The organism is Mucilaginibacter gracilis, from assembly GCF_003633615.1.
Taxonomy (GTDB): domain Bacteria; phylum Bacteroidota; class Bacteroidia; order Sphingobacteriales; family Sphingobacteriaceae; genus Mucilaginibacter; species Mucilaginibacter gracilis.
In genome coordinates this window covers 2537014-2594684 of record NZ_RBKU01000001.1, presented here as the reverse complement: position 1 = coordinate 2594684, position 57671 = coordinate 2537014, and the positions used below count along the sequence as shown (strand labels likewise).

Here is a 57671-nt window from a genome sequence, read left to right as displayed (position 1 = left end):
TACGTCAACACCAAAAAAGAAAAGACCGTGTTTATCGCCGATGATGAATTCACCAACGGCAATACCGTCAACAACCGCCTGAGTTTCAGTAATGACAACGACGATCCTGCCCGCAACATCAAAAGCGGCGACCATCTGACCGTGGAAATGCTTTGCCTGGACCCCATAGTCTACCAGTACTGGTACAGCCTGAAAAACAGCGCGGGCGGCGACGGCAATAATGCCGCCCCTTCCAACCCGGATACCAACCTTTCCGATGGCGCGCTGGGCTATTTCAGCTCGCATACTATCCAGCGTAAAACCATCCTGGCCCCTTAATCACCAGGATCATTGTAACAATTCAACGCCAACAAACGTCTTCCTTATAAATCTGATCGCTATGCTTCATCCGCTCAAAAAAACAAGCCTCTTACTTTTAACCTTTCTCACGTTGCTTGCCGCGAAATTACCTGCCCAGGTCATCAGCCTGTCTGGTCGTTCCCTGGATACCGCTGCACTAAGCAACTATATCCAAAAGCAGATGGATTCGCTGAAGATACCGGGTGCTGCTGTTTGCATCCTGAACCACAAACAGGTGGTTTACCGGCATGATTTCGGCTATGCGAACCTGGAGCAGAAACGGCCCGTCACTGAAGCGACTTTGTTCGAGGCAGCATCCATGACCAAACCTTTATTCGCTTACTACGTGAACTGGCTCGCCCAGAAAGGGATGATCAGTCTGGATAAGCCTTTATATCAGTATTTACCGCTTCCTGACCTGGATTATGACCCGCGGTACCAAAAGATCACCGCCCGGATGGTGCTGAGCCATACCAGCGGCCTGCCCAACTGGCGTGCCGATAACCGCGGCCAGGAACTCGACATCAAGTTTGAGCCGGGCAGCCAGTTCTCTTATTCCGGCGAAGGTTATGATTACCTGGCGAAAGTCGTGGCCAAAATCACCCATACCAATGCCATCACTTTAGGAGCGAGGATCAGACAAGACCTGCTTTTGCCATTGGGGATGCGGTCCAGCTACCTGGTTTGGCAGGATGGCCTGGACAACCGCCTGGCAACCGGTTACGAGGACGGCAAAACACCCCGGGAGATCTGGAAACCCAAAGTCGTCAACGCCGCTTCCAGTTTACTGGCCACCTGCAGCGATTATGCCCGTTTCCTCTCGGCTGTGCTCAGCAATCAACCCTTAACCGGGGCCAATACGGACCGGATGCTCAGCCGAAGGATCAAACTACCGGCCGGTCACATCATCACCCAGTACTTCGGCTGGACAGACTGGGCCATGGGATTCGCCATCAAACCCACCGCCTTCGGGAATGTATACGCTCATGGTGGTACCAACGAAGATTTCCAGTCCAATTTCATGATCGACCGCAAGACCGGGACCGGCTTCGTCGCCATGACCAACAGCAACCACGGGCATGAACTGAACAAAAAGATCGAAGCCCTTGTAATCAACGGACAATAATAAAAACGACATTCAAATACTTTACCTCGCACGCCCATGAAAATCTTAAAAAGCCTTTTGGTCCTCCTGTTCCTTTGTTCGCTTTTGCCGGAAAAATCCGCCGCGCAAGCACCGGATGCCAAATTAGCCGCGCGCATCGATGAATATTTTACCGCCTTAACCCGGCTGAAAAAGTTCAATGGCGGCATCTATGTCCAGGCCAATGGCCATGACGTTCTGAAAAAGGCCTATAATTTGTCTGCCGATCCTAAAAGCAGCCTCCGGGTAAGCAACAGCAGCCAGTTCGATATCCATTCGATCAGTAAGCTCATGGCGTACAGTATACTGGTTAAACTCCAGCAGCAACACCAGGTAAAACTGACGGACACCTTAAGCAGGTACCTGCCGCAATTCCCCAACAGCAGGCTGATCACCATCGATCAGTTACTGCACCACCGGTCCGGCCTGCCCCGTGAACTGACCAGCAAGCCCGAAAATATCCTGGCACTGAGTCCTGATCAGATCATCGCCGCGATCAGTAAGGAAAAATTGGAGTTTGCCCCCGGCACCGATACCCGATACTCCAACCTGGGTTACGAGGTCATCTACTACCTGATCCAAAAAATCACCGGCAAGCCTTTCGCGCAGTGCGTGAAAACCTACATTTTCGATCCCCTGCAAATGAAAGCTTCGGGCGCCCACTTTGTGATCAGCCACGCGAACCTGAAGCAGCCTGCCCTGAACCACCAGTTGCGGGACGGCGTGCTCACCCGGGTGCCCAATATTACGCAGGATGAATTCTCTACCGCCCGTATCTATTCTACCCTTGGCGATATGATGGTCTACCTGAAGTCCCTGCACCGGGAACCTTACCTGTCCGCTCTGCGCGACACGCTGGGCGTCATCCAGAAGAATGGCGGCTCCGACGGGATCAGGGCACAGATCTATACGCAGACCACAAAGCATTACAGTTTTGTCTTATTCGCCAATGACGACGACATACCCTTTCAGCAAACCATCACCGACCTGGTGAATATACTCGAAGGCAAACCCTACCAGGTTCCTGCGGAGATCAACCGGAAAGCCGTGCCGGTGGCCGACAATATCCTACAACGCTATACCGGCTCTTATGATTTCGCGGAAGCGAACCATACCCGGCTGGAATTCCGGGTAGAGAACGGACTATTGCAGCTGTACCAGGACAACAAAAAGGAAGCTTCCCTGTCCGCTGAAAATGAACGCGTATTTTTTGATGACCCGAAATCAGCCGACGGCTTTGAATTTATCCAGCAGGGTGATGGCTGGCAGATCAGCTGGACCTATCAGGGATCGAAGTTCAAAGGACTGAAAGTTACAACCCCTTAGGTCTGACACTTCCCCGTAACCATTTCAAATAAAAAGTGTCTTTATGCGTATGAGCAACAAATTCATCTATACCATCTGCCTGTCCCTGTTATCCCTCAATCTTGCGGCCCAGGTACCGCTAAAGCGCCTCGACTCCGTTATGCAGCTTGCCCATGCCCGTGGTGTTTTTAACGGGAATGTACTTATCGCGCAGAGAGGCAAGATCATTTATGAACAGTCACTGGGTTATGCAGATGGCAGCAAAACCAAGCCGTTAACATCGGCTTATAAATTTGATATTGGCTCGGTGAGTAAGGAATTCAATGGTGCCGCGATCCTGTTGTTAAAGCAACGCGGGAAACTTAGCCTGGATGACCCGATCAGCAAATTCCTGCCGGAACTGCCTGACTGGGCAGCGCAGGTGAAGGTCCGGCACCTGCTCACCTATACCAGTGGTATTCCGACATTTGCCGCGACACCATTTGAAGGCGACAGCCTGATCCTTGCTAATCTCCGGCTAGTGAAGAAACTGAGTTTTGAACCCGGAACCGCGTATATTTATAATCATTAAAATGTTTTTCTGCAAATGAGGATCGTTGAAAAAGTGAGTGGGTTAGCTTACGCTGACTTTCTGATGAAAAATATATTTAAACCTTGCGGGATGAAAGACGCAGTGGTTGACCTGCCGGTAAGCAGCCCGGATATGGCCAAAGCATTTGACCAGGATTTTCATAACGCTCCCTATTTTCAGGGAATGAGCGGCTGGGTCAGGCTAAGCGCAAGAGACCTGTATCGATGGTCGGAATGCCTGAACCAGTACAAGATCCTGAATAAGGATTCCTTTGCCGGATTGGCGGCCAATTTCCCGAACGGCGAGAGCAGTATCGGGACGGTTGGCTTTTCGGGTGACACGCTCGCCTGGCACCGCCACCAGGGTTCGAACAGTAATTATGAGGCCCTGCTCTTCAGTGACCTCAAGCGGGGGCTTACCGTCGTGATGATGACCAATAACCAGCAAATGAAGGTTGACGGTGTCAAAAACGCGCTGTTTGCAGCACTTTCCGGGGAGTCTGTGAACATCCCTAAAAAATCCTTTTACCTGGAGATACGGGAGAAAACGCTGGCTGATGTCGGCCAGGGACTGGATTATTACCGCGACTTAAAAGCACACCACCAGGACAGCTATGATTTCAGTTTTGAGATCGGCGACCTGATCAGTACCGGTAAATACCTGCTGCGCCGCAACAAATTCGATGATGCGATCAAAGTGTTTCAAACCGCGGTCGCCCTACAAGCTAAACCCTCGGATACGGCCTATGGCTATGAATTGATCGGTGAGGCCTATTTAAAAAAAGGCGATAAGGCCAGTGCCCGCCTCAACTACCAGCAAGCCGTCAATACCGACCTGAACAATAAAAACGCGAAAGCGATGCTAAACACTTTAGATTGATCCCCCAAATGAGCTATCGGTTATTAGTGATCCTGGCCTTTCTGCATTTTGGCATCAACGCCAGCGCTCAGCGTACATACGACCCGATAACCGCTGCGATCCAAAACGATTACAGCGGGATGCACAGTCTGCTCATTGCCAAAGGCGGGAAGCTGGTCTACGAACACTACTTTAACGGCTTTGCTGCCGATTCTCTGCACGATACCCGTTCCGCTTTTAAGTCGGTGACCAGCCTGCTGCTGGGTATCGCCATAGACAAGGGCCTGATCAAAAGCGTGGACGAAAAAGTAGCCACTTTCTTTCCGGAAAACAAAGCCTTTGCGGCAGATCCTCTGAAAACCAACATGACGATCAAAGACCTGCTGGAAATGCGATCAGGGTTTGACTGCGACGAATGGAACGATGAAAAGGATTGCGAGACCGCAATGACCGCCACCCGCGACTGGGTGAAATTCTGTTTGCAGCTTCCAATGAAAAACCCGCCGGGTAAGGTCTGGGCCTATACTTCCTGTGACCCGATGCTCATCAGCGGTATCATCAATAAAGCAAGTGGAACAAGTATCATGGATTTCGCCGAAAAAAACCTCTTCGCGCCATTAGGCATTACCAACTACCGCTGGACAGTCGACCCGGCAGGTCAGGGTATGACCGCAGGTTCTTTCTTCATCCGTCCGCTGGATATGGTCAAACTTGGCGAACTCGTATTGCACGCAGGCAGGTACCACGGCAAACAGCTCATCTCCGAAAAATGGCTGAAGGCCTCCACGACAGCCACTATCCCCATCCCGGATTTTTCTTTTATGAAACTGAGCCGCAGCACAGCAGCCGAACCGCAACCCGCTTTTTATGGTTATTACTGGTATAACGAGACCGTAAAAATGGGTAATAAAACCTTCCCCGTCGTTTTTGCCTCCGGCAATGGCGGACAATATATCATGATCGTTAAAAAGCTTGATCTGGTCATCGTGGTCACCCAGGGCAATTTCGGTACCTGGAAAGCCAAACGCGCATTCGACCTGCTGGCTAAATATATCCTGCGTTTTACCGTAAAATAAATCATAGAACCATGACCAAAAAAGTGATCATCGTGGGTGCGTCCTCCGGAATCGGTAAAGCACTCGCCCTTCAGCTGGCAGAAAGGGACTACCTGATCGCCATCACCGGCAGAAGAACAGAACTGTTAGCACAGCTAAGCGATCAATATCCGGACAAAATACTTTACAGTGAGATCGATAATACGCAAACCGATACCCTGGAAATGAAGCTTGAAAAACTAAAGGAACAACTCGGCGGCCTTGATCTGCTGATTTTAAGCTCCGGTGTTGGCAACATCAATGAATCGCTGTCCTTTGCTATTGAAAAAGCGACGATAGATCTGAATGTAACCGCTTTTACAATGATTGCCGGCTGGGCATTCAAGACCTTTCAAAAGCAAGGCTACGGTCATTTGGCAGCCATCACTTCCATAGCAGGCTTAGCGGGCAGCCATCTGGCACCCGCCTATAATGCAAGCAAAGCCTTCGAGATCAATTACCTGAAAGGCCTCCGTAAAAATGCCGGACAACTCAAGTTACCCATTATCATCACAGATATACGGCCAGGGTTCGTCGATACGGCGATGGCAAAAGGAGAGGGTTTGTTTTGGGTAGCACCAGCCGATAAAGCAGCTGCTCAAATCGTTGCAGCAATAAACAATCATAAGCGAGTGACCTATATCACTAAACGGTGGACACTAGTAGCGCTGTTACTCAAACTCGTAAACCTGTAAGTACGATAAGTTAATATGCACGCAACATCCGCTGCATTTCAATCCTGCTACCTGTAAATGTGGAAGAGATCGATGAACACATTACTTTACAGGTCGCGAGTTCCAAAATTCAGACACCAATTAATGCTAATGTCCGATTCCAATAAAACAAGGCTTCTCCCTTGGCAACGAACTTAAGTTGCTTATTTAGAAAATTGTAGTCTGGATGAACGATCATATATTCTGCTATGGGCTTTTTATCATCGAATTTTTCAAAATCAGCAGCATCCGTTAAAACAATAGACGCTAAATAAGCCGCCTTTGCAATGGCGACTTGTGCCTGCTCGATCCGGAAATTAGCTGTATAAACATAGTGGCCGAACTGTTGTATTCCTTTTGTAAAATAACCATAAACCACCCTGTCCTCTGCACTGACCTGGGCCGTATTTCGGGCAACGATCAGTGCAGTTTGAATGGTATCGTTGAGTACATCGTCTACAGATTTGATCCCGCGTTCCGGGCGATATTTGATTTCTCCTTCGGCGGTGGCACGGTACGATTTTTTAAATGTTTCCAGGATTGCAATCAGGTCGAACAGGCAGCCTACGTCAAATGCCTGTTTGATGATTTCCATAAACATCTCTGATTTGATCGCTTCGCCTTTGTTATTTATGCCTTCTCGGTGAAACGGCACTCCCGTAGTATTTGGCGCAAATGCGGTGAGCTTATCGCCCGCGATCGAACAGATATCTGGCGTCTTGACCATAACATTATCGCCATAGACCACCAACCACTCTGTCTGTACCGGTCGTTCCACGATAACCGGGTAGTGATTTTCAGCAAAAAGGACATCTAGCAGGATTTCCTTTTGCGGTTGAGCGAGTACTTCACCTTTCTGGGTTTTGGCAGGTACATTTGATTGAAAGGAAAAAGCATAATGCGCTTTTGGAATACCTTGCTTATAACTTCTTCGTTCATCTATCCGCATGCCTGTAAAATTACTTGCTCCAACGATCTTTTCCAGATGAAACTCCAATTCTTCTTTGATCATATCATGCCTGACGATAATATCAATATCTACCGAAAATCGCTGTGGCTCGTTCAACATTAACACAAGGCTGGTGCCGCCTTTAAAAATAAAATCCAGGCCGGAAAGCTTCAATTGCTCTAACAGATACAGCGCGTAAATCATGTTTTCCATAAGCCCCGGATCTCTGTTGTATTTTTTTCTTTTTTCTGCGAGCCATTCCGGTGAAAAGGATTTTAGGTCAATCATGTAAAATGGTTTGAGGCAGGTTAGTATAATGGGCCAGATAATTTCTCAGATCGACGTCTTTCCTCCGTCTTTTTGCATAGCTGAACAGTTTAGTAAAATCACATTGATATTTATCATAAGCAGACTCGATGATATTGGCTAATTCGCTCCCTTGATAAACATTAAATAATCGTTGATCTGAAAAAATGTCGACAATCATTTTTTCAATCGTGACGGTCGGGGTTTGATCAACCCTTTGTACCGGGGATTTGGAAATTAATGATTCGACAATGATTGCTGACTGACTTTCATAAACATACCATTCCAATTCCTTTTCCTGCGGTAATAAATACACATCTTTTGTGTTGATATCTTTCAAAAAATGAAATACTGGTTCAACAGCAGCCTTTTCCACTTCCAGTATGGTGATAAATTTACCAGGCTGGTGCAGCATGAATTCATTTAATATTTTGGTAGACCAAATACATAGTCTCAGGGAATAGAACTGCTTCATTATCCTATTGGCCAATCTGCGCTCCGTGTCACTGATTACCGGTTTAAAAACCGGCTTATTGGTAAACGTTAATAAATCCCTTGATACAGGCCCGAGGATGCCTTTCTCTTTCAAGTCGAAAATGCGCCATCTGAATGTTGTCTCTTTCAGCTCCGGCTCATACTTTAAGTAAAAGTCAAATAATTCTTTCTTTGAAAAACTTTCACGGTTTTCAAATTCTTTTTTGATTTGCGTTATGATGAAATCTTTAACCAAAATGAACCTCCTTATGCAAATATAATTATTTCCAACAAAAGACAGCAAATATTATTTAGTGTCTTTTGTTGGAAATCAAACAACGGACACTATTTGCCAATTGTGGCCGTTGTTTGCCAAATTTACAGTAAAAGGTTTAAGATATCAGGGCTAACACCGGTTTTTTCCCGGTCGGTCTTGGTAATAGCGTCAATTGGCCGGCCATAAGGAACAAATATCGTAAAGCGCCACCTTAATGTTAACACCAGCTTAATCTACTTTGGCTATTTTTACAGCAGTGGAGCGTTTATCAGATACCGAATTATGGCTATTGCTGCAGCAGGACAATGAACAGGCCTTCGCTGTTATCGCGCGCCGCTACCAGGACCAGCTATACCGGCAGATCTATAAAAGAACCGGTGATGAAGAAGACACCAAGGATATGCTCCAGAACATCTACATTAGCCTGTGGACCCGGCGTCAGCATCTGGTGATCGAAAGTTCCTTTGCACCCTACCTCACACGGGCGGCACATTACGCCATCGTGAACGAGTACCTTTTTCGTAAGAAAAGAACCGGGTTGGAATCCGCCATGGCTTTATGGGATGAACCCGTTCACCGGCCTGTCGAGGATACGCTGATAGCGGCCGAGCTCCAACAGGAATTTGAAAAAGAACTGCTGAAAATGCCCGGAGCCGTACAGGAAGTGTTTCGCCTGAGCAGGCAGGAAGGGCTTTCTGTCCGGGAGATCGCCCTGCAACTCGGGCTGAACGAACAGACGGTCAGGAACTATTTATCCACCGCGCTGCAATCGCTGCGGGCCTACCTCAAAAAAGATAATCTTGCCTTCGTGCTCGCCCTGGCATCCGCCTGCTGGTTCAGTGACCTTTAACTTAACAAACTGTTATTGATTATTTAATAGTATAAAAGGACACTTTCCCTGATTATACTGTTGAATGGAAACACAGGACAAACAGCTGAAAAAACTGGCCGAAAAATATGAAGCCGGACTTTGCACTCCGGAAGAGGTCAAACTGGTCAGGGACTGGTACGATAGTTTTGAAACGGAAGGCTATCCGCTGCCGCCGGATCAGGAGATCAAACGTGCCGCCGAAGAAGCTACGACGCGCGCTGTTCATTGGGTCGCTGCGCAACAAAGGCCCGCCCGCATCAGGAACCTATGGCTACCCGTTTTAAAAGTAGCCGCTGTATTATTACTGCTTAGCTCAGCAGGTATGCTGATTTTCAAAGCTACCCATCCTGACCAGCAGCGCATGGTATGGCGTCAGGAAAGCACCGCCCCCGGCGTTAAAAAACAGGTCACCCTGCCGGATGGCTCATTGATCTCCCTCAATAGCGGATCAACCATCACTTACCCCGAAACGTTCAGTAAAACCACCCGCGACCTGAAACTCAGCGGCGAAGCCTTTTTTACCGTTGTACATGATTCCCGGCATCCTTTCATTGTGCATACCGGCCAGCTCCGGGTACAGGTACTGGGCACCTCTTATAATATTCAAGCCTATCCCGGCGAAACCCCTACAACAGTCGCCGTCGCGACCGGTAAAGTCGGTTTATGGGGCACCGGCGACAAAATTAAAAAAGTGTATATGCTGACACCAGGCGAGCAGATGACTTATAACAGTAGCCTTAAAAGCTTTGTCAAAAGCTCTTTGCCACTTGCAGATATCGGCAGCTGGCAGCAAAACGTGCTTGATTTCCGGATGGAAACGCTGGAAAACATCAGTAAAAGCCTCAGCCGGGAGTATGGGGTCACCTTTGTCTTTAAAGACAGGTCATTACTAAACAAACGGTTCCGGCTCAAAGTCAAAAAAGAAAGCCTGGCCAATATCCTGAAGCTTTTAAGTATTTCGGGCGGAAACTTTCCTTACCACATCAGCGGTAAAACAGTGACCATCGGCTAAATCATTCAACCATTTACCATTAAAGCAGGAGGTATGCGTTAAGAAAGTATTCCTATGTACCCATAAAGAAAAAGGATTGATGAAGAAGAGCGAAAGTGTACCACCACTTCCGCTCGGTAAGCTTCATGATCCATCAGATTGCAACCCAATAATCATTTTAAAAAGCTATGTACAATTCTACAAAAAGTAGTGTAATTAAACGACTATATTTTATGACGCGCCTAACCATGATGGTGACCGTTATTTCCTTCACCCTGAGCGGTGTGCTTTTGGCCTCGGAGGTGAGGTCCCAGCGACTGGACGAAGCTATTGTTTCTGTTCATACACAGAAAAGCAGCCTAAATGGCCTGCTGTCCGATCTTTCTGCCCAATCAGGATTTAACTTTGTTTATGCCGAAGAGCTCGGTAAGATCAACCCTGTTTCGCTCAACGTCAGCAAGACCAGCCTGGACAAAGTACTGGCGCTTCTGGCCAAACAACACCGGCTGCATTTCGAGCAGATCAACAGCGCCATAGCCGTCAGCAAACTCCCTCCGCCGGCCGTCCCGGGAAAGATCAGCGGCAAAGTGCTGGACGAAAAAGGAGAAACACTCCCCGGCGCTACCATTAAACTGGTAGAAACCGGGCAGGCCGTGCAAAGCAATGCCGACGGCTCGTATGTGCTGAGCGTTGCACCGGGTACGTATACCATCGAAGTGAACTTTATCGGTTACCAGTCGCAGCGCATTACCGGTGTGGTCGCGTCGGAAGGTAAGCTTACACCGCTCGACCTGGCCATGAAGCCGGCCAATACCGCTTTAAAGGAGGTAATGGTGACGGCGGCTTACCGCAAAGCGTCGCTGGAGGGGCTCTATGCCAAACAAAAGAACAATGCCGGTATAACCGATGGCGTAACCGCCGAACAACTGGCGCGTACCCCAGACAAGAACCTGGGCGAATCACTGAAACGCATCAGCGGCCTGGCCACTATCGATAATAAATACGTGGTGGTGCGCGGCCTGAGCGAGCGTTACAACAATGCGGAACTTAACGGTCAGTCGGTACCCAGCACGGAGCTGAACCGGAAAGCCTTCAGTTTTGACATCATTCCCTCCAATATGGTCGATGCGGTGACCGTAACCAAAACCCTGACCCCGGACAAAAGCGCTGAGTTCGGCGGCGGCCTGGTACAAGTGCAGACTAAAGATATCCCCGATGAGAATTTTACGACGCTCAATATCGGCGGAAGCGTAAACAGCAACACCACCGGAAAAGATTTCCTGACCCTGCCGATGGAAACCCGCAATTATTTTGCCCTCCCCGCCGGTAACCGTAACCTTTTCGGCAAACTGGACTGGAAAAGCTCGAATGACGTACTGGCCAATACGACGCTGAACGCGGCCTCCGGTAATTATGACGTCAATGATCCAAAGGCATTCGCCAACAACTGGGGCCTTTCCAAACTGAACCCGGCACCCGCGCCTAACCTCCAGTTTTCTTTAGGACGCGTGTATTCGCTGAAGAATAACCAGCGCATCGGCCTCATCGCTTCTGCCGGCTACCGGAACACTTTTCTGACACAGGATATTGAAAGCACCCGCTTCGGTTTTGAAGAAACCCAAAACCCTCTGATCGGTAAGCGCTATGGCTTTACCGCGAACCTTTCCGGCCTTGCCGGGCTGAGCTACGGTACAGAACGCCTGAAACTGGGGCTGCAAAGCATCTACCTGCGCACGCTGGACCAGCAATTGCTGATCGGCACCGGCAACAAAGACGGATTTAAGCAACTGGGCTATTTTGACCAGACCACAGCTTCCAGCCTGTCACAGAATCAGTTGAAAGGGGAATATGCCATTGGTAACCGGGGTATCAAACTGAACTGGCTCGGCAGTTATATCCGGCTGGACCGCCTGAAACCCGATAACCATATCATGACCGCAGCCTATCAGGCCGATCCGGCTTATGGCCCGGATGAATACTACATCAGCCAGCCGCAAAGCGACCTGAGCCGCGGTGCCCTGCGTTCCTGGAGCCGGGCACTGGAAAATAATTTTTCATGGAACACCGACCTGCAAGTCCCATTTCAGTTTAATACGGGGCAATTAGGCTGGGCCAACAGTTTAAAGGCCGGGTATGCCGGCTGGCAAAAAGACCGCCTGTTCTATGTACTCAATTCCGGCAGTTCGGCCAATACCTCGTATTTTCCGGCCTTAGCCGATGCCTTTGACCCTAACCGGGCGGGAACATCCATCGAATTCAGCCGGTTCGGCGATGATTTCCATAAAAAGGCCAGTTTGCATGCCGCTTACCTGATGCTCGATAATAAGGTCGCCGGTAAGCTCCGCCTGGTATGGGGCCTGCGTGCGGAATATTATAACCTGAACGGCCTGAACCAGAACCTGGATCAGATCAAAGCCAGCGTTAAACAATACGATTTCAGCGCCCTGGATAAACTGGAACCCAACTGGAACTTTTTCCCTTCCGCGAATCTGACTTACAGCCTGACACCGAAAATGAACCTGCGCCTGGCCTTTGCCAAAAGCATTATCCGGCCCGACCTGCGCGAGCTTACCTTCTTCCAGGAATATGATTATGAACTGGGCGGGGTTTATAATTCCCAGACCCCGATCCGGTCCACCAAGATCAGCCATTACGATTTCCGGTATGAATGGTTTCCTTCACCCGGAGAGCTGATCTCCTTTTCGCTGTTCCGCAAACAGTTCGACTACCCGATGGAAATCTACAAAGACCAGAACAACCGCTTGTTCACCCTGCAGAATAACAAAGCGGCGACCAATAATGGTATTGAAGCCGAATTCCGCAAATCCTTCGCCTTTACCGGCATCCCCGTATTAAAACAACTGACGCTTTATGGAAACTTTACGGCCTTAACCAGTACGGTAACACCTATGACACTGGCCATCGGCGCTAACGATCCGGCGCAGCCAGGGAAAGTGCTGGTGACAGAAAATACCGGTGCACCGGAAAAGCGCGTGCAGACCGGTGCCAGTAACCTGATGTATAACGCGGGCTTTTACTACGATACCCAACCCGTACGCGTCAGCATGAGCTATAATTATGTCTCCAACCGCCTCATCCGCCCGACCGTTGATTATTCGCAATCCTTATTTGAACGGCCCGAAAAGGCGCTGGACGCGCAGGTCGCCGTCTTCCTGCTCAAAAAGAAACTCGAGATCAAAGGGACAGTCAGCAACCTGCTGAACAGTTATTCGGTGGTTTACCAGAATGTATACGACCAGGGCAGCCTGACCGCGAAAGAACCGACCACGCAACAACTACGGTACCAGGCCGGTGTCGACCAGATCAACTACAAGTCCGCCTCCGGCCGCACCTACAGTTTAAACTTTACCTATAATTTCTAAGAACATGAAAACATCGCAATATCGTTTCCTGCTGCTACTGGCAGCTACCGCTATATTTTCCTGCAAAAAAGGGGAACCCATAAAAGCGGATCATCACTTTGGTTCCTTAACGGCTGAACTGGCCGACCTGCCGGGGACACCGGTCATGGACATTTATTTCAACGGCAAAAAACTCCCGGACAGCCTGACCATAGGCCCCATTTACGGTTTAAGCACGAGGCTCTTACTGGATGCAGGGGTAAAATCCAAACTCGCCTTTAAAAAGCATGGCACCGACAGCCTCCTGATCGATACCCTGATCACCATCCCTGCTGCAAACGTGCTCAATTTCAGGCTGGCCTACAGCGAGGAACTGGGATTGAAAACCTTCCTGGATGCCGGTTCGAGTGTTGGTGTGGATTCGGCCAAAGTACAGCTCTTCAACAACCTGAGCACCCTGCTGCCGGATGGCATCTCCGTAGATGGTTATTTGACCAGGACGCATAACGATGGCAGCGGCACCATAGATGACCTCGGTGTACTGCCCAACCTGAACCGGAAAACCATTTCCAAAGCGATGACCCTGGCGCTGAATGATGCCTCCGGGACGCCCTACAGCTACATTGTCCGGCTGAAAGACAAAGCCAGCGGGCAGTTCCTGACCGATGATTTCTTCGGGGAAGGCCCGGCTTTTTCCTTCGATAGTGCTGCCGGAGGGAAAACCGCCATCATCAGCCTGGTGCAGACGATACAGCGGGGGAAAAAGAAATTCGCGACGAATACAGCCATTTTATAACGCGCTTTTCTTTACACAGCAGATCGGGAAACTCCGATAATTGGGCGACTCACCGTTTTGTTGCCCGGAGAAAGCTGCGAGTATCACCCAGCTCTCTCAGGCCGCTGACGACGCAGTGATTACCGGAAAGTTCAGTACACCAGGAGGCAGTGCCACAAGGTCTGCCTCCTACTTTAAAAAGTCTTATGCAAACGACTACCATCGCTATCGCCATTCTCCTGCTTTTAAACCTGGCCATTGTATTGCTGGCGCGCTGGTTGGACCGGCAGTACTATATGCCGTTCCTCAAAAGCCTGAAAAAGGGGCCAATGGACCCGGCGTACAGCCCGGACCATCCTGTTCAAATGGCTGGCGAATTAAAAAATGGACAAAAAAACACCTATGTCCACTTTTTTATAAAATATGAACATAGGTAATAAAAAACGATTGAATTGAACGAAAGCGGTACCTATGTCCACCAATGCGTATAAAGTGACCATAGGTATATAAATTACGCACCCGATAGGAATTTCCCTCTTATTAAAAACACCAGCATCGCTCCCGAAAAATAAACTTACCGGCCCGTCATTTTCAGCGGTAACCGCGGATCTTTTCGATCATCTTTTCCAGGAACGCGATGGTCACTTCCTTATCCCGGCTCTCGGGCCGCGTGCCATGGCTGCGCAGGGTATCGGGCCGGATATCCGTTTTCCAGGGTGTTGACAAATAAGGGGCGACCGCTTTGCAGACCTTTCGAAAAGAACGGCCGACCAAAACGCCGGCATCTGTCGCAGCGCGCAGCAGGATACCCAGCTGATCGGCACTCAGCGCGCAAAGGATCTTGCTCAGTAAACCCGCCGGTATTTCTTCCGGCTCCGCAGGTAAAGCAGGCGGCAAATAGGCCGGGTAGCGGGTATACAGGCATAACGCAAGATCATTCAGTCGCTCCAGGATCATCTCACCCGTTTGACGAAGCAGGCCGGTTCTTGGATACTGACTCAGGTTATCAGCAGCCTGCTTTTGCAGCAGCCGGACAGCCTGGTCATAATGCCCGGCTACGACTTTGATATGCTCGCCGGTGTAGAGGCAAAAAGCCTGTGCTTTCAGCCGGGAAGTGACCTCGGCGAACTCATCGGGCAGCCGATCGCTGATGGCCCGCATGGTTTCCGCCGGTAAATGCTTCACACTTGTTTTCGCAGGATTCAGGGTGACTTCCACCACTTGATCCAGCCAGTGAAAAGGATAGGTTTGTTTTTCATCAGATCTTTCGCTCATTTCCTTCACATTTAGGTAAACGGAACAAACCTTCCACAAAAAACCGACAGCGTCCCGCCTCACAGCTTTCAGGCCGTACAGCAATTGACATTCAGGAAATTTGTTTGGGGAAGGTTTGGGGTTTGAACAAAAACGCGGGCTATGACATTGTTCAGGCCAACTAGGAAACGGCTAAGTAACCCGACAACCAATGAACAAGCACGCCCGCGTTTAAGCGGGCATTGCACTTGCTCTTGGTTGTCTATTTAAAAATTAGCCGTTTTTAGTTTAGCCAAGAAATATGAATGCTGAATATTATGATATGTTATCGTTAGCTATCTCTGTCTCGTAAAGTCATTTTTAAATCCTCCGTAAATATAGGTAAATAATTATTTGTTGTGTTGTTGCTCGCTTGCCTGCCATGCCCAGTCCAGTATCTGCCCGATCGTGCGATGCAGTTCGGCGCGGTCGCTTTTCTTGTTGGCATCCATTCCGCTGACCGTACTTTTATTCGTTTTCGCATGCAGCACGATATAATAGATGCCACCCAGCAACAGCGATACCACCGCCCGGAAATTGACACCGCTTCCCCCGAAAAAAGGATCTGTCTTTTCCAGCAGCCTGGCACCTTCCCGCTCGCGTTCCTCGGATATCCCGGTCAAAAGCGGGTTCGCCTCGCTGATCTGCCACAGGATGATCTGCTGCATCTCCGGGTTTTCCAGAAAGCCGGAAAAATTCGCCTGCATCAGTTCGCGAAAAAGCTGCTGCACCTGTGTCCGGCCCGGGTTATCACCCAGCTTAAATTTTTCAAAAAAGGGCAGCCAGTGGTCTTTCTCCCGGATATACGCCTTTTGCAGCCCTTCCATGTTTTCAAAATGATAGCGCACCACGTTTTTGTCCTTGCCGATGCGTTTGGCGATCCTGTTCGTTTTCAAACCCTGAAAACCCTCCTCGCGCAGCGTGTCGCCCACCGCCGCAATCAGCTCGCGCTGCGTTTCCTCGCCGTCTTTCAGCTTAAGCGTTTTCTTTCTGGTGACCATGTTTCTTGCTGATATGTAATTGCTGATCCACCCATTCAAAAGCATTGAGCACCCGGTCCATATGTTCGCGGGTATGTGTCGCCATGATGCTCATGCGCACGCGGGCATTCTTGCGCGGCACCGCCGGGTAACCGATCTGGTTAGCATACACACCTGCATGGAGCAACAGGCGAACTGCTTCCGCATTCAGCGCCGGGTCGCCCGTCATGACCGGCACAATGGCCGACTGCGTGTTGCCGGTATCCAGGCCCAGGGCCTTTAAGCCGCTTTTCAAATAATTGATGTTCTCCCAGAGCTTGTCTTTCCACCAGGGCTCTTCATCAATCAGGTCGATACTTTTCAGGATACAGGCTGACGCCGGCGTCGCCGTAACCGAAAAGATATGCTGCCTCGCCTGGAACTTTAAATAATTCACCAGGCCCGGTTTAGCGACCACATACCCGCCCAGATGCCCGAAAGTCTTCGAGAAGGTGCCGGTGATGATATCAACTTCCTGATAAAGATCATACAGCTCGATCACACCCCGGCCCGTTTCGCCGATCACGCCGATACCGTGCGCGTCATCCATGGCCACATAAGCCCCATGGGCGTGCGCCAGCCTCACCACATCATCCAGCTTACAGATATCCGCCGGCTGGGAATAAACCCCATCGACAATCACCATGCGGGTGCGGTACTGACCGGTCGTCTCCTTAAGGATACGTTCCAGCTTTTCCATATTGTTATGCGGGAACACCTTCTGGTTGGTCAGCTGGCAGCCCTCATACATACTGGCGTGAACCCCCATATCCAGGATAGCCAGATCCTCTTTTTTGAGCAGCGCCTGCATGGTCGCGCTGTTGGCCGTATAACCCGTCGTGTAGAGTATCGCCGCCTCGCGTTTAAAAAAGGCCGCGATCTTGTCCTCGATCTGCCGGTGGTAACTGATATGCCCGCCGATCGCCGGTGAAGCCGCAGCGCCCGCGCCGTATCTGCGGATACCTTCGATAGCCGCTTCGATCACTTTGGGGTGCTGGCTAAAACCCAGGTAGTCATTAAAGACCAGCGCCACGAAATTCCGGTGCGGATTGCCCGGAAGCTCCATTTCAATTTCCGGACGGCAGCCATTGAGGCTTTCCTGGCGGTAGTTCCAGTGTCCGCGGCTTGCCCAGTCTTCGATGTAATGCCCGAATTCCTCGGCCCAGCCGAAAGGATCAAGGCCGGCCATGTTCTCAAAATCCTTGAAACTGGCCTGTGCATAATTGATGTTGTTCATAGGTAGTATTGTTTTTTAGTTCCCGCCCCGGCCGGGGCGAACCGGGGTATATTAATTATCAATTAATATCATTTCAAATTTCGTCAGCATACCGGCGCGAAACTATCATCCATTTGTACATTTAGTTAAAATTTGTCCTGGTGCAATTTGCGGAAGGCTTTAGGACTGATGCGTTTCCTTCTCCGGAAAAAATAAGCGAAATGCGACTGCGAAATGAAGTTGAGCTGAAAGGCGATCTCTTTGATGGTAAAGGCCGTCACGCCAAGCAGAGATTCCGCTTCGGCAATGATGCGGGCCTCCACCAGTTCATCCACATTACTACCGGTCAGTTTGCTGGCCAGTTGGTTGAGTTTCCGGGCAGACAGGCCAAGCTTTTCAGCGTAGAATGGTGCGCCGCGGTGGATGAGATAGTGCCGTTCGATAAGCATTTTAAGCTGGCGCACCTGTTCGGCCTGACCGGGGTGCAGCAATGCCGGGTGAACAGGCTGGTGAAGGCGGTTGGCGGCGTAAAGGAGTATGCCGATCAAATCAGCAGCGAGTGTATGCTGCGGATAAGCGGCGCTTTCGGCTGCGAGCAGTGGCAAGATTTGCGCAAAGGTCACAGCTGTTGCCGGGTCAAGATCGATGTAGGGCAATGGCGTCAAAAAATCAAACAGGCCATGCTGCTCATCGGCGGGGTGATGGCGGAGAAAACGGTGAAAGATATCAGGATGAAAAAGAATAAGCCATCCTGTTTCCGGTTGCTGCAATACCCGGTGTGCAAGACCTTCCTGTACAAACAGCACGCGTCCGGGAAGTAACGGATGGTTCCTGAAGGCAACCTGATGCTCGCCAAAACCGCCGGTTACCCACAGCAACATAAAAAATTGGTGCCTGTGGTGCCGGTAGGACAGGGAATCCTTCCCGTAAGGAAGTTGCCATACATTAACAAGCGTGTTTCCGGGCATTTGCTGGACAGGCAATTTTTTTTTCAAGTAAGTATAAGTGTTTTTTTAGATGTTTAGACTTCCGGTCAATTGGCCGCCGCCAGGGGTAAGGTACCGGGACTGACCAGCCGGGTCGGGGAATGAGAGGCCTCCGTTACGTTAGTCGGCGTTTCCATACCCTTAAAAACTCGCAATATTTTCCGGTGACAGGAGCAGATAAAACCCTTTCCCGTGTAAAATAGCCCGCCGCGCTTACGGCGGGCATCTTCTCATGTGATTAACTATTTACTGATTCATTTTACGAAAATGAAAAAACGATAAAGAACGAAGCGAAGACTTTTCAGTAATGGCGCCCCGCCAAGCAGGAGGCGGGGCCACCAAAACACGGACTAACCAACTAGTCTCTTTTGGACCCGGATAAATGCTGCAATAGCTTTGTCCAGATGTTCCTGTTCATGCGCGAAGGACAATTGCACGCGGATGCGGGCTTTGCCATGCGGGACGACGGGGTGGGAAAAACCAACGACATAAATTCCTTCTTCAAGCATCTGCGCGGCGAATTCCTGGGCCAAATTTGCTTTATAGAGCATGACCGGCACAATTGGATGGGTACCCTGCCGGATGTCAAAACCGGCAGCGGTCATTTGCTCCCGGAAATATTTTGTGTTACTTTCCAGTTTGTCACGCCGCACCGTGTTTTTCAACAGGTCCAATACCGCCAGCGATGCACCGGTGATTGCCGGTGCCAGGGTATTGGAAAATAAATACGGACGTGACCTTTGGCGGAGTAGCTCAATAATCTCCTTTCTGCCCGAGGTAAAACCGCCGGACGCTCCGCCCAGGGCTTTACCCAGTGTGCCGGTGATAATATCTATTTTACCCATAACGCCATGATGCTCGTGGGTTCCGCGCCCGGTTTTACCGATGAAACCGGTGCTGTGGCTTTCGTCCACCATAACCAGTGCATTATATTTTTCTGCTAAAGCACAAATTTTGTCGAGCTGCGCAATGGTGCCATCCATGGAGAATGCGCCGTCGGTCACAATGATCCGGTGCCGGGAAGGCAGCGCGGCTTGCAGCCTTTTTTCGAGATCTGCCATGTCGTTGTGCCGGTAGCGATAGCGTTGCGCCTTGCATAGCCGCACGCCATCGATAATGGAGGCATGGTTCAGCTCATCCGAAATGATGGCATCCTGATCGTTGAACAAGGGCTCAAAAACACCGCCGTTGGCATCAAAAGCCGCTGCGTAAAGGATCGTATCCTCTGTGCCTAGGAATTCCGACAACTTCCTTTCTAATGCTTTATGGATATCCTGCGTGCCGCAAATAAACCGGACTGAGGAGAGTCCGTACCCATGGGTGTCCAGGGCGGCTTTTGCCGCGGCGATGACGGCCGGATGGTTGGACAACCCTAAATAATTGTTCGCGCAAAAATTTATTACGGTTTTACCATTTACGGTGATCGCCGCGCTTTGCGGAGATGTGATGATCCGTTCCCGTTTATATAAACCCGCTGATTCAATAGCGGCAAGCTCCTGCTGTAATAATGGTTGTAGCGTATGATACATCTATTTCAAATTATCGTGTATAGTATAGCCATCCAGCGTGATCTCCGGACTCAGGTAGTGCGGCTTTATTGGTTCCGGCCGGAACAGGGCGGTACTGAGGTATTTCTGGTTGCTGTCGGGGAAAACGGTAACGACAACGGCATTTCTTCCCAGTTCCTGCTGCACCTTGATAGCCCCTAACAGGTTGGCACCGGACGATATGCCTACCCCCAGGCCCAGCTCTTTACCCAGCCGCTGCGCTAACAATATGGCATCTCCGTCATAAACCTGGACAACCGGGTCGAGTTCTTTGAGGTTGACGATAGCGGGGATAAATTCATCACTGATGCCCTGTATGCGGTGACTACCCACCTTATATCCGGTGGTCAGTGTCGGGCTTTCGGCAGGCTCCAGCGGATGGATCGCGATTTCAGGATAAATGCTTTTCAGAAAACCGCCTACGCCCATAATGGTACCGCCGGTACCGACACCGGCCGCAAAAGCCTGCGGCTTTAATTTTAATAAGAGTAATTGACGATCAATTTCCTTACCGGTCGTGCGCTCATGTGCCTCCACGTTATATCTGTTCTGGAACTGCCGCGGTAAAAATACGCGGTCATGGAAACTCATGGCCTCTGCAAGCTGAATGCTTCCTAAAAAGCCGCCTTGTTCTTTACTCACCAGTTGCACTTCAGCTCCGTAACCTTTCAGAATATCGACGCGCTCCTTGCTCATCCAGTCCGGCATAATAATGCGAACACGGTGCCCCAGTTTGGTGCCGATCGCCGCGAAGGCAATACCTGTATTACCGGAGGTGGCTTCCACGATCTGGTCACCGGGCTGGATATGGCCGAGTTCATATGCTTTTTCCAGGATGTATAATGCCATCCTGTCTTTGATACTGCCTGTCAGATGACCCTGTTCACATTTGACCAGAATGCGCTGTAAAGGTCCACACTTGAAATGATAGCGCACCTCGATCAGCTTGCTGTTACCGACCATTTGCCAGAGATTGGCCAGTTTTTGTTTGTTTTCCTTTAGCATAGCGACTTCTCTCTCAAATTTGTCAGCATATCCGTTGTCATCCTGGCTATATCGTATTCCTCCTGCCAGCCCCAATCGCGGCGGGCCTTTACATCACTGATACAGGCCGGCCAATTATCCGCGATGGCTTGTCTAAAATCGGGGAAGTAACTCATTCCGAAATCCGGCAAATGCTGTTTGATCTGCGCACCCAGTTCCTTGGGAGAAAAACTCATCGCCGCTAAATTGTAGGAAGTCCGCACCGAAATATTTTCCAGGGGTGCAGCCATCAGTTCCAGCGTGGCGCGGACTGCATCCGGAATATACATCATCGGTAAGGTGGCATGTTCACTTAAAAAACATTCGTAGTATCCTTTATTAACGGCATCATTAAATATCTCAACTGCGTAATCCGTCGTTCCGCCGCCTGGCCTGGTCCGGTGACTGATTAATCCGGGGTAACGGAGGCTGCGGACATCCAGACCGTATTTATTAAAGTAATACTGGCACCACTGTTCGCCCGCCGCTTTGCTGATTCCGTAAACTGTTGATGGATTGACCTCGGCGCGGTGATCAAAGACAGCGATACTGCTCGGCCAGAATATCTTTTCGACACCGCTTTCTTTAGCAACGTCCAGGACGTTGAGCAAACCCTGCATATTGATATCCCAGGCCTTCGCGGGGTTTTGCTCTCCCGAAGCAGACAATACGGCCGCCAGATGATAGATCTGCTTAATGCCGCGATGCCTGATCAGGTAGCCGAGCTTCTTTTTATTAAGCACATCCAGCTGAACATATAAACCCTCGCGCTGGGAAGTATCCAGCGCCGGGTGAATATCGGCCGCTATCACATTTTTCCATCCATATTTGCGCCGCAATGCGCGGGTTAGTTCCGTACCCAGTTGCCCGCAGGCCCCGATCACCAAAGTTTTCATAAACCAGCCGCCATTTGTAAGGCATTGTAAGCGTTCACAATACCGCCGGTGGCACAATAATTAGTTAAGGCCTCCGATTTGATCACACTTTTCAGGATAATGTTTTTGACCTGAATGGCCGATAATTTCGGGTAGTATTCCCTGATCAATGCAGCAAGGCCGGCAACGACCGGTGCAGCCATGCTGGTGCCATTGAAATAGTCATATTTGGAACCCGGAATGCTGCTGTAAATCTGAACCCCCGGGGCGAAGACATCGACTTCGTTCTTACCGTAATTGGAAAAACCAGCCTTTTCACCTTTTAACCCGGACGCACCAACTACAATGTAAGCAGCGGCTTTGCCCCCGCTTAAATAACTGGGGTTGGGGAAATGTGCAGAGCTATCAATATTTTTATCATCATTGCCGGCGGCCTGGATGAGCAGGACATCCTTTTTGATGGCGTATTTAACGGCATCATCTACGGCGGTTTTGTCTTGGTTATAATCTTTTCCAAAGCTCATATTGATGACCTTCGCCCCGTGATCGGCTGCATAGCGGATGGCGTTGGCGATATCTTTATCCCGTTCGTCACCATCCGGCACGGCACGGACAGCAAGGACACGAACGTTATCAGCAATCCCGTCGGCACCCAGGCCATTGCCCCGTAAACCGGCAATGATCCCTGCGACGTGTGTACCATGATGCGCATCCGGGCCCATACAATCCGGGCTGCCGTAGATCACTTGTTTACTGTTAAAATAATCATCGCCTACATAGAGGGGCCTGGGGTCATAAGCAGTATTCAGCTGGTAATCAATTTCTGCTTCGAATCTGGTAATGCCTTCGGACAGTTGCTTTTTGAAGGCTGCCAGGTCATCATTATCAGCCAGCACGTTCAGCAAGGTCCTGGCGACCTTTTGCTCTGCTAAATTCTTGGGCGGATACGCTTTGATGTCGGCAAGGTTAAAATTCGTTTTGATAGCGGATTCCAGTTCCCCGATCACGCGCAGATAGTCAGAATAATTTCGCAGGTTGTTTTTCGCCGTAGCCAGTTGCCTGGTCAGTAATGCCTTCTGGGTATGGTACGCCGTCAGGTCATTAATGCTTAAGCGACTGGTGTCCCCGGCTTCGAACTGTCGCACCTGGCGGGTCAGTTCAAGGTTGTCATATTGGACATTCCCTTTGGCGGAGCCGATAAAGCTCCAGCCGTACGTACCATTATCGTTTTTCTTCTTTTTGGGGTTGATCCATAGAATGCTTTTAAGGTCCTCATGCAGGGTATCAACGCCCGCGTCAATCACCGCAACGATGACGGGCCTTGCTTTTTTGCCCTGTAATAGAGTATAAGCTTTTTCGGTACTTATGCCGAACAGACTGTCTTTTTGTAAATCTTTGTTCTGCCAGTTGGGGACATGTTGGCCATAACTTCCTTTAGTAAGAAGGAGTCCTATGGCAAACAATACGGTCTTAAATAATTGCTTCATTTCGGGTTTAAAACCGAAAATTAAGCGGTGAATCTCTTATTTGCAGGTGAAGACCTAATTTCCGAACTAAGTAATAAAATTGCCAAGCAATTCCATTATAAATAAAGTTTTTTTAAGAAAAAATGCAGGGCTTTAAATTATAAACGCCGGCTAAGACTCCCGATTCAAATCCTCGCCGAAGAACAAGTCGGGTCCGCCGGCTTTGACGTCAAAAGATAAGGTTTGGCCCGGCATGATCGCATCGTCCCATTCCTCTTTCCTGATATTAATGGCGGCTTGTTCCCCTATGCCAACCTTAAATAACTGAGGGTAACCCGGTACTGACGCAACGCGGGTCACTCTAAGTTTCAGGACACGGTGGTCGCCGGCAACAGTCGGCGGTTCGAAATACTCAACCACCCCGGTTACCCTGGACTTGTTCTCAATGATGCGCATCATAATTTATAAAGATAACTTTTATCAGATCACACTGATATCGCAGACGATATCGGCGCCGTTCTGTCGGATATTTGTTACCCTGACACTACTGTCCAAACCTCCGTAAGAAAGCGCATTCGGGTTGGAGCTCTGGTCAAAATGCGTGTTGCCTTTAGCGCCAGGAAAGGGATCACCAGCATCACCGGGATTTTTATTTCTTTCCAGTTCCTGATTACCGTCCGCCTGTAACAGGCCGACTTTGTAGTGCCGGGCATTCGCATTGTCCGGCATAGCGTCGTCAATATGCCAGATCAGTAAACCCCCAGCCGGGAGGTAACTATCGTATTTATCTTGCTGACGGTTTTCCAACAAAAAATACTCGTTGCCGGGCAGGCCGTTTTTCCATAGCCTTTTTATGGTGTAACCCGTCTTTACATCACTGATACGGACCGCGGTCTGGTTAGTTTTTGGTATGTCTATCGTCACCCAGCCTTGGTTGGCCTTGCACCAAGCAGAGGGATGCGCGGGAGTGTCGCCGCCGTTGTTCCAGCTGCCGCCGCTCATCAGACACCAGGCACCAATCCCCTCACTTCTGTAGGAAGTATCGTACAGATCGGGGAAACCAAAAAGCAAATGTCCAAGTTCGTGGGCACAAACGCCAAGCTTGTAGTCTTCCGGTACCGTTAAGTAACTGTAAACATTGACTACGTTTCCGGGAGGTGTATAAGCACCTCCGTCTAACACCCATTTATGTGACCATATTTGGGCCGGATTGTTGGTTACTTCGGCTCCTGTACCCGCATGCACAACAATAAAGGCATCGATATAGCCATCTTTATCGTTGTCGTAATCGCTTAGATTAAGGCCCGGCGGCAAAGCCATAATTGCATCACGGGCCATGGTTTGCGCGTTGGGTTTAGCACTTCCCATACCACTTTTCAGGTGGGCGTAGGCGGCCAGTGTCTGTGGCATCATGAAGGGTCCGATGACGTCGCCCTGAATAGTGATCTGGCCATTGGTAACTTCCTGATAATATTCTTTTACACTGCCGGTCGGTATAACATTACTCGAAAAAAACAAGTCTTCAAAATGACTTGCAGGTGTTGCCAAAGGCTGATCACTAAATTCGGCTAATACCACCAATACATTAAGCGTCCCGCGAAGCGGTGTCTGTTGCGCCCTCGCGGAGCGCGCCGGTGCCATCGATGTACCTAGCGGGAACATGTTACCGGGGTAGATCAGACCATCATCCAAGCCGGCGCGGTTTTCGTCGACGAAGGTTAGTTTCTCGAAGAGAAGGTTACGTCCTTGTTTTTCCTTGAGTTCCGTAAGGAGGTCATCCATTTCTTTTTTTAATTTGGGATGAGGGGGAACGGCCTGGCAGTCGGCCCGCCGGTCGGTATAAGCGCCAAGTGCGGGGTTGATGTTGCTATAATTCATGATTTTGGGTTTATTTTTCAAATATTTCGGCATTGAAAATAATTCCGATATTCGGATGGAAGCCGCGGTATCCCGGAACGGGCAGTTCGGCTTCGGTGCCTTTAACAGTGCGCAGGTCAGCGAAGATTTGGAAATAGTTATACTGGAAGGTGCATTTGACACCCCAGGAGTTAATAGTGGTTTTCAGGGGCGAGCTTTCATTGCTGGTAAAAAGGTATTTGTAATCCTTGGTTCCCGGATCAGGAATGTTGACTGACGCTAAATAAGGTGAGATGGTAAAGCTGACCTTATCATCAGCATCGACGTAGAGATATTGGAAATTAACACCGTAGGTGCTGTTGATTGTATAAAATGTGCGGGCGGAATCGGTTTTGCGCCCGCTAACGGTCTTGGTGGCGAATTCAAAGAAGGGCGATATCAGGTAATAGTCGGGATTTTTGCCCAGCGCTATATTAAATACGATACTGCCGGAAAATGAATTCTTGCCCGCGTCGGGGAACAGTACGGTATTCACAAGCAGACTGTCGGTGTTGGCTGCGTTCACGTTAAAGCCAAAGTTCACGTCAATGAAGGCAGGTACCTTCCAGGCGCCAAGGGTACCCTTGAACGGCCGGATATAACCGGAAAGCTTGCCGGAGGAATTGATATTGTTAAAAGTTTCAGTATTGGTGTTCCCGATACCGTAAAGGCCAAAGGTTGGCAATTTGGTGGCATCGAAATCGTTGGTGCCGGCATAGGCCGGGGCAGCGGCGCCGCCGCTGCTGCCTTTGCTGAAAGGCACGAAGCTGCGTGCGCTCATTTGTGCTTTTGCTGTTAAGGAGAACAAGCAAAAACCGATCAGAATGAATTTCATGTGCAAGTAAGATTAATTTTTTGCGTTAATGGCCAGAACGAATGCGAGGTAAGCGGTGATCACTCCGATTAAGGTTTTGCCGTACTGCGGGATAAGCGTGACAATGGGGTCGGGTTTTTCTTTAAAGGTAGCAGCTGCCCAGGCAATGGCGCAGGCTACGAGGCTGATGATATAGATTAATACTGCGGCCGCCTGAATAAGCTCCCGACGGGTCATGGGCTCGGGTATTTCAGGTATTTGCTGCGGAGCAAGGGCGACACGGGCCAGCGCGGCCGCAGGTCTAGTGATGGAAATGCCCAACACGGCACCCAGGTTTGTCAACAAGATGGCACCGATACCTGTGGTCAGTGTTTCAAGAGCCTCCGGCATCCTGACCGCAGTGGGCTTGCCGGCTTCAATAACTTCGATCGGAAAAAAAATGGCGAAAGCGATACCATACAAGTAAAGCGCCAGGCCGGTGAATAACAGCAGCCAGCCAATAAGTGCAGTTAGATTCTTCATGATAATAAGTTCAGGATGCCTACTCTTTGAAACCCTTTTCGGCATACGGGCGAAATATCCGCTATAACTGCAAATCGATTTTGTCAATTCGCTAACCTGCTGATGTTTGTGTTAAAATTAACATTCATCTTCCTTAAAACCAAGGCTTTAATAATTTTTTTTTACGACTTTGATCTGGGGTATATTTAAGGTGGGTTAGATGGGCTTAGAGTTCAAATGCGCCATAGGTTTTGATTTCCTTCAAAACAAAGCTGCTTTCAATATTTTGTACATTCGGCCAGTTGGTGAGTTCATTCATGAGCCAGTCGTTATACGCCTGGGGGTCTTTAACGGCGATGAAGATGACAAAATCCCATTTGCCGGCCAGATGGCAGCAGAACTGAACATGGGACACGGCAAGAATCTTTTGTTCAAAAGCTTCGATGGCCGCCTTGCTTTGGCGTTCGAGCTTGACGTGGGTTTCGGCCATGACCGGGATACCGATCTTTTCGCGGTCCAGGAGGGTGATGTATTTTTTAATGTACCCTTTGTTTTCCAGGCGGGTCAGGCGTTCATGCACCGTTGGGGCGGACTTAAACACCCGTGCGGCCAGCTGGCGATCTGTGATTCGCGCGTCCTGCTGGATAAAGTTCAGAATTTTGATATCGGTCGGGTCGAGTGTGGCCATATAACTACATTTTCAATTGTCCTTTTTCATTGGGCTGCACGTCATGCAGCCCTGCTAATGACCGATGACTGTTCCTCCAAAGGTTTCAAGGCAATGGCCGCACTCTTACTGAACCGCTTAAGGCAGGGGCCTTCCAGTTCGTTGTACAAGCGTTGCAGATCTTCATCCCTGCCGATTCTCTGGACGACCACCTCATCATTAAAGCAGGTAGCTACCGTAGCGCCGTGCCGCTGCAGTTGGTTGAATAAACCCGCTTGATTGGCCTGCTGATCCAGCGTATACAGGCCAACTTTCTGGTACCAGGCATCCGCTTTGGGGCAGGTTTCCACCCGGCATACCTCGATGATATTACGAAGCCTGGCTGCCATGTTTTTAATTTCTTCTGCCGTTGACCACAATTCGATGGTAATCAGCACTTCATTGTGACTGTCCGTCTTTGCTGCATGGATGCTATCCATGGCTATGCCTTTCCGGTTCAGCATCGTAGTGATGATGCTGACCAGCCCTTTCCTGTCTTCGGAGAGGATCGTTAATAAATAATTTACTTTCATGGTCTTATAAAATGTCTCCTTCTTTAATATTGTCGTTTCTTGCTTTGTACCGTAATGGTTTTGTTCTTCCCCTGCCATTCATTACCCTCCATTGGCCGGCAGCTCCCTTTTAATCAGCAGATCAAAGCATTATTTGCATCCGTGCGAACCGCCTGGGAAAGCAGGCTGTAATTACCGTAGCAGGTATTGATACTGTCTTTCGTCAGAACCTTTTCCAGTGCTGCGGCATCATCAGTTCGGATGATCAATAAAAATTATAAACAAGAGAAAAAAGCGCACCTGAAAAAATCCAGGCGCGCCCAACTAACTATTATTGAACTGATATTAATCTTTTACGCCCGGTCTTCTAAATCTTGTCGTAATTACCAGTGATATTGTATTTCACACCGTTGTCCTGTTCAACAGCACTATTTATTGTCAGTTCTTTTCCATCCATTCGCCAGGTCTCGACATTTCGCAATAGAAACTTGCCATCCAAACCCACAGTTTCATACATAATCACAAAGGAACCATCGTTATTGAATTTTAAACTGGAAACCGTGGTATTCCCATTAGCCCCCTTAGTTTTTAAGCTTGGCGAGACAAATTTGTAACAATAGCTTACAACAGGTAGATCTTCCGATTTTTCATTTACCTTGTATTTCGAAATGGTTAAACTGTCTTTCTCTTGAACAATCTTAACCGATTTCGGTAAAACATAGTAAGGTAAATTCCCCCACTTAGTTTTTGCAGTGTCGATCCTGTAACTGCCAGAATAATCAACACTTTGAGCATTTGTTAAGGATATAAAAGCAAACGATATAAATAATATGAATAATGTTTTCATGCTGACTTCGTTAATTTGCTGACAAAGCTTTTTTAATAATATCAATCCAAGCCAACACCCCTGAATCATTTGGGTTTACCTCGCCCGTTAACCTATTTAAATTAGGGGCTTGAGGGGAATTGGCCAGTAATATTCTGCCGTCTTTACCAATTATCATGTACTGAGGAGCGCCAACCAATTGGTAATGTTTGGTAAAAGGGTGTTCTTCCCCCTGTCCATTTGTATATACATTGACGGACTGTGCGTGTGTATAGCGCTGACTTTTTACCGCTGCAATAAATAAGTCGCGTTTCTTGTCTTCGTTAATACTTAAGAGTACAACATTGGGGTTATCCTGGAAGGCGTCTAGTACAGGCGTCATCGCCTGTGATAGTCTTATGCAACCGGAACAACCTGTAAAATAGACATCCAGAATAACAACTTTCCCCTTAAAATCGCTAATATTAACGACCTTACCATTCATATCCGAAAATTGTCCGTCAAAAACCATCGATCCAATTCTAAGGCGATCAACATAGTTTAAAACTGTTGTTTTATAATAGCTATCATTTATTTCGTTTGTTATAGAGTCTAAATTTAACCCTGAATGATAAGAATCCCACAAGGCCATAATTGATAAAAGTTTGTCACGGACAACGCCTTTATAGCCATTTTTTACAGATTCAAACATTTTTTCAGAACGTTGTTCCTCTCCACGCGTTTTAAGTCTGGCTATAATTTGTTCTTTCAAAATTAAAGCATCTCCGAAGTTTGCAGCCTTAACGGACAAATCATTTGGTTTTTCTAACTGAGCAAATCCTATTGGATGATGTGAAAGATATACCCTAACGACACTGTCTGTATTACTACGAAGCGCCACCAGTTCTTGATTCGCGTGCATAGCATTGATAGTTAATTGGAGAATGGATATAACACCCGCGCTTATTTTATCCTTATTAGTATACAAAACTGCCATTGCGTTCTTTTCAATCTTATCCCATACACTGTTCTGATACTCAATGTTCTCAATAGGATCATCAATTCGTTTGTAGGAGTTTTGATTTTGATCCGAAATAAGGTGCGTCAGCCAAACCATAAAATTATATTTAGCGGATCCTTTCCCGCTAAAGATAGGGTCACCTAAACTTAGTGTGATATGTATATGATCTTCTGGCTCTGTCAGAAAAAAATCATTTATAATTATATATCCATCAGGTGAATCTCTAAAAACTTTTATGCTGCCAAACGGCATACGAGACAGGTTACCTAAATTAAAGTGAAATCTACCATTAACTACTTTGGAATAATGTGTTGCGGTTACCGGTATAAAACTCGACGGAGAGTTGTAATATTCAATTTTGATACTATCTGTTTCAATCCCTACTATTTCACCATCTATGGTATACCCGTGAATGGACGATTGACAAAATGCGCTTTGAGTCTCACAAATACCCAAAACCAGGACTAGCAGTAAAAATAATTTTTTCATATAGATTTATACAATTGGAGAGGGTTACACTCTCCAATCCATTTTTAAACAAATTATTAACGTTGATTTTGTTGTATATGACTCAGCGCGATCTCATCAGAAGGAATCGGCATCACATACAATGGGCTGTTTGGTGCCAAGGTGTAAGTTTTCCCGTCTAAAGTTCGAGTCAAAGTAATATTGGCACCTTCCAGGTTAAGACGTTTAATATCTGACCAACGCAGACCGCGCCAAACTAGTTCTTTACGTCGTTCTAATAAAATCTTATTCAATACTTCATCCGCAGACCCAACAGTGAGCGGCACGAAGGTTCCAGAGACATAGCGTTTTACCAATAATTTATTAAGTGCGTCTGTAGCCCCTGACTGGTCACCTCCTCTTGACAAACATTCTGCTTTGATCAAGTATAATTCGTCAACGGCCAGACCCATGAATGGCCAGTACGTATTTCCCCCATACCCAGACTTGACGAAAAAATTGTTTTCATTCACGTAAAAATAAATTTGTTTGCGCAAATCGTTTTTATCGTAAAGCTGAAGAAACTCAGGTAGAATTGCCGCATGATTCGCATATAGAGCCCCGATCGCTTCAAAATATTCTAAAACAGAAAAACTCGTGTATACCAATTCCGGATTATAAATAGTAAATGGTGAAGTTGCCGTAGTATCTAACGTGTTAAAGTCTACCAGTTCGTCGCGAGCTGCTAATGAATTATTGGCGGCAGCCAATGCCTTGTCATACTCGCGCATACTTAAGTAAATACGGCTAAGAAGTGCATAAGTTGATGCTTTCGATGACCTATTGAGATTATTAGCTGGGAATGAGGCAGGATACAGTTCAATGGAAGAATTCAGATCAGATAATATTCGGTCATACACCGCTTGTACACTGGCTCGGGGCTGAATGTCATTGATATTAGCAGTTAATTTTAATGGAATTCCCAGATCATTGCCGGCTGTAGCTTTGTTGTATGCCGGAGCAAATATTTGCACAAGGTTGTAAAGGGAAAAGCTACGACTAAACAATGCCCAGGCTTTAACATATTTACCAGAGGTGCTTTGTTTATCAGTAACTGATAATTTATCCCACTGTTCGAGCACAACATTAGCTGTAAAAACTGTTGAATAAGGCTTGTTCCAATCCGGAACAGCTGTTTCTCCCCCATAAATATCTTTATTCCAGGTATAACAATTTTTTGAGGTTTTTTTTGGCAAAGAGTTATAACTATCAATTGTTGGGTAATAATAATCTTCCCCGGACATGATACCCATCGCTGGTGTATTAAAGTTATTTGTAGTATTGTCCAACAACTGTGTCATGTCATCGAGCGTCTCAGGAATAACGATATTCGAATTAGGTTTTTTATCGAGGAAATCTTTTTTACACCCCGATAAAACCCCCAGAGTCATGGTAGCGACAAGCGCTATGTATATCTTTAGATTTTTCATTTTTATGAATTAATAGAGGTTAAAAATCAGCGGTTAAGCCCATTGCATAAGTTCTGGGGTTAGGGACGGTATAAATAGAGTTACCGGAATAATCAGGATCAATCCCTAATTTATTTGCTCTCCACAATATGCCCAAGTTGTTTACATAGGCATAAAGTTTTAAATTATTGAATGGCATATGCCTATGCTTTCCCGAAAATGTATAACCAAGTTTTATATCTTGTAATCGAATATGATCCCCTTTAACTACCAATTTGTCCGAACCGGCAAAAAATAAATCACGCTGACCATCATCAGGGTAAATGAGGGCGGGTACTATAGTAGTTTTTTCATCCCCGGACTTTTGCCATCTTTTTTCAAAGTCTGCTTGTTGGTAGCCTCCATTGCTAGAGGTAAAAGATCCTCGCCTAAAATAATAACCCATTTTAAATGAGATGTTCATAGATAAATCGAACCCCTGATAGGCAAAGTTATTTCTTAAACTTCCAAACCATGTAGGAGAAGCAGTACCAATATATTTTAATTCGGCAGGATTAGTCGAATTGAGTATGCCGGCATAATCTTCACTAAGTTTACCATCGAGATATCCTTGAGGATTTCCCTTGTCATCAAGTGTCGTAGATGGATAGGCAAATATCGCTGAGTAAGGCTTGCCGACGAATGGGTTTTGATAATTACTACCCACATACAAAGAATTCGATCCTACAGGAAGATTAAACTTTGTTACCTTGTCTCTGACATAATTTAATAAAAAGTTTGTAGTCCAGCTGAATTCACCCCGAAGATTTATACTGTTTAGTTGAAAATCCATTCCATGAGTAATCATACTCGCTGTGTTACCAGTGAATATTGTTACTCCTGTTTGAGGTGCGACCGGACTAGTACCTATCAGGTTTTCGCCCTTTTTTACATAGTAATCAAAACTGCCTGATATCCTGTTGTTTTTTGACCCAAAATCAATTCCGGCGTTAATAACATTTACTTTCTCCCAACTGAGATTCGGATTAGGCGGATTAACGATTGACTCGATTGGCGTATTGTAGTAACTAAGTTGATTGGCTAAAACAGTTGCAGTAGTATATGCAGAAAGGTTTTTGCTTAAATTTCCATTATACCCGTCAGTCAATCTGATATTCAGATAGGGTAACAACGGAACATTATAAAAACTTTCTTTACTAATGGCATAGTTAAGGCCTACTGAATACAATGGAACTCCCTTGTTATTAGCATTGACTCCAAACAAATTTGACTCATCTTTTCGGGCACTAGCTGAAAGCGTATATTTACGATCGTAAGTATAATTCGCATTAGCATAATAGGAAAAGAAACGATCAATCGTGCCGGATTGGCTACCCCCATAGGGAATACGACTATTATTAAAGCCTATGCTGTAGTTATAATAAGTAAAGTAATCGACTGGTATATTGGTGGCATTATTTTCATTATAACCATATAAGGTAGAATATCTTTGAAACGAATTATTATCTTTAATCTCTGACCCCGCAATCATGCTGAACTCGTTTTTTGCTCCGAACTCTTGTTTATAGTTAAATTGAAGCCTGGCAGTGTTACTCTGATATTTGCTATTTGAGTTGCTGGAAATTGCGCCAAGTGGTATGGGATAGGTTATTAATCCTGATGGATTTATCTGCGCATATTCATTGATCAACAAACGCGTAGAGTACATATCTGTGCCTCTGATAATATTATTTTCAGAATTCCCCTGCTGATATTGGTAATTTAAGTTTACATTTAATATTTTCGGAATGATTTTATAATTTAATTGAAGCCCTGCTCGATAATCAAGCAGGTCAGTCACATTGCCATGATTAAGCCGTTCATTAAAAGGATAATAGTTCCAATCTAACAGTCCTGAATTTGATAAGGCGTCTTTCGACGCCTTTCGAAAGTCCCGGTTAACTGCAAGCGCGTTTCCATTATTATCTACAACTTGCTCATACGGATATTGAATATTGTACGGGTCGGAATTACTGATGCTATTGCTGTTTGTAAAAAACAAACTCATCCCCAGTGTAAGTCGATTATGCATAAGATTATAGCTGTTGTTGACTGTAAGGCTATAACGCTTGAAACTATTAGCAATTTGGCCAGAAATATCTTTGTCAAAACCGCCACCGATATAATACTGGTTATTTTCTGAACCGCCACTAATGCTCAGAGAATATTGTTGATTAACTGAGTTTCTAAGAAAGTATTTGTCATATGCATCGTTAGCATTTATCTTTCCTAATGCTTGTAGCTGTGAATTTGCTTGCGAGGCAGTAAGAATGCCTTTTTTTTCGTCATTCAAAATATCAACTGCCGGGGTTTGATTAACAAAAGGAAGAAAATTGAGATAAACATCATATTTTCCGTTGTCAAACCAAAATTTTTCCATTTCGATAAAGTCTTTAGATGACATCTGCGGGACTGCATTTAAATTTGGTTTATCAGCCACAGTAATACTGGTGTTTAGTGAAACTTTGGGGCCAGAATTAAGCTTTCCCTTTTTCGTGGTAATTACTATTACGCCGTTACCAGCCCTGACCCCCCAAATTGAGGCGGCGGCGGCATCTTTTAAAATAGTAATTGACTCTACATCATTTGGATTTATATTATTCAGGTCTCCATCATATGGAAAGTTATCTAAAACAACCAATGGTTCAGTGTTAGCAAATAAGGTACTTCTGCCGCGTATACTTATTCCGGGGTCACCACCATTAGAGGACGATGAAAGATTTGTTTTATTAAACGTTTTATTAAAAATAACACCACTTGTAACCCCGTCTAACCTTGACAAAATATCTGTTCCAACCGATCTGTTAATTAACTTATTATCGATGTAGGTAAATGAGCCCGTGGCGTTTTCTTTTACCAATTGCTGATATCCCGTGCTGACCACTACCTCATTAAGCCTGCTACTGCTTACATGTAAGATGACATTCTGAAAGGGCATGTCTTTAGCTACGATGAATACTTGAGAAGTATAACCTATAAACGATATGGTAATCTCATCGCCAACCTCAGCATTGAGCACAAATCCGCCTTGATTGTCGGTAACGTAGGACTTGTTGGTCAGTTTTGATTTTAAACTGGCGCCAGGTAAGGATAGTCCCGTGGTATCGGTTACTCGGCCCTTGACTTCAATAGGTTCAAGTGACGCAGTTATTTCTTTCCTGACATCACGTTTTTCAACTGGTTTTATCGTGATTGTCTTATCAATGATTTCAAAAGATAAAGCTTTGCCTTCCAGTAATTGAGTCATGGCCTGTTGAATCGTTGCGTTGTGCAGATTGACATCTACTTTAATAGGCTCGACCAGCTTAGCTTTATAGAAAAAAGTATAGCCGCTTTGTTGCTGGATGGTATTCAGCGCTTCAACCAGTGGCATATTTTTTTTTGAAATGTTGATCTGGGAGTAAACTTTAGCAGAAACCTGGAGACAGGCAAGGGTGATCAGCAATACGGTTAGCTTCATTACCTTTAGTATTTGAGGTGCATAGGATCGCTTCATACACGCGTCTTTTACACGTAAGTTTAAATGCATACTTTTGTATGGTTAGGGTTAACGGAATAATGTCTTCGAATCGATTTTATTTTTGGTTACCCGAACTTTCGCCGGGAGTGTTACCAGCACTTCCGGTTCTTTTTTGGGCATCTTCCAAGTTTCGTATAAGTTTATCTTTCCATGTTTTTTTGGTTAATTAGGGGTGATCGCCTCTGTTAATTGCCATCTTCTCATGGTGTTATAATCAATTTCTTTTTATTATTCTCTGTAATGATCTTAAAATGGACATCGCCAGATTCCAGGATGTGCAGCATTTTTGACAGGTTAACGTCGCGGCTGATCTCACCGTTAAATTCATCGTTAGCGATATCGCCCTTATACACAATATCCAGGTCATACCAACGGGCTACCTGCCGCATCAGCGTCTTCAATTCGGTATGCTCGAAAATAAATTCGCCATCTTTCCAGGCCACCGCTTGTTTTGTGTTAGTGACAGCAACTCTTATTTTTTCATCAGACCACTGTACGCTCGCCTGCTGGCCCGGTTTCAAGACCGCAGATTGGCCCCTATTACTTATTTTTACGCTACCTTCCAATAGCGTTGTTTTTAGATCCGGCTCATTGTTATAAGCGTTCACATTAAAATGGGTGCCCAGCACGGTCACATCCTGTTTGTCTGCGGACACAATGAATGGATGCGCTTTATCCTTAGCCACTTCAAAATAGCCTTCACCTGTCAGTCTTACCTTACGATAAGCACCTGTGAACCTAGTGGGATAGGTCAGCGATGATGCAGCATTCAACCATACCTGGGTGCCGTCAGGTAGGTTCACCTTATAGGTTTCACCCTTAGCAGTAATTAATGTGTTAAATTGATTAGCATCCGCTTCATTGTTATCAGCTATGGTGTATACAATCCCCCCATTAGCGGTTTTGGTCACATTTACACCCACTTCTTTAGCGATCTGTCCGGTCAAGGCATTCGAAAGGATAATCTTTTGACCATTAGCCAAAGTTAATGTTGCGGTATTTTTGCCCGGAGCAACATCATGCTGTAACGGTCTATTAACGGCAAGTTGCTGTGGCTGTTCTTTATGAATAAAGTAATAACCGCCCACTCCCAAAGCAATCAGTATAGAGGCCGCCGCCGCAATGCGCGGCCAGAGCTTCCTGCGTTGAGGCATAAAGGTCGCTTCTTCCATTCGGTCACGTAACTCATCCAGGTCGCTATTAAATTCGTTTTCACTTATGTCCAATGGGCCGTTGTTGCCATGCAACAGCCAGTTTTCTACGAGTTGCTTTTCCTCGTCAGTAGCGGTGCCAGCGTGGTATTTCGCCAATAAATCTTTCGCGTTGTTATTCATGCGTAATGGGTTTTTACCCTTTGTACGCTGATGACCTTTTGCCGAAGGCAAAGGGTTAGAAGAAATAAAAATATTTTTGGAATTAATTAATTTTGTTGTCAATAACATCTTATGATGTCACACATTTACATCATTTAATGTCACACTTATAGTAAAGAAAGCCCTTACCATCAGTAAGGGCCTCCTTTAATTTTTGCGGCTTCTAACTCCAATCCTGATTTAAAACTATCCCGGACATCACCAACCTCCATACCGGTCATTTCTGATATATCCCCGAAATCAAAACCCTCGTGCTGTTTCAGGATGAATACCAGTCTATCTTTGGTATTGGTTTCTTTTAAAAAATTGAGCGCTTTTTTTATAGCATGCTGATACAATCTTAAATTCACCGTATCTAATCCATGCCCGTTTTTCAAATCCCGCCAAAGCAGGAGGAATACATCCTGTAATATTTCATCCGCATCTTCGTGCTCCAAACCCATTCTACGCAGAAAATAATAGATTTTCGGTGAATGGGCTTTTACGATAACTTCAAAAGCTTCCATAATCTCCTCTCTATTTGCGGTTATTCTGGTAAACCAGTAAGCGCAAGCCGTTAAAAACTACAACCAAAGTGGAACCCTCATGTCCGACAACAGCCGGGCCGATACCTGAAATTCCCAAAATGGTTAAGGGTATCAATACAGCAACCATGCCTAAACTGATCACCAGGTTCTGTTTAATGATGCGGCGGGATTGCCGGCTCAAACCAATAGCGAATGGCAGGTTGTCTAACCGATCAGCCATCAAAGCGATATCCGCGGTTTCTAAGGCAACATCTGAGCCTGCGGCACCCATAGCGATACCAACGGTGCTTTTGGCCATCGCCGGGGCATCATTCACGCCATCACCGATCATGGCGACCTTCTTTTCCTTTTTGATCAGATCTTGAACCGCTTTCACCTTTTGCTCCGGCAATAATCCACCCATCGCATCGGTAATTCCGATTTGTTTGGCAACGGCTTCGGCTACCTGCTGGTTGTCGCCGGTTAGCATGATCATTTTCTTGATGCCCAACTCCTTTAATTCGGCAAGCGTTTTCTTCGCTTCTTTACGCGGCACATCCATCAGGGAAATTAAGCCGATAATTTCACCTTCGCGTTCAACCAGCATCGTCGTATTGCCTTCTTTCTCCAGTTTTTCTACCTGACCATTGATTTCAGCATCCAGTTTTTTGAACAAGCTACGGTTACCGATCACGATCTTTTTACCACCGACCGTAGCTTTTACGCCATGCCCGGTTACGGCCTGGAGGTTTTTAGCTGAGGGAATATCTTTTTGTTTTAACCGTTCCAAACCGCCTTTTACAATAGCCGCGGCCAAAGGATGGTCACTGAGCTTCTCAACAGCTATCGCGATCTCCAAAACTTCATCTTCCGACAATTTGGTTAAAGCGACCACACCGGTTAATTGCGGCTTACCTTCGGTCAATGTCCCTGTTTTATCAAACGCGATAGCGGTCAACCCGCCTAATTCTTCTAACGGCCCGCCGCCTTTGATGAGTACACCGCCTCTCGCTGCCCTTGCAATAGCGCTAAGCACCGCGCTTGGCGTGGAGATCGCTAAAGCACAAGGACTGGCGGCAACCAATACCGCCATTGCCCGGTAAAAGCTTTTACTGAATGGTTCGTCAATCACCAGGTAAGCGAATAATAAGATCACCACCAATACCAGTACGGCAGGTACATAAACTTTTTGGAGCTTATCGGTAAATAATTGCGTGGGCGATTTTTGCGCCTCGGTATCGTTCACCAGTTTGACTAAACGGGAAAGCGTGGAATCAGCCGCGAGTTTGGTTACTTTCACTTCCAATACCTGGCTGCCGTTGATCGTCCCTGCAAATACTTTGTTTTCCGCTTTCAGCGTTTTGTCATCATGGTCTTTATCGGGATCAGCTACCGGAGATTTATCGACCGGCACGCTTTCGCCTGTGATCGGGGCCTGGTTAACACTGCTTTCCCCTTTAATTACAGCGCCATCCGCAGAGATTTTGCTGTTTGGTTTGATAATAATGATGTCGCCCAATACCAGTTCCTCGATAGGCACTTCAGTTTCTTTACCATCCCGGCGCACAATTGCTGTTTTCGGCGCGAGTTCTGCTAAAGCGGCGATAGATTTGGTCGCCTTTCCCATCGCGTAATGCTCCAGCGAATGACCGAAGCTAAACAGGAATAACAGTAATGCACCTTCCGCCCATTGGCCCAGGAAAGCCGCACCAACAGCAGCCACCAGCATTAGAAAATCAATTTCAAATTGCCCTTTACTGATGGCTTCGTAAGCCTCTTTCGTGGTATAAAAACCGCCAAAGAAATAACCGATGCCATACAATATCGTACTTGTCAAAGGCGGCAGGGAATGGACGAATGATAACCCGAAACCCAATGCCAGAAATACCCCTGAAAGGGCGGCAAAGATCAGTTCCGTGTTTTTGCCGAAAATACCGCCATGCTCATGGTCATGACCGCTTTCAGCACCCTCATGCTCGTGATCGTGCTTTTCTTCTTTGTCCTTCGCAGTAGAAATATCAACCTGTGGTTGTTTTTTATCAGCTGCTTTATGCTTTGTTTGCTTTTTCATGTTGATGATTGTTATTCTTCTTCAGCGCCACCGGCAGCTTTGGATTGTAAATAAAATGCGCCCTTGGTCGCTATCTGAACATTAGCCGGTAAAGCAGTCAATGGTGTGATCTGGATATAGCCCAGTTCAGTTACGCCGGTGGTTACTTCCGTTTTGGTAAAAATTGTTTTGCCGTCTTGAGCATGTGTGGTCGTCACAAAAATATACTGCTTGCCTTCGGAACGGATCACTGCATCAACAGGTACAGCGGGCATTAGTTTGCTGCCCGTGCTGATCAGCGCGGTGACATACATACCGGGGATCAGGTTTTGGTGGGCCTTATTGTTAATGACCGCGTGAACTACTACACCCTTGCTTTCATTCTCGAATGATTTGTTGACACCGTTAATGACCCCGGTGATGACCTGGTTATCCTGGTTGGTGAGCTGAAAGTTTACCTTTTGGCCAACTTTCACCGACATCAGGTCTTTTTCAAATACGGTCAGGTCACAATGGATCTTGGAATTATCCACCACTTCCATGATCGAGGTGCCGGGCTGCACAAAAGCACCGGTATTAGCCGTAATGGTGCCCACCGTGCCGCTGATCGGTGATAACACCGGGAACTGGCTAACGATATGACCATTATTGATCCTGCCCGGCGAAATGCCTAATTGTTGTAACTGACTTTCATAACCGGTGAGTTTAGAACGCTCGGCATTATAGGTCGCTTCCGAGGCCTGGAAGGACTTACCGGTACCGGCACCCGCTGCTTTCAATTGTGTTTGACGATCATACTCGGCCTGCACATAAGTAAAATTGTTTTTAGCCGCTAAGTAGTCCTGTTGCAGTTTAAGCAGGTCCTGATTCTTGATCGTGGCCAAAACTTGCCCTTTATGTACCTGCTGGCCTTCCAGTACATTGATATTACCAATGATACCGCCGGAGAGGATACTGACATCCGCCTTGTTCTGCGGTGGCACGGCTAATTGCCCGTTCGCTTTTACCACGGCATCGAGGTTCTTTTGCTCAATGGGGCCGGTTTCAATGCCCACCGACTTCATTTGTTCAGGGCTTAATTCCAGCCCGTTTTCTTTGTCTTTTTTTTCGGTCTTACTGCTGTCGGTGTCCTTGTCAGCAGTTTTTTCACCTGAACAGGAAGCCAGTAAAGTTCCGGCCAAAAGCAGGGTGGTGATATATAATTTCATATTATTCTCCTCTTAAAAATTGTAATTGAATGGCGGACTGGTTCAAACGGCTGACCGCATCGATGTAGGCTAATTTGGTTTGAACCGCCGCAGATATATTCTGGATATACTCTACATAGCCGATCTCACCCAGGTTAAATGAAACCTGCGCGATGCGCAGTTGCTCGTCGGCCTGTTTTAAGCCACCCGATGTATAATAATCCACCGCTTGCCGGTACTTTTGGTATTGCTGCATTTCCTGCTCGTATTGCAGCCGCACCTGGCTTTGGGTGTTTTGGTAATTGGTTTGCGCGATCTGGCCGGATAGTTTTTCAGCTTTGACCCGAGATCGATTAGCGCCATTGAAGATCGGCAAAGCAACACTTAACTGAATACCCGCGATCCGGGTGCCGGGCGTATAGCCCCGGTCAATACCTGCCGGGTTAAAGCCGGAAATCACCAGCTGCTGGTTATAGCCAACGGTCAGGTCGGGCATTCCTTTGGATTTTTCTACTGCGATACGCGCATTGGCCACCTCAATGTTTTGTAGTTCGGCATTCACCTGGGCGTTACGGCTCGTGTTAATGGTATCTGAGGGAGCAGCCAACCATAAGGGCAGCTTGCTTTCTGCTATCGTTATGGCCTCAGTCGTATTCAGCAATTGTTTTAAAGCCAATTCATTGCTTTTCAGGTCGGCCTGCACACCGAGTTTCAAAGCCTGTACTTCCTGGTATTTGTTTTTAGCGCTGAACAATTCGAGGTTAGAAGTTTCCCCGGTCTTTAATCTGACCTCTGCCCGTTTAACAAAACCACTATAAATACTGTCCTGGTAGTGTAGGATGCGCAGGGTTTCCCTGTTCAGCAAATAGGCATAATACGCGTTTCGCACATTACGGGTGATCTCCGCGCGGGTAATATTGCCCGTTCTTTCAGCCAGTAAGGTTTGCTGGTTAAGCAACTTGCGCTGGTTCTTATATAGGCCGGGCCAGGCGATATTCTGGGTGATGCCGATGGCATTGTCCATATTACCGCCGCTGGTCGGGTCTTGCGTCAGCATGAGTTCCGTTTTCGGAATGTCGGTACCCGACTTTTGCAAAGCACGGCTTTGCTCTACCGACAGCCCGGCCGAACGTATTTGTAAATTGTTTCGCAGCGCTTTTGCAATGGCGCTATCCAATGTTAACGGCGCCGTGTTTTGCGCTTCTGATTTATTAGGTTGTAATAGTAAGCTGCCGCCAACTAATATAAATACCAATAGGGCTTTAGGAACTTTTACTTTGATCGTTTCTTTCCGGTTAAAGAGGAGATACAGACATGGCAATACAAATAACGTCAGAAATGTCGCGGTGATTAAACCACCGATCACTACTGTCGCTAATGGCTTCTGCACTTCTGCACCCGCGCTGGCCGATAAAGCCATCGGCAGGAAACCTAATGAGGCTACGGAGGCAGTCATTAGCACAGGGCGCAGCCTGGTTTTGGTACCTTCTAAAACCCGGTCGTAGATATTATCCATGCCTTCTTCTTTCAGTTGATTAAAATAACCGATAAGGACGATACCATTCAGTACCGCCACACCAAACAAAGCAATGAAACCTACGCCGGCCGAAATGCTGAATGGCATGCCACGTAATAATAAGGCGGCTACACCACCCATCGAAGCCAGCGGCACCGCCGTAAAAATCAGCAGGCTTTCTTTTACCGACCGAAATGTCACGTAAAGTAAGATCAGGATAAACAGTAAAGCTGCCGGAACGGCGATAGATAAGCGGGCTTTGGCCGCCTGCAAGTTCTGGAATTGTCCACCATAGGTGATATAATAACCCGATGGCAGTTTAAAGCTGCTATTCAATTTGCCCTGTATTTCCTTAACGGTGGTTTCCACATCGCGGTCTTTTACATTAAATCCCACATAGATGCGGCGTTTACCGTCTTCGCGGGAAACCTGTGCGGGCGCATCTTTAAAAGCAATATCTGCTACCTGGCTTAACGGGACTTTATTGCCTGACGGCAGTGGAACCAATAAGTTTTCAACTCCTGAAATATTCTCCCGTAGGTCACGGTTCAGGCGAACGACCATATCAAAACGTTTTTCACCCTCGAACACCACACCGGCGACGCTTCCGGCAAAAGCGGTTTTCAGGATCATGTTCACATCACTGATATTCAAGCCGTACTGCGCCATCTTATCACGGTTATAAGCGACCTGTATCTGCGGAAGGCCGCTCACTTTCTCGATATAAGGTTCGCTCACGCCCTTAACCGGCGCAATGAGTTTGGCGATCTTGTTGGCTTGGGTGGATAATACATCCAAATCATCGCCATAGATCTTAATGGCCACATCCTGGCGGATACCGGTCATCAGTTCATTAAAACGCATTTGCATTGGTTGGGATATTTCGACATTGATGCCCGGTATAATAGCTAAGGCTTCTTCCATTTTCTCCGTCATTTCCTCCCGTGTTTTGGCGCTTTTCCATTCTCCCTTTGGTTTCATGGCCAGCATCATATCGCCTTTTTCCATCGGCATGGGGTCAGTTGGTATCTCAGAACTGCCGATACGGGTAACGACCTGCTTGATCTCAGGGAACCGGTCTTTCAGCACCTTTTCGGCTTTGCCAAAGGTTTTGACCACTTCGCTGAGCGAAGTGCCCTGCATCATGGAGATCTCCACGGTTAAGTCGCCTTCTTCAAGTGTGGGGATAAACTCGCCACCCATTTTGCTAAACGCCCAGATCGCGATACCGAAAAAGATAAACACGACAACAACCGTTAAAACTTTTGCTTTTAATACGACGATCAAAGCCCGTTGGTATCCGCGTTGCAGGAACCCGATGATACGGTCGGATATATTGGGTTTATGTTGAGTTTTCTTACTCAAGAATAAAGCGCTGGCCATCGGTACATAGGTCAGCGACAGGATAAATGCGCCTAAAATGGCAAAGGCTACGGTTTCCGCCATGGGGCGGAACATTTTGCCTTCGATTCCTACCAATGATAACAATGGCAAATAAACGATCAGGATAATGATCTGCCCAAAGGCGGCAGACTTCATCAGCTTACTGGCACTGTCACGGACTTCCACATCCATTTGTTCGGTAGTGAGCTTTTCAACACCTTTTTGCCGGTAGCTGCCAGTCGTGATATGGTGCACCACGCTTTCTACGATAATTACTGCGCCGTCCACGATAAGGCCAAAATCAATCGCGCCCAGGCTCATCAGGTTGCCTGATACCCCGAACAGGCGCATCATGGAAAAAGCAAACAGCATCGCTAGAGGTATAACGGAGGCTACTACTAAACCGGCTCTTAGATTGCCTAATAACAGCACCAGCACAAATACGACGATCAGCGCGCCCTCCAGCAAGTTACGCTCGACGGTGCCGATGGCCCGGCCGACCAGTTCCGTCCGGTCAATAAACGGTTCGATGATTACACCTTCAGGCAGGGACTTTTGGATCTGCACCATCCGCTCTTTGACGTTTTGGATCACCTGGCTAAAGTTCTCACCTTTGAGCATCAGGGTTACCCCGGCCACAACTTCGCCTTCACCATTTCGGGTAACCGCGCCATAACGGGTGGCGCTTCCGAATTGTACGGTGGCAATATCACGGATCAGTATTGGCGAACCTTTGCTGTTTTTCACTACGATCTTGCGGATATCGTCCAGGTTTTGTACCTGTCCCAAGCCACGAATAAAGTAGGCATTGCTTTGTTGCTCAATATAAGAACCGCCCGTGTTCTCATTGTTCTTTTGCAAGGCCTCGTAGACCTGCGGGATGGTAATGCCTAATGAATTCAGTTTATCGTTATCTAAAGCGATCTCGTATTGCTTCACATAACCGCCCCAGCCGCTCACCTCGGCCACACCAACGGTACCCGCTAATTGTGTACGTACCAACCAGTCCTGCAAGGTGCGCAGGTCGGTGGCGGTGTACTTTTTTTCATAACCTTTTTTGGTGTGGAGCACATACTGGTAGATCTCACCCAAACCCGTAGTGATCGGTGCCAGTACCGGTTCACCTAAACCGGTGGGGATGCTGTTCTCCGCTTCTTTTAATTGGGCGTTCACCTGCTGCCTGGCCCAATAAATATCCACGTTGTCTTTAAAAACAATCGTAATAACGGAGATACCCGAACGGGATATGGAACGTTTTTCGATGATCCCGGCGATATTGGCCATGGATAGTTCTATGGGAGCGGTAATGAACTGCTCGACCTCTTGTGCCCCTAAACTGGGCGCTTGTGTAATGATCTGTACCTGGTTATTGGTAATATCGGGTTGCGCGTCCACCGGCAGGTTGTACGCGGAATAAATGCCCACCAGCACTAATACCAGTGTCATTATCCCGATAGTTACCTTGTTCCTGATAGAGAACGCGATAATGCTATCAAACATAAATTGAAAAAATTAATACGATACGAAAAGGCCTTGCAAAGTTGATTGCAGGCGGAAATAAGGTAAAAAATCGTATTAAGCTATTTGGGGAGGCTGCCAGATCTTGATCGACTGGTTCTGAATGGATGGAATCGTATATGCGGGATATACCTTCACTATTGTTTTCACAAACACAGGAATAACTGGATTGGAGCTGATATGCCTGGCTGTTGAGCAACACGAGCAGGTACAGAAAGGCGGGCAGGTTTCCTGGCTGCCTTGCTTATTGCAGGACTTGCTTTTCTGAACGGTTACATGCGTCACACTCGCAATCATATCTTCACTGTCCTGGCAGGGAAGCAGGGCAAGCAAGGTCATATAGACACTTAATATAATCGCTAAGTATTTCATTCCAAAGCAAATCTACAGAATATTTCCTCAAGTCCAACATTCGCTAAATCTTTAGACATTGAATTATTCCATCTTGCAAAGCGAAAAAGCGTCTTTTCGCATCAGTTGGGGCATATTTATTAACACGATGTTGAGAAATATGGGTGGTAGAATTGCGTGCAGCTTTACAACTTCGCAGTACCAATTTCTACCTGAATTACATGTTTTTACACCCTGTTCGAAAGATCAGGCAGAGTAACCGTTCCATCACCGGTAAACGGTCGAGCCTGAAAACCCATAAAAGCCAGCACTTCGAGTCTGCGCTTGAACGCGACTACCTCACTTTATTAGAATACGATGCTGATGTGGAATCTTTTACGAGCCAGCCGGTTACTATTCATTATCTCAACGGAACCAAAGGCACACGCTATACGCCCGATGCAGCCGTTTATTATCTGCCGGAACTGAAACGCAAACCTTGGCTGGTGGAGATTAAATACATGGCAGAACTGCTGGAGAAGAAAGAGCTGTTAGCACCCAAGTTTGATGCTGCTGAAAAATACGCTCAAAACAACGGTTATGAGTTCAAAGTAATAACGGAAAAGGATATCCGCACCGATCTGCTTTACAACATCAAATTCCTAAGCAGCTATCTGCGAAGCAAACCAGACCACTTAGTAGCTGCCCATATATTCAAAATAGCAGGTGATGAAAAAATAACCGTTGCGGAACTGGCAGGTAAACTTTCGGAAGAAGGCGAAGCATTATACACTATCTGGCAATTACTGGCGCACAAGGTACTGGCCTGCGACATGTCTATGAAAATAACGATGCAAACAAGGGTATGGAAGCGGCAGTAACGACCAAAATAAAGACTGTATCGGACCTGAGCGAGGAAGAATTGGTGGTAGCTACTTACCGGTACAATATTATTGCACCTATCGTGGCTAACCAACCGGGAATTACCGTAAGTAGCGCGGCGGCGGATAACGGCATCCATCGTAGGACGGTTCACCGCTGGCTGAATAGGTACGTGGAAACAGCTACGCTCACTTCGCTGGTCAAAAATGATAACCCGCGCAATAAAGCTAATTACCAATTGGCACCGGAAGTAGAACATATCATCAAATCCATCATTGAGAAACGTTACCTGAATAAACAAAAGCTTTCAGTAACTAAGATCAGCCAGGAAGTGGCAATGGACTGTAAACTCGCAAGTTTGGAGGTGCCGCATTACAATACGGTACGCAATCGCATCAAACAGATCGGTGAAGAACAATTGTTGGCTCGCAGACACCATACTAGTATCGCACGCAACCGGTTCAAACCTATTGATGGCAGCTTTCCCGGTGCGGATTATCCGCTGGCCGCGGTTCAGATCGACCACACACCGCTGGATATTATCGTAGTAGATGAGGTGGACCGGGCACCGGTAGGCAAGCCCTGGATCACCATGGCTATTGATGTTTACAGCCGGATGGTCGTCGGCTTTTATATCTCGCTCGACCCGCCGGGCGCATTAGGCACCGGCCTTTGTCTTTCTCATGCGATACTGCCCAAAGACCTTTGGCTAAACGAACTGGACGTGCCGGGCAAATGGCCTTGTTACGGCGTGATGAAGTCCTTGTATATGGATAACGCACGGGAGTTTCGCGGCAAGATGCTGGAACGGGCCTGCCAGGAATACGGCATCGAGATCAACTTTCGACCAGTAGCTACACCAAATTATGGTGGACATATCGAGCGCTTGTTAGGTACCTTGCTGAGGGAAATACATACGTTACCCGGCACTACTTTTTCCAATATCAAAGACCGCAAATACTATGATGCCGAAGGCAAAGCCTGCTTTACTTTAAAAGAGTTGGAGAAATGGCTGGCCACTTTTATTGTTGGCGTTTATCACCAGCGGGTGCATAGTGCCGTAAACACTACACCGCAAGCAAGGTATCATGAAGGAATTATGGGAACAACTGAACAGATAGGTATCGGTCAAAGCAAGCCCATTGAGAATGAGCTAAAACTCAAACTGGACTTTATGCCCTTTGTGGAGCGCAGCGTACAGCGATATGGTATCTCTATCGATTCGATCTGGTATTACCATGACATCCTGCGCAAATGGATACACAGTTATGAGCAGCCTAATGCCCGCTACAAAACCTTGCGCAAGTTCGCTTTCAAGCGCGACCCGCGTGATATCAGCGGCGTTTACTTCTTTGACCCGGAGCTGAAAGATTACTTTTTTATCCCATACCGTAACACTTCGCATCCTGCTATTACCATTTGGGAGCATAAGCGTATCCTCCGCGACCTTAAAGAAAAAGGTATCGCCCAGGTAGATGAGGATGCCATATTTGAAGCGTATGCTCAAATGCGGCAACTGGAAGAATCGGCTACCGGAACAACTGCCGCTGCTAAACGCCTGCGCAATAAGACCAGAAAGCGATATGCCACCGCTGGCAGTATCAAAAACAGGTTCGTTGATGAACGGGCCGAAGACATCGAAGCCGCGCATGGCGTTGACTTCAGCAAAAAGTACTTACCATTTGAAGATCTTGAAGGATGATCCATCTAAATAAAGAAACAGCCCATATTGTAACGTTAAGTGACGAAGAAAGAATAAACCGGATACTCTCCTATAAATGGATTGGCTATACCAAAGCCAGGGAGATCCTGCAAACGATGGAATACCTGCTCATCCATCCGAAGATCCACCGAATGCCCAATATGCTGCTGGTAGCGTCCACCAATAATGGCAAAACTATCCTACTGAACAGGTTCTTTGAAGCCCACAAACCGGTTGTAACGCCGGAAACCGAACAGTTAACGATACCGGTATTATATGTACAGGCACCATTCAAGCCCGATGAACGGATGTTCTTTATCAATATACTGGAAGCACTCAACGCGCCGTACAGCGTAAAAGAAAGATCACTGCGCCTTTACCAGCAGGTGGTCAGCATCCTCAAAAAAGTAGATACCAAAATACTCATCATTGACGAGATACACCATATCCTGGCGGGAGGCTATATCACGCAGCGGGTATTCCTTAACATGATAAAATATCTCGCTAACGACTTGCAGATCGTCATAATCGCATCGGGCATCCGTGATGCGCTCAGCGCGATCAATACCGATAAACAGTTGGCTAATCGTTTTGAACCAGCCATCCTGCCGAAGTGGACAATGGACGAAGAATACCTGCGGCTGCTATCCAGCTTTGAAGCGATCCTGCCTTTGAAAAACCCATCCAACCTGACCCAGGAAGATATCGCCATGAAGATATTAAGCCTTTCAGGCGGCACCATCGGTGAAATATCTACCATTCTTAAAAAGGCAGCCGTGCAGGCGATCCACAATAAAAAAGAATGCATCGACTTACAACTATTGGGGAGAACAGGTTATATCGCACCCGCGAATAGGCAAAAACAATATGAAGGCTTGCTGATATGAGTTTTGCGGTATTGGGAAATGAAAACAAATTACTGCCTGCTTTTTGTAAACCTTATGCCGATGAACTGTTAAGCTGCTGGCTCACCCGCATGGCGTTCAATCATGGATTGACCACGAAAGAGCTGTGTCAGTACATTTGGCCAAATTACAGTGGCAACCCCGATATTGACCGAACGATCAGCAAAGCGCATATCGGCATTCTGGCTGCAAGAACCAATTGTAAGATTGCAGAGGTTGAATCCGCTACGCTCTCCTCGTATCAGCTTATCGTGTTCAACAGCCTCAATATCGTTTATGGTCAGGAACGCTGGCTGATCCCAAGTAAAAAGGCCCGCGCCGGTCACTGCTCCGGCCTGATGTTCTGCCCGGCCTGCTTAAAAACCCAGCCTTACTTTAGAAAAAACTGGCGGCTGGCGATCTCTTTCGCCTGTACCTCTTGCGGCTGTTACCTCTGCGAGAGCTGTCCGCATTGTGGCCAGGGGAACTCTTTTATTGATGTTGCCGAATGCAACTTTGCTGAACAAACGCTTCGTGCATACCTGCTCAACTGCCATCATTGCGGCAAAGACGTAACAGAATGCACTCCTGAAATAGCGCCGCCTGCTTTTGTTAAATTACAGCAACAACTTTATGATGTTATTGATCACGGGCTTCATGACCAGATGGTCTATACCGAATCTTACTTTCGGGTATTGCATCACCTTGCCAGTCTGATGATTACAGCAAAACATTCTGCGCTAAAGATCAGGCGGTTTGCTGATCAGGTTTACCGTCAAAACAGTTTGCCCATAGAACGCTTCAAAGGTGAACGATTGGAGATCCGGAATCTGCCGCTTAAACAACGAACCCATGCGATCAAGGCAGCCCATTGGCTGTTGCAGGAATGGCCGCACCGGTTCATCGAGATCGCCTTGAACAATCACCTGAAAAGAAAAGATGTATTCGATGAGTTTCCCAATGCCCCTTTTTGGTTCTGGGAGCCACTCTATTATGGTATGGGGGCTTCGCTACCGGTACAAACGGAACGACTGAGCTTCGATAACTTTGATCTATGCACCGCGAGGTTAAAGGAAGAGCCGATACAGCCACCTGATTACGACTTTAATATCGACGAAGCCTTTTACAACGATGAAATGTATAAAGACAATGATGAAGGCGACTACATCCCAAATGGCTATACTGAAGATATAGAAGGAAATGAGGAAGAAGAAGAACCGGCCTGGTCGTTTGATTACTAAAGCAAGTGTGACATTAAATGATGTAAATGTGAGACATCATAAGATGTAAATGACATTTGTTGTCAATAACATCTTATGATGTCACACATTTTGTCATTATTCATATGATATCATACACTTTATTCACAGGTAATCATACACTGTAAGGTTCCACAGATCTGTTGAGCGGTATTGTGGTTTTAACGAGAGTTCGCTGATAACATGATCGTCAGATAGATTATCAGTTTCGTAGGTGCAGCATTCCGACAGAAGATTTTCATATGCATTATATTTCAAGTTGCAGTTCGTGTAATACATATCATCGAAGTCAAGATCGTAATCGAGCTCGTTGAACGGCTGTCCTGACTCTGGTTGATCACGGGTATTCAGTAATGTCCCATTGTAATATTGCCCTGTAATAAACCTGCGTTCTTTAACAGGTGCTGGCTGGCGTAATATTCCTTCGAGCCGTTTTTGTAATGGTCCTGTGAACCAGCCAGGTGCTTGCGGGACAAATGAACAAAGGTCGTAGAACGTAACTTTTGCTTCCTGGCATATAGCTTCGATTCGGTAAGGCCATCTGTCCAATAGCCAGAATACAGCGCAGATTATGTGAGTTCTTGTTTGAACAGGTGCTTTATGAATCAGGGCTAATTCGTTGTGTTCAATACATGATTGGTCTAAGCCGTTTGCGTTCAGCACATGTTGCACAAACCGTTGCTGTGATCTATTCGCAAAGGTCTTCTTTAGTAGCATTGATGATAGATAGTATAAGACCCTAAGATAGGATCGGGCATCAGCTATTGGTAGTGGCGATACACCTGCAATAAGGTCATTGAGTTTGCTCTGCAACCGCCGAACCGACCAAGGCGCAGGAATGACCCTGGCATCAGTTATATTTGTTCCGCAAGTATGACATTTGATCATCGTTTCCATTAACGATCCGCAACTGCCTATTCCCATCCTGATATTTAGAAAGGAGTTACCATAATGACATGCCGGGCAGTTGTCAATAAGAAAGCATCCACAGCGTTCGCATAGAATAGAAGTGGCTAAGCGCCACTGCTTTCGGAAGTATGGTGCATCACCATCATTCATAAGACATTGGGGACAGAACATCAAGCCGGTACTATAATGCGACTCAGGGTGCCATTTGTCGCGCCTGCTACCTGATAACAGCCAGTTAATACCGTGCCTGGCGTATCGGTCTTCGTAAAAAAGGTTGTTTCGATAGCCTAACAGGGTCGTTTCCGAGACCTCATTTTCGGTACAATTTGTCGCTAAAGCAAGCCGATATATCTGATCAACGTCGATACAGCTATCGATATCTACCCTAGGCCCATGATCAGGCCAGATATGCTGATAAAGTTCTCTCATACCCATTCCATGATTATGCGCGATCCTGGTAAGCCAGCTTGTTAACAGTTCATCCGGATATGGTTTACAAAAGCCCGGCAGCAGTTTTGTTCCGGGTTCAAAAAGCCGCATGCTCATACCAGCATTTGCTCATATTGCTTTTGCCGGTTTTCCGGACCTACATAGTTGATATTATTCAGGATCGGTAGATCGATAGATTCTTTGCCGGTCCTGACAGCCATAATAGCGGCCTTTTTGATGATCGTTGCGATCTCGCCAATAGTGCCACCTGACATGCTCAATATTTTAACCGCAATTTCTTCTTGTGTAAGGTTCGATCTTTCTTGTAATGGCAATATGGCCTCAAAGCTGGATAGTAGACGGAAGTAATCTTCATTTAATTTCCATGGTGGCAATATGGCCGGTTCAAAACGGTTTGCTATCTGGCTGTCTGTATTGATAGCGCTAAGCGCGTCCTTGATACCTGCCCCAACAATAACAATTTGCAGATCGTTGGCCATACATTTGATCTCATTGAGAAAGGCACGCTGATTGAGGTAAGCTCCTGCAAGGATGTGATGGATCTCATCGATGATCAGCATCTTGGTTTCCACGGTACGCAGAATGCTGTAAACCTGATTGCGCAGCATCATTGCGCTGCTTGATGCCCGGTGTGGTGCGTTCAGTGCCTCCAGTATCTTTATGAAGAAAGCTTTTTCAACAGGTTTAGGTGGTGCCTGGACATAGACGACGGGTATGGTTATCCGGCCTATCCCCGGAGTGATAACCGGTTTGTAGGTATCGAAGAACTTTTTCAGAAGTACACTTTTACCATTATTGGTTCTCGCACAAACCAGTAAAGCACCCATACGGGTCGTCTTGGGCGAATGGATCAGGTCATCCATTGTTTGCAGTACCTGCCGGGCTTTTGGATAACCTAACCAATGGTCAGCTCGGATATGAGCTATGCGTTCTTCTTCGGTTAGTTTACAAACGGGATTTAAGCTGGTTGAAAGGGTCATGTTCTATATCTTCAAAAGGTAGATAAACAGTGTTTGGATCATATTTGAACTCGGTTTTTTCTTCGGCAGGCTCTGAACCGACCACATGCAAGAATTGGTTTTTGATGCTGCCGGTAGTGGCGTAATGCTTGCGGGTTTGGTTTCTGCGTCTTTTAGCAATCGCCGCTGTGGTCGCTGCGCTTGTTTCTATGCTACGTAATCGCTCATAAGTGTCGAATATGATGTTCTCATCAATGCGTGACACGCCTCGTTCTTTTAAGGAACGCATAACCTCCCTGTGTTCCCAAATGGTCATTGACGGCCGCCCGGTGTTGCGATAGTGCAGTTCATAGTATTGTTCGGTATCAGGATCGAAGAAGTATACGGTGCTGATATCACGCGGGTCGCGTTTGAAAGCGAACTTCTTTTTAGTTCGGTCAAGTGAGTGCGGATTATTATAAGCATGTATCCACTTTCGCAGAATATCACCATAATACATGATCCCATCGATGGACACCCCATGCCTTTGTACCGTACGTTCTTCATAGGGCATGAAGTCAAGCTTCAGTTGATATTCATCAAACCTGCGGTGGTCAACGCCTGCGCCGATGTGCTCGTTATCGCCCAGCAGGCCATCGTTATACCGTGCCAGCGGGGAAGTGCCGATGCCTTTGTGCATACGCTGGTGATAAACACCAACAATAAACTCGGCTGCCCAGCTCTCCAGTTCGGTCATAGTAAGACATGCTTTCGCCTCGGCATCATAGTACTTCCGGTCATCGATATTGGAGAACGTCGTTCCGGGTAAGGCATGTATTTCTGTTAGAACCGTACCCATTAAGCGTTCGATATGACCGCCATAATGCGGCTGGGTCACCGGTCGGAAGTTGATCTCGATACCGTATTCTTGGCAGGCACGCTCCAAACCTTTACCCCTAAACTCTTTTGCGTTGTCCATATATAGCGACCGCATCACGCCATGGCAGGGCCATTTGCCGGGAACTTCCAGGCGGCTTAACCAAAGCTCTTTGGGCAAGATGGCATTTGACAGGCAAAGGCCGGTTCCGAGAAAGCCCGGTGGGTCGAGCGATATATAAAAGCCAACTACCATCCGGCTGTAAACATCTATAGCCAGCGTGATCCAGGGCCTGCCCACTGGCTGCCTGGTGATTTCGTCTACCACAAGTATATCGAGTTTGGTATGGTCGATCTGTACTGCCGCCAGTGGGTGATCGGCATTCGGAAACGAAGCTTCAAGAGGATTATATCTGTTGCGGGCAATGATCGGGTCGCGTCTGCTGGCCAGCTTTTGTTCCTCGCTAATCGCATGTACACGCCGCCACACCGTCGCATAATTAGATGTGGGAATGCCTGCCTTACGGCATTCTAATGCGATTTCGAGTTTGATCCTGCTGATCGAAAGCTTTTGCTTGGTCAGATAGCGTTCACCAATGATCTTGCTGATGATGGCTTCTTGATCGCCCGCAATCCTGTTGTCAGGCCTTCCTTTATCCTGGTTCAGCAAAGATGACACGGATTGCGTTTCAACGAACCTTTCCAGCCAGCGGTAGATCGTTTGGCGGGTCACCTTATTCTTTCGGGCAACGGACGCAACAGTGTGCCCGTTTTCATTATGCACCAATGGTGCAATAATATAATACCGTGATAAGGCCAGTTTCCATTCTTCTTCCGTAAGCTGATCTAACAGCATATTGCTGCTACCTGTGCTTATTGCTTCTTCCATATCAGTGTGTCCATTATTATCTTGTTGTTCATATCAACCAGCAGTTCTTTGTCGGCGACCAATTGCCAAAGCGCATACAATAGCTGGCCAGCTATATCAGTAGGTGCATTTGAAAGCAATTGTCTCGCGGTTAGTTGTGCCTGGTTATTGAGCGAGGTAAGGATCGCTTGGCGGAGTGTAGGTTCGTGTTTTTGCCCTTTGTACCTGCTCAGAAAGCGAATGTTATGCAACTTATCCGTTCTGATCTGAGCCTCTGTCATGATGATAAACTCATAACCGCACTGGCGGCAATAATCTCTGGCTGCAGCAAACTTAGGCTCAAGTTCAGCTTTATGCGCAATGAGGTCAGCCTGGTATTTTATCTCTACCAACCACGGCTTGCGATGAATTGATGGGTGGAAATAAACGGCGACATCAGGTGTGTATCTGCGGCGCTGTTCATTTATGTAATAGGTAATGGTGACGGGTTGTGCTGTAAAACGCAGCACTACTTCATCATATTCAAGCAGCAATAAATAGTCCCGCTCAAGCGAACTCTCGAAATGCTGGCTGTCAGGAGATTTCCTGCTAATCTGCTTTCCGGTAATAGAACGATTGTTCGGGCCGATCTTGCGGACAGCCTTCTCAAACATAGGTGCAATAACAATTGGTGTCGCAAAAATGCACTTTGAGACAAACTTGAGAGCTTTTAACTTTTAAACAGTGTGTTAAAAAGTGTATGATTACCTATGAATAAAGTGTATGATATCATATGAATAATGACAAATTTCTGTCATTATTCATGGCTCATCATACACTTTATTCATAGGTTATCATAGAATAATTTGAAGATGAAACTTGGCGTGTTAATCCTCAAGTCCGGCTGTATTGTTTAGGTTTCATACCCATATGCGCCTCAAAAACCCTGGAAAAATGGCTAAGGTTGGTAAAGCCAAGTCGGTAGCCAACTACTGCTACCGATAGTTTTTCTGTTGTTAGCAACCGGGCAGCTTCTTTCATTCGGAACTGCTGGTAATAGTTAAAAATGCTGTCTCCGAATATCTGCCGGAACAGGCGTTTCAGCTTGGTCGGACTCATGGCCGCCTGAATGGCCAGACCCGCAATCAAAGGCGGTGTTTGAAGGTTAATCAATAGTTGATCCCTGATTTGATAAATAACTTTGATATCCCGATCATTCAGCGGGTAAATTTGTTTTTCCGGGCGCTGGTCTATTTCCATGAGCAGCCGGCAGATCAGTTCTTCTGCCTTTACCCTCAAAAAAAACAACAGGAACATATCGCTGACCGCTGGTGTCACGATCTCCTCAACTACATTCAGGAGGGCCGGATAAATGATTTGTTCGAAAAACAAGGGCGCAGTACCCTGCAATAAATTGTGCAGTACGGGCGATCTTTCAGCAGATGGTAACAGGCCATCCAGATAACAGGCATCTACTTCTATATTGATCGTTTCCGTATTGCTGTGGATGGCAAAAACATCGTCGGTACTGATACGGCTGGTCGCTATTAAAACCGAAGGCGTTTGCGTTAACTGTTTACCGGTGCCTTTTGGGAAAATATTTTGGAACTTGAAGAAAAGCAATTTTCCGGACGCAAGTTCCGGAGGCCGCTTAACCATGAGATCCTCCTTCAGCTCATAATCACTGATCAGCATACGGATATGCTCATTGAATACATACCCGACACAATACCCGCTGCCGAATGCCTCAGGTATCTCCAACCTGTTGGTCTCCAATGTGGTGCCCAGCAATTGGGCAAACTTTACCAGGACCTTGGGTATATGCTGCTCTTGGATCATGTCCGCTTGGGTCTTTTACGACTGTTTTTAGGTCAAATATGGTTATTTTATCTTTAATCTTTACGCCAATTTTGTAACATGTTACTCAGAGATAAACAAGTAGCCATTATAGGAGCAGGACCGGTTGGCCTGACCATGGCCAGATTATTACAGCAAAAAGGCGTAAATGTCACCGTTTACGAACGCGATATAAGCCCGGAATCAAGGATATGGGGAGGGACGCTTGATCTGCACCGGCATACCGGACAACTTGCTTTGCAAGCCGCCGGGCTACTGGAGCAATATTACGCCAAAGCTTTGCCGATGGGGGTGATTCTGGCGGATGAGCAGGGCAGAACTTTGTCAATCAAAAATCTGAGCCCCGAACAGAAACGTGAAAATCCGGAAATCAACCGGAATGATTTGCGGAAGCTGCTGCTGGACAGTCTGGCAGCGGATACCGTAATTTGGGACCGTAAATGCACCGGGCTGGAAGAACAGGGCGGACAATGGCTGCTGCATTTCGATCACCAACCGACTGCGACAGCTGACCTGGTGATCGTTGCCAATGGGGGGATGTCCAAGGTGCGCAAGTATGTCACCGATACTGAGGTAGCGGAAACCGGAACATTGATCATACAGGGCGATGTGCCACAGCCCGGAACAAACTGTGCGGAGTTTTACCGCTGGTGCAACGGCCACCGGCTCATGGCGGCTTATGAAGGTAATCTGATCGTCGTGAATCCATTGAACGGAGATGCGCTGAGTTATGGTGTGATCTTTAAAAAGCCGGCGGACTGGAAGGAGCTGAACTTCAGCGACGCAGCCCAGGTAGCGAAATTTCTTGCTGACCGCTTTTGCGCTTGGAACGAACAGTACCGGCAACTTTTTCATTCCACTGCATCCTTTGTGGGCCTGACTACAAAAGTAGTACCGCTGGATGAACCTTGGAAAGACCAGCGCCCTTTGCCCATCACATTGATCGGAGATGCCGCGCATCTGATGCCGCCATTCGCCGGTCAGGGGGTAAACACCGGATTGCTGGACGCCGCAATATTGTCCGCTAACCTAACCGACAGAAATTTCGCAACCATAAGGGCTGCGATCAGCGATTACGAAAAACAGATGTTTGTTTATGCCTCAAATGCTCAAAAAGAATCAAGAGCGAACGAATTGGAGATGCACGAACCCGATTTTTCTTTTGAATGGCTTATTAACTGAGAACGTATAAGATACAAATAAGATAGTAGATGATTAATTTTGAATAAAGTGTAGGATAAGCCTTGAATAATCACAATTCTGCTGGTACAGTTAAAAAAGCAGCGTGAAAAGCGGCCCTAGTTTGATTTTTAGCGTTTTGAGCGCAACGTGCATCTGAGCTTTCACTGTTTCCTCTGAGATATCTAATTGTTCGGCAATTTGCTTGCGGGACAAATCACTTTTCCGGCTCAGTTCGAAAACCAGTTTCATGCGCGGAGGCAAGGCAGCGATCTCCGCTTCAATAATAGCCTGCAGGTCGTTATGGCGAACCAGATGGTCGGTGGTATCAGAAAAAGTATCGATATAGTGCTGGAAAGAATCGATATATCGCTCGGCCACCTGTTCGTGGCTGATCGCTTTAAGGACACTGTTTTTCGCGGCGGTGTAAAGGTATCCGGCCAGCGTACTTTTGATCTTCAGCTCCTGCCGCATGGTCCAGACTTTCAGGAACAACTCATGCACAATGTCTTTAGCCGCTTCGCGGTCGCGCATTCGCCTATACGTAAAAACGTAGGTGCTTGCCTGGTAACGATGATAAATTTCAGTGAACGCACCATGGTCGTCCGCTTTTAATAAAGCGGTCAGTTCTTGGTCAGAAAGTTCACTATAATTTGCCATCTCCGGGTGAAATCAACCCTAAAATTAAGTAAATAAAAAATCAATTTTAAAGAAATTATTCAAATTAACATAATGATATAGCGGCAATTAGGCTTTTTGCTGCCCTTTTTGCTTTAAATAATAGCGCCGCCATTACTTTTTAACCAGGTAGCAAATGGCGGCGATCACGATCAGGCAGACC

General features: G+C 47.0%; 49 protein-coding genes and 2 pseudogenes (2 of these 51 only partly in view). 16 read left to right on the top strand and 35 right to left on the bottom strand.

Annotated elements, in window-relative coordinates:
* The 6 genes and pseudogenes from BDD43_RS11160 to BDD43_RS11130 all read left to right on the top strand — a co-directional run.
* Nucleotides 1-318, top strand: the final stretch of a protein-coding gene (locus BDD43_RS11160) for a DUF4249 domain-containing protein (RefSeq protein ID WP_121197744.1). It extends 492 nt beyond the left edge of the window; the window shows 318 of its 810 coding nt (coding positions 493-810); the start codon falls outside the window, past its left edge; the stop codon is at nt 316-318.
* A 61-nt stretch (nt 319-379) separates the two neighbouring features.
* Nucleotides 380-1465, top strand: a complete 1086-nt coding sequence (locus BDD43_RS11155) for a serine hydrolase domain-containing protein (protein WP_162847044.1) — start codon at nt 380-382, stop codon at nt 1463-1465.
* Between the two features lie 36 nt (nt 1466-1501).
* Nucleotides 1502-2809 carry a serine hydrolase domain-containing protein gene (locus BDD43_RS11150; RefSeq protein WP_121197742.1) on the top strand — a complete coding sequence of 436 codons (1308 nt, stop codon included), beginning with the start codon at nt 1502-1504 and terminating at the stop codon, nt 2807-2809.
* Between the two features lie 43 nt (nt 2810-2852).
* Nucleotides 2853-4238: pseudogene (locus BDD43_RS30585) on the top strand (serine hydrolase).
* A gap of 8 nt (nt 4239-4246) precedes the next feature.
* Entirely contained in the window at nt 4247-5293 is a 1047-nt protein-coding gene (locus BDD43_RS11135; protein ID WP_121197739.1) for a serine hydrolase domain-containing protein, read from the top strand.
* A gap of 11 nt (nt 5294-5304) precedes the next feature.
* Nucleotides 5305-6006 carry an SDR family NAD(P)-dependent oxidoreductase gene (locus tag BDD43_RS11130; protein ID WP_121197738.1) on the top strand — a complete coding sequence of 234 codons (702 nt, stop codon included), beginning with the start codon at nt 5305-5307 and terminating at the stop codon, nt 6004-6006.
* Between the two features lie 109 nt (nt 6007-6115).
* On the opposite strand, the gene BDD43_RS11120 is transcribed toward BDD43_RS11130, so the two are convergent.
* Nucleotides 6116-7261 (bottom strand): nucleotidyl transferase AbiEii/AbiGii toxin family protein, encoded by a 1146-nt coding sequence (locus BDD43_RS11120; protein WP_121197737.1) that lies wholly within the window; start codon nt 7259-7261, stop codon nt 6116-6118.
* The gene (locus tag BDD43_RS11115) at nt 7254-8009 is read right to left on the bottom strand and encodes a DUF6577 family protein (RefSeq protein ID WP_121197736.1); all 756 of its coding nucleotides are present in this window, start codon (nt 8007-8009) and stop codon (nt 7254-7256) included. The genes BDD43_RS11120 and BDD43_RS11115 overlap by 8 nt, the downstream gene beginning before the upstream one ends.
* A 259-nt stretch (nt 8010-8268) precedes the next feature.
* Here BDD43_RS11115 and BDD43_RS11110 point away from each other — a divergent pair, with 259 nt between their 5' ends.
* The 5 genes from BDD43_RS11110 (at nt 8269) to BDD43_RS11090 (ending at nt 14466) form a co-directional block, all read left to right on the top strand.
* Nucleotides 8269-8880 (top strand): RNA polymerase sigma factor, encoded by a 612-nt coding sequence (locus BDD43_RS11110; protein ID WP_246001544.1) that lies wholly within the window; start codon nt 8269-8271, stop codon nt 8878-8880.
* 64 nt (nt 8881-8944) lie between these two features.
* Nucleotides 8945-9913 carry a FecR family protein gene (locus BDD43_RS11105; protein ID WP_121197734.1) on the top strand — a complete coding sequence of 323 codons (969 nt, stop codon included), beginning with the start codon at nt 8945-8947 and terminating at the stop codon, nt 9911-9913.
* 212 nt (nt 9914-10125) lie between these two features.
* A complete protein-coding gene (locus tag BDD43_RS11100; RefSeq protein ID WP_246001543.1) occupies nt 10126-13275 on the top strand; it encodes a TonB-dependent receptor in 3150 nt (1049 codons plus the stop codon).
* A 4-nt stretch (nt 13276-13279) separates the two neighbouring features.
* Nucleotides 13280-14050 carry a hypothetical protein gene (locus BDD43_RS11095; protein ID WP_121197732.1) on the top strand — a complete coding sequence of 257 codons (771 nt, stop codon included), beginning with the start codon at nt 13280-13282 and terminating at the stop codon, nt 14048-14050.
* 185 nt (nt 14051-14235) lie between these two features.
* Entirely contained in the window at nt 14236-14466 is a 231-nt protein-coding gene (locus tag BDD43_RS11090) for a hypothetical protein (RefSeq protein WP_121197731.1), read from the top strand.
* Between the two features lie 154 nt (nt 14467-14620).
* Here the strand turns inward: BDD43_RS11090 and BDD43_RS11085 are convergent, their stop codons facing one another.
* The 25 genes from BDD43_RS11085 to BDD43_RS31065 all read right to left on the bottom strand — a co-directional run bounded on the left by BDD43_RS11085 (nt 14621) and on the right by BDD43_RS31065 (nt 45056).
* A complete protein-coding gene (locus tag BDD43_RS11085; RefSeq protein WP_121197730.1) occupies nt 14621-15304 on the bottom strand; it encodes a hypothetical protein in 684 nt (227 codons plus the stop codon).
* A gap of 368 nt (nt 15305-15672) precedes the next feature.
* Nucleotides 15673-16323, bottom strand: a complete 651-nt coding sequence (locus BDD43_RS11080; RefSeq protein ID WP_162847042.1) for a TetR/AcrR family transcriptional regulator — start codon at nt 16321-16323, stop codon at nt 15673-15675.
* Complete coding sequence (locus tag BDD43_RS11075) at nt 16298-17578, bottom strand: aminotransferase class I/II-fold pyridoxal phosphate-dependent enzyme (protein ID WP_121197728.1); 1281 nt, start codon at nt 17576-17578, stop codon at nt 16298-16300. The genes BDD43_RS11080 and BDD43_RS11075 overlap by 26 nt, the downstream gene beginning before the upstream one ends.
* Before the next feature lie 125 nt (nt 17579-17703).
* The gene (locus BDD43_RS11070) at nt 17704-18552 is read right to left on the bottom strand and encodes an AraC family transcriptional regulator (RefSeq protein ID WP_147425616.1); all 849 of its coding nucleotides are present in this window, start codon (nt 18550-18552) and stop codon (nt 17704-17706) included.
* A 341-nt stretch (nt 18553-18893) separates the two neighbouring features.
* The gene (gene kbl / locus BDD43_RS11065; protein WP_121197726.1) at nt 18894-20072 is read right to left on the bottom strand and encodes a glycine C-acetyltransferase; all 1179 of its coding nucleotides are present in this window, start codon (nt 20070-20072) and stop codon (nt 18894-18896) included.
* The gene (locus BDD43_RS11060) at nt 20073-21095 is read right to left on the bottom strand and encodes a PLP-dependent cysteine synthase family protein (RefSeq protein ID WP_211339670.1); all 1023 of its coding nucleotides are present in this window, start codon (nt 21093-21095) and stop codon (nt 20073-20075) included.
* Nucleotides 21089-22009, bottom strand: a complete 921-nt coding sequence (locus tag BDD43_RS11055) for an NAD-dependent epimerase/dehydratase family protein (protein ID WP_121197725.1) — start codon at nt 22007-22009, stop codon at nt 21089-21091. Before BDD43_RS11055 ends, BDD43_RS11060 begins: the two co-directional genes overlap by 7 nt.
* Nucleotides 22006-23475 (bottom strand): S8 family serine peptidase, encoded by a 1470-nt coding sequence (locus BDD43_RS11050; protein WP_121197724.1) that lies wholly within the window; start codon nt 23473-23475, stop codon nt 22006-22008. The genes BDD43_RS11055 and BDD43_RS11050 overlap by 4 nt, the downstream gene beginning before the upstream one ends.
* Nucleotides 23476-23625: 150 nt before the next feature.
* Nucleotides 23626-23913 carry a hypothetical protein gene (locus tag BDD43_RS11045; RefSeq protein ID WP_121197723.1) on the bottom strand — a complete coding sequence of 96 codons (288 nt, stop codon included), beginning with the start codon at nt 23911-23913 and terminating at the stop codon, nt 23626-23628.
* A 21-nt stretch (nt 23914-23934) separates the two neighbouring features.
* On the bottom strand, nt 23935-25116 hold the full coding sequence (locus BDD43_RS11040; protein WP_162847041.1) for a M6 family metalloprotease domain-containing protein: 1182 nt from the start codon (nt 25114-25116) through the stop codon (nt 23935-23937).
* Nucleotides 25117-25342: 226 nt separating this feature from the next.
* Nucleotides 25343-26185: a hypothetical protein gene (locus BDD43_RS11035; protein ID WP_147425615.1), complete on the bottom strand. Its 843-nt coding sequence runs from the start codon at nt 26183-26185 to the stop codon at nt 25343-25345.
* A gap of 12 nt (nt 26186-26197) precedes the next feature.
* Nucleotides 26198-26686, bottom strand: coding sequence for a hypothetical protein (locus BDD43_RS11030; RefSeq protein WP_147425614.1), 489 nt, complete (start codon nt 26684-26686; stop codon nt 26198-26200).
* A gap of 205 nt (nt 26687-26891) precedes the next feature.
* Complete coding sequence (locus tag BDD43_RS11025; protein ID WP_121197719.1) at nt 26892-27353, bottom strand: Lrp/AsnC family transcriptional regulator; 462 nt, start codon at nt 27351-27353, stop codon at nt 26892-26894.
* 41 nt (nt 27354-27394) lie between these two features.
* Entirely contained in the window at nt 27395-27982 is a 588-nt protein-coding gene (locus tag BDD43_RS11020; RefSeq protein ID WP_121197718.1) for an ACT domain-containing protein, read from the bottom strand.
* 35 nt (nt 27983-28017) lie between these two features.
* Nucleotides 28018-28152 carry a hypothetical protein gene (locus BDD43_RS30795; protein ID WP_262707410.1) on the bottom strand — a complete coding sequence of 45 codons (135 nt, stop codon included), beginning with the start codon at nt 28150-28152 and terminating at the stop codon, nt 28018-28020.
* Nucleotides 28153-28250: 98 nt separating this feature from the next.
* Nucleotides 28251-28730, bottom strand: coding sequence for a hypothetical protein (locus BDD43_RS11015; protein ID WP_121197717.1), 480 nt, complete (start codon nt 28728-28730; stop codon nt 28251-28253).
* A 10-nt stretch (nt 28731-28740) separates the two neighbouring features.
* Entirely contained in the window at nt 28741-30198 is a 1458-nt protein-coding gene (locus BDD43_RS11010) for a TlpA family protein disulfide reductase (RefSeq protein ID WP_121197716.1), read from the bottom strand.
* A gap of 56 nt (nt 30199-30254) precedes the next feature.
* Nucleotides 30255-31646 (bottom strand): RagB/SusD family nutrient uptake outer membrane protein, encoded by a 1392-nt coding sequence (locus BDD43_RS11005; RefSeq protein ID WP_121197715.1) that lies wholly within the window; start codon nt 31644-31646, stop codon nt 30255-30257.
* 19 nt (nt 31647-31665) lie between these two features.
* The gene (locus BDD43_RS11000; protein ID WP_162847040.1) at nt 31666-35124 is read right to left on the bottom strand and encodes a SusC/RagA family TonB-linked outer membrane protein; all 3459 of its coding nucleotides are present in this window, start codon (nt 35122-35124) and stop codon (nt 31666-31668) included.
* Nucleotides 35125-35384: 260 nt separating this feature from the next.
* Nucleotides 35385-36518 (bottom strand): FecR family protein, encoded by a 1134-nt coding sequence (locus BDD43_RS10995; RefSeq protein WP_162847039.1) that lies wholly within the window; start codon nt 36516-36518, stop codon nt 35385-35387.
* Between the two features lie 170 nt (nt 36519-36688).
* On the bottom strand, nt 36689-37063 hold the full coding sequence (locus BDD43_RS10990; RefSeq protein ID WP_121197712.1) for an RNA polymerase sigma factor: 375 nt from the start codon (nt 37061-37063) through the stop codon (nt 36689-36691).
* Nucleotides 37064-37073: 10 nt separating this feature from the next.
* Nucleotides 37074-39134, bottom strand: coding sequence for a heavy metal translocating P-type ATPase (locus BDD43_RS10985; RefSeq protein WP_121197711.1), 2061 nt, complete (start codon nt 39132-39134; stop codon nt 37074-37076).
* A gap of 11 nt (nt 39135-39145) precedes the next feature.
* Entirely contained in the window at nt 39146-40321 is a 1176-nt protein-coding gene (locus BDD43_RS10980; protein WP_121197710.1) for an efflux RND transporter periplasmic adaptor subunit, read from the bottom strand.
* Between the two features lies 1 nt (nt 40322).
* The gene (locus BDD43_RS10975) at nt 40323-44699 is read right to left on the bottom strand and encodes a CusA/CzcA family heavy metal efflux RND transporter (protein ID WP_121197709.1); all 4377 of its coding nucleotides are present in this window, start codon (nt 44697-44699) and stop codon (nt 40323-40325) included.
* Nucleotides 44700-44774: 75 nt separating this feature from the next.
* Complete coding sequence (locus BDD43_RS31065; protein WP_394339631.1) at nt 44775-45056, bottom strand: hypothetical protein; 282 nt, start codon at nt 45054-45056, stop codon at nt 44775-44777.
* Nucleotides 45057-45289: 233 nt separating this feature from the next.
* Here BDD43_RS31065 and BDD43_RS10970 point away from each other — a divergent pair, with 233 nt between their 5' ends.
* The 4 genes from BDD43_RS10970 to BDD43_RS10955 are packed head-to-tail and all read left to right on the top strand — an operon-like array spanning nt 45290 to nt 49756.
* Complete coding sequence (locus BDD43_RS10970; RefSeq protein WP_121197708.1) at nt 45290-45928, top strand: TnsA endonuclease N-terminal domain-containing protein; 639 nt, start codon at nt 45290-45292, stop codon at nt 45926-45928.
* A complete protein-coding gene (locus BDD43_RS10965; RefSeq protein ID WP_121197707.1) occupies nt 45913-47631 on the top strand; it encodes a Mu transposase C-terminal domain-containing protein in 1719 nt (572 codons plus the stop codon). The genes BDD43_RS10970 and BDD43_RS10965 overlap by 16 nt, the downstream gene beginning before the upstream one ends.
* On the top strand, nt 47628-48518 hold the full coding sequence (locus BDD43_RS10960; RefSeq protein WP_121197706.1) for a TniB family NTP-binding protein: 891 nt from the start codon (nt 47628-47630) through the stop codon (nt 48516-48518). Before BDD43_RS10965 ends, BDD43_RS10960 begins: the two co-directional genes overlap by 4 nt.
* On the top strand, nt 48515-49756 hold the full coding sequence (locus BDD43_RS10955; protein ID WP_121197705.1) for a TniQ family protein: 1242 nt from the start codon (nt 48515-48517) through the stop codon (nt 49754-49756). Before BDD43_RS10960 ends, BDD43_RS10955 begins: the two co-directional genes overlap by 4 nt.
* A gap of 123 nt (nt 49757-49879) precedes the next feature.
* On the opposite strand, the gene BDD43_RS30575 is transcribed toward BDD43_RS10955, so the two are convergent.
* The 6 genes and pseudogenes from BDD43_RS30575 to BDD43_RS10930 form a co-directional block, all read right to left on the bottom strand.
* Complete coding sequence (locus BDD43_RS30575) at nt 49880-50671, bottom strand: hypothetical protein (RefSeq protein WP_246001542.1); 792 nt, start codon at nt 50669-50671, stop codon at nt 49880-49882.
* A gap of 90 nt (nt 50672-50761) precedes the next feature.
* Nucleotides 50762-51223, bottom strand: a pseudogene (locus tag BDD43_RS31060) (TniQ family protein); the annotation flags it as partial.
* A 2-nt stretch (nt 51224-51225) separates the two neighbouring features.
* Nucleotides 51226-52113 carry a TniB family NTP-binding protein gene (locus tag BDD43_RS10945; protein WP_121197703.1) on the bottom strand — a complete coding sequence of 296 codons (888 nt, stop codon included), beginning with the start codon at nt 52111-52113 and terminating at the stop codon, nt 51226-51228.
* Entirely contained in the window at nt 52079-53836 is a 1758-nt protein-coding gene (locus BDD43_RS10940; protein WP_121197702.1) for a Mu transposase C-terminal domain-containing protein, read from the bottom strand. Before BDD43_RS10940 ends, BDD43_RS10945 begins: the two co-directional genes overlap by 35 nt.
* Nucleotides 53821-54468, bottom strand: a complete 648-nt coding sequence (locus BDD43_RS10935) for a TnsA endonuclease N-terminal domain-containing protein (RefSeq protein ID WP_121197701.1) — start codon at nt 54466-54468, stop codon at nt 53821-53823. The genes BDD43_RS10940 and BDD43_RS10935 overlap by 16 nt, the downstream gene beginning before the upstream one ends.
* 220 nt (nt 54469-54688) lie before the next feature.
* Nucleotides 54689-55633, bottom strand: coding sequence for a helix-turn-helix domain-containing protein (locus tag BDD43_RS10930; RefSeq protein WP_211339669.1), 945 nt, complete (start codon nt 55631-55633; stop codon nt 54689-54691).
* Nucleotides 55634-55711: 78 nt separating this feature from the next.
* Here BDD43_RS10930 and BDD43_RS10925 point away from each other — a divergent pair, with 78 nt between their 5' ends.
* A complete protein-coding gene (locus BDD43_RS10925) occupies nt 55712-56833 on the top strand; it encodes an FAD-dependent oxidoreductase (protein WP_121197700.1) in 1122 nt (373 codons plus the stop codon).
* A 90-nt stretch (nt 56834-56923) separates the two neighbouring features.
* Here BDD43_RS10925 and BDD43_RS10920 read toward each other — a convergent pair whose 3' ends face one another.
* Together BDD43_RS10920 and BDD43_RS29700 are read right to left on the bottom strand one after the other, a co-directional pair.
* Nucleotides 56924-57490 (bottom strand): RNA polymerase sigma-70 factor, encoded by a 567-nt coding sequence (locus BDD43_RS10920; RefSeq protein ID WP_121197699.1) that lies wholly within the window; start codon nt 57488-57490, stop codon nt 56924-56926.
* A 132-nt stretch (nt 57491-57622) separates the two neighbouring features.
* On the bottom strand, nt 57623-57671 hold the final stretch of the coding sequence (locus BDD43_RS29700; RefSeq protein ID WP_147425613.1) for a hypothetical protein. Its footprint extends 146 nt past the window's final position; 49 of the gene's 195 nt are visible here — the last part of the coding sequence; the start codon falls outside the window, past its right edge; the stop codon is at nt 57623-57625.

Coding starts and splice junctions, on each gene's coding strand:
- BDD43_RS11155 (WP_162847044.1), top strand. CDS start 380: ATGCTTCATCCGCTCAAAAAAACAAGCCTCTTACTTTTAACCTTTCTC.
- BDD43_RS11150 (WP_121197742.1), top strand. CDS start 1,502: ATGAAAATCTTAAAAAGCCTTTTGGTCCTCCTGTTCCTTTGTTCGCTT.
- BDD43_RS11135 (WP_121197739.1), top strand. CDS start 4,247: ATGAGCTATCGGTTATTAGTGATCCTGGCCTTTCTGCATTTTGGCATC.
- BDD43_RS11130 (WP_121197738.1), top strand. CDS start 5,305: ATGACCAAAAAAGTGATCATCGTGGGTGCGTCCTCCGGAATCGGTAAA.
- BDD43_RS11120 (WP_121197737.1), bottom strand. CDS start 7,261: ATGATTGACCTAAAATCCTTTTCACCGGAATGGCTCGCAGAAAAAAGA.
- BDD43_RS11105 (WP_121197734.1), top strand. CDS start 8,945: ATGGAAACACAGGACAAACAGCTGAAAAAACTGGCCGAAAAATATGAA.
- BDD43_RS11100 (WP_246001543.1), top strand. CDS start 10,126: ATGACGCGCCTAACCATGATGGTGACCGTTATTTCCTTCACCCTGAGC.
- BDD43_RS11095 (WP_121197732.1), top strand. CDS start 13,280: ATGAAAACATCGCAATATCGTTTCCTGCTGCTACTGGCAGCTACCGCT.
- BDD43_RS11090 (WP_121197731.1), top strand. CDS start 14,236: ATGCAAACGACTACCATCGCTATCGCCATTCTCCTGCTTTTAAACCTG.
- BDD43_RS11085 (WP_121197730.1), bottom strand. CDS start 15,304: ATGAGCGAAAGATCTGATGAAAAACAAACCTATCCTTTTCACTGGCTG.
- BDD43_RS11080 (WP_162847042.1), bottom strand. CDS start 16,323: ATGGTCACCAGAAAGAAAACGCTTAAGCTGAAAGACGGCGAGGAAACG.
- BDD43_RS11075 (WP_121197728.1), bottom strand. CDS start 17,578: ATGAACAACATCAATTATGCACAGGCCAGTTTCAAGGATTTTGAGAAC.
- kbl (WP_121197726.1), bottom strand. CDS start 20,072: ATGTATCATACGCTACAACCATTATTACAGCAGGAGCTTGCCGCTATT.
- BDD43_RS11060 (WP_211339670.1), bottom strand. CDS start 21,095: ATGCTAAAGGAAAACAAACAAAAACTGGCCAATCTCTGGCAAATGGTC.
- BDD43_RS11055 (WP_121197725.1), bottom strand. CDS start 22,009: ATGAAAACTTTGGTGATCGGGGCCTGCGGGCAACTGGGTACGGAACTA.
- BDD43_RS11050 (WP_121197724.1), bottom strand. CDS start 23,475: ATGAAGCAATTATTTAAGACCGTATTGTTTGCCATAGGACTCCTTCTT.
- BDD43_RS11045 (WP_121197723.1), bottom strand. CDS start 23,913: ATGATGCGCATCATTGAGAACAAGTCCAGGGTAACCGGGGTGGTTGAG.
- BDD43_RS11040 (WP_162847041.1), bottom strand. CDS start 25,116: ATGTTCCCGCTAGGTACATCGATGGCACCGGCGCGCTCCGCGAGGGCG.
- BDD43_RS11035 (WP_147425615.1), bottom strand. CDS start 26,185: ATGAAATTCATTCTGATCGGTTTTTGCTTGTTCTCCTTAACAGCAAAA.
- BDD43_RS11030 (WP_147425614.1), bottom strand. CDS start 26,686: ATGAAGAATCTAACTGCACTTATTGGCTGGCTGCTGTTATTCACCGGC.
- BDD43_RS11025 (WP_121197719.1), bottom strand. CDS start 27,353: ATGGCCACACTCGACCCGACCGATATCAAAATTCTGAACTTTATCCAG.
- BDD43_RS11020 (WP_121197718.1), bottom strand. CDS start 27,982: ATGGCAGGGGAAGAACAAAACCATTACGGTACAAAGCAAGAAACGACA.
- BDD43_RS11015 (WP_121197717.1), bottom strand. CDS start 28,730: ATGAAAACATTATTCATATTATTTATATCGTTTGCTTTTATATCCTTA.
- BDD43_RS11010 (WP_121197716.1), bottom strand. CDS start 30,198: ATGAAAAAATTATTTTTACTGCTAGTCCTGGTTTTGGGTATTTGTGAG.
- BDD43_RS11005 (WP_121197715.1), bottom strand. CDS start 31,646: ATGAAAAATCTAAAGATATACATAGCGCTTGTCGCTACCATGACTCTG.
- BDD43_RS11000 (WP_162847040.1), bottom strand. CDS start 35,124: ATGAAGCTAACCGTATTGCTGATCACCCTTGCCTGTCTCCAGGTTTCT.
- BDD43_RS10995 (WP_162847039.1), bottom strand. CDS start 36,518: ATGAATAACAACGCGAAAGATTTATTGGCGAAATACCACGCTGGCACC.
- BDD43_RS10990 (WP_121197712.1), bottom strand. CDS start 37,063: ATGGAAGCTTTTGAAGTTATCGTAAAAGCCCATTCACCGAAAATCTAT.
- BDD43_RS10985 (WP_121197711.1), bottom strand. CDS start 39,134: ATGAAAAAGCAAACAAAGCATAAAGCAGCTGATAAAAAACAACCACAG.
- BDD43_RS10980 (WP_121197710.1), bottom strand. CDS start 40,321: ATGAAATTATATATCACCACCCTGCTTTTGGCCGGAACTTTACTGGCT.
- BDD43_RS10975 (WP_121197709.1), bottom strand. CDS start 44,699: ATGTTTGATAGCATTATCGCGTTCTCTATCAGGAACAAGGTAACTATC.
- BDD43_RS31065 (WP_394339631.1), bottom strand. CDS start 45,056: ATGACCTTGCTTGCCCTGCTTCCCTGCCAGGACAGTGAAGATATGATT.
- BDD43_RS10970 (WP_121197708.1), top strand. CDS start 45,290: ATGTTTTTACACCCTGTTCGAAAGATCAGGCAGAGTAACCGTTCCATC.
- BDD43_RS10965 (WP_121197707.1), top strand. CDS start 45,913: ATGGAAGCGGCAGTAACGACCAAAATAAAGACTGTATCGGACCTGAGC.
- BDD43_RS10960 (WP_121197706.1), top strand. CDS start 47,628: ATGATCCATCTAAATAAAGAAACAGCCCATATTGTAACGTTAAGTGAC.
- BDD43_RS10955 (WP_121197705.1), top strand. CDS start 48,515: ATGAGTTTTGCGGTATTGGGAAATGAAAACAAATTACTGCCTGCTTTT.
- BDD43_RS30575 (WP_246001542.1), bottom strand. CDS start 50,671: ATGGAAACGATGATCAAATGTCATACTTGCGGAACAAATATAACTGAT.
- BDD43_RS10945 (WP_121197703.1), bottom strand. CDS start 52,113: ATGACCCTTTCAACCAGCTTAAATCCCGTTTGTAAACTAACCGAAGAA.
- BDD43_RS10940 (WP_121197702.1), bottom strand. CDS start 53,836: ATGGAAGAAGCAATAAGCACAGGTAGCAGCAATATGCTGTTAGATCAG.
- BDD43_RS10935 (WP_121197701.1), bottom strand. CDS start 54,468: ATGTTTGAGAAGGCTGTCCGCAAGATCGGCCCGAACAATCGTTCTATT.
- BDD43_RS10930 (WP_211339669.1), bottom strand. CDS start 55,633: ATGATCCAAGAGCAGCATATACCCAAGGTCCTGGTAAAGTTTGCCCAA.
- BDD43_RS10925 (WP_121197700.1), top strand. CDS start 55,712: ATGTTACTCAGAGATAAACAAGTAGCCATTATAGGAGCAGGACCGGTT.
- BDD43_RS10920 (WP_121197699.1), bottom strand. CDS start 57,490: ATGGCAAATTATAGTGAACTTTCTGACCAAGAACTGACCGCTTTATTA.